The following is a 45739-nucleotide window of genomic DNA, read 5'->3' on the forward strand; positions in this document are numbered from 1 at the left end:
CACCTCGTCGGCGCGGACGTGACGCCGGAGGACTTCGAGGCGGAGCCGAACCGGTTCGACATCCCCGACTACGTGATCGGTGAGGGACGCCGACAGGGGGTGGGGCCGTCGTCAGGCGTGGTCCGCGCAGCAGGGTGTGGGCTCGGGCACCTCGAAGGGCGCGAGGGTGCCGCCGGCGGCCGGGACCAGGGCGAGGGCCAGCCGCCCGTCACGCCATTCGGGCCGTACGTGGTCGCGGGTGTGCACGGGGGTGGCCGGGTCGGGCCCCGGCCCGTCGGCCGGCGCTCCGACCACCGTGAGCCGGTCGACGGCGGTCAGGGCGAGCAGGTCGGCCACCGTGACGGTGCCGGTGAGGTGCTCGACTCCGGGATAGAGCACGGCCCGGCCGCCGCGCCGGGCGGCGTGTTCCGCGGCGGCGAGCGCGGCCGTGCGGGCCGCCGTGAGCGGCCCGTGCGTACGGTCCCCGAGCGCCGCGCCCAGTTCCGGCATGTCCAGGGCGGCCAGTCGCCGCCATGCCGCCTCGGCCGCGCCGGCGTCGGGCGGGGCGAGGGAGACGGCGGTGCCCCGCCGGTCCTCGGTGCGGATCAGGTGGGTGCAGGCGATCGTGCCGGCCGGGAGTCCGAGCCGGTCCGCCAGCTGGTGGACGAGGTGGTCGGCCTCGCGCAGGCTCGCCGTCCCGGCGTCCACCCCGATGACGGGGCGGACGCCGGACACGGTGTGGGGTGCGGTCATGCGGGCAGGACCCACATCGGGTTGGAGTAGAACCACAGGTCCTTCCACGGGTCCGCGTCGCCGAGGACGTCCATGGCGGGGCCGGCCGGGTCGACGGAGGAGCCGCCCAGGCCGACGGCGGTGCGGTTGCCGTCGGTGCCGCGCAGCCGCACGTACACCGGCTTGTCCACGGGCCCGAGCGAGTACGTCAGACGGACCGCGCCGGTGGCCTTGTTCACCTCGAAGGACTTCACGACCTTGGTGTTCGGCGTGGTGAAGGTGTCCTTGTCCGACACCGGCCCTGTGACATCGCCCTGGATGACGTCGACGCGGGCCAGCGTGGGCACGAACTGCGCCCAGTTGGGGCCGTTCGCGAGGCTGATCTCGACGACCAGGTCGACCTCGCTGCCGCGGCGCACCTGCAGCATCCCGCCCAGGGTCACCGCCCGGCCGTCGGAGCGCAGTTGCGCGTTCAGGCCGCTGATCAGTCCGCCGTGGTCGACCCAGACGCGGCCGGCCCGGATGCCGTCCATGACCGCCTGGTAGGAGAAGGACGCGGCGCCGACATGGGTACGGGAGTACTGGCCGGGCCAGTAGTCGCCGTCGGTGAGGTTGAGCCCGCCGCCGTAGACGGGGTCGTTGTAACGGCCGTTGCCCGCGAAGTCGCTGTTCGGACCGCGGACGGAGTTGTCGGCGTAGACGCTGTGGGAGTCGGAGTTGGCGGTGATCCACCAGGGCTTGCCCTCGGCGAGCAGGCTGTCCCACAGGCCGCCGACGGTGGCGGTCATCCAGTCGAAGCCGCCCCAGGTGCGGTAGCTCTCCAGCGGGTACGCCGCGAACGAGTCGGCGCTGGGGCTGTTGTCGTAGTATCCGCGCCCGGAACCGGGGCCGTTCGGGGCGGCGATGCCGGCGGCCTGGTGGCCGGGGGCGCCCTCCATGCCGACCGCGATCGAGGGCTGCGCGTCCCGCCAGCCGCGGATCTCGTGCGGGGAGTCGATGCCCTTGCGGGCCGGGTGGTTGGCCAGGAGCAGGGCGTCCTTGACCTTGCGCCGCTGCACCTGCTCGGCGAGGAAGTTGATGCCCGCGATGGCCAGCGCCTCGTTCGTGGCCGTGCCGGCGGTGGCGCCCTTGACGCTGCCGTCGAAGGAGTTCTCGAACTCCTTCAGAACCGCGACCTCGTTCTTGCCGGGGTGGACGAAGACGGTGCCGTGCTCGGCGGCCGGGATGTTCCACTCCAGGCCCTGGAAGACCAGCGTGTCCTCGATCTGGTCACGGGCGGCGACGATGTCCGGATTGACCTTCTCCACGCCGATCTTGGCGTGGGTGACGCTGCCGTGGTCGGTGATGACCATCCAGTCCAGGCCGTGCGCGTTCGCCTGACGGACGTGGTCGATGACGCGGTACTTGCCGTCCGAACTGTGCTGGGTGTGGATGTGGTGGTCACCGGCCAGCCACAGGTACCGGCCGGAGCGTGAGGTGTGGGTGGCGGGCATCGCCGCGGTCGACGCGGCCGCCTCTCCCGCGCCGCTGAGCACGCTGCCCGCCGCGAGTCCGGCGCCGAGCAGCCCGGCGCGGCGCAGCATGGAGCGGCGCGAGTGCTGGCTGGGCGTCAACTCCTCGTCGGGGATGGACGTGTCGAGGGCGGGCGGCAGGGACGAGAGGTCCTCGTCCCCGTGGTGATGGTGGTGGTGATGGCCGTGGTCGTGGCCGTGGCTCATGTTCAACTCCCGCGGGACGGCAGGCGCGTACGTGCTGGGACGCGCCAAGTGTGAGAAGCCCGCGTGAACGCCTGGGGGCTGAACGATGCTGGGGCGAGGAACGCCTGATGTGCAGCGAGAGCTTTTCGGCCACCGGCGCCTGGCCGACGGCCCTGGCGGGCCGGTGCGGCCGCGGCGGCCCGCCAGGATCACGTGGTGGGCGGCTCACGGCCCGCCGGGAGCACGGGCGGGACGCTCACGCGTCCCGGTCGGTGCCCCGCAGCCAGGCCCTGCCCTGCCGGCTGATGATCACCCAGCCGTCCGACGCGCTGTAGCGCAGGTCGTCCACGAGGTACATGTGGTGGCGCAGCCAGGCCACGGCCTCGCTCACGGCGCCCATAGCGGCCGGATCCTTGCGGTGCTGTCTCCGCATCGACCGCACCCAGTTGTCCAGGTTCAGCGGCGGCTTGTCCAGATCCAGGTCGCTCAGCAGCAGGCGGGCCAGCTCGTCGACGGGCAGCGCCGTAAGTTTCTCACCGGGCATGGCGAGCAGGGCAAGGCGGCTTGACATGAGGCACCTCTCGGAGGGTGGTTGAAGGCAGCAGGGAGCGCAGGGTCGGCAGTGGCGTCGGTCCGGACATCCGGACGGTGATCGCCGGAGAGAAGATAACCACGCACAAGGTGTCGTGTGTATCCGATCGGTCGGCCTGGACCCGAGCGCGATGCGGGCAGGTCGGTGCGGTCGGGCGTGTAACCTGTGCACGCCCCCCACGCACACGGATCGATCCGTCGTATCCGCCGTGACCGACGTATCAGGGGATGAGGGGCCAGATGGAGCGGTTGTACAAGCGCGGCAGCAGATCCTGCGGACCGCAGGACATCGAGCCGGACACGCGTGCCGCGATCGCCGCGCACGCGGAGGAGCGTTCCCTCGGCGACGTCCTGGCGAACGCGGTGGCCTGCTGTGACACCGTGAGCACGCGCCTGTACAAGACGGGGCTGTTCTCGCGGCTGAAGGGCATGTCGGATCCGGACCCCGAGCATCGCACCGTCGCCCTGTTCACCCCCCGCCACCTGGTGGTCGCGGTGACCCGGGCGTCCACCGGCACCACCGTCATGTCCGCCCGGCTGGACGGCATGAGCCTGTCCGGCCGCAACGCCGTGGCCGACCGCTTCCCGGGCCATGGCCGCGCTCTGGAGGACAGCGGCATCAGCATCAATGCCCACTGGTCCCGGCACCCGGAGTACGGCGCCTACTACGTCGCTCTCGGCGACGACGACGCCGGGCGAGACTTCCTCGACGCGCTGCGCAAGGCGGTCGCGGCGGCGCAGCAGAGCTGATCCGCGGTCAGGCGGAGCCGGCGTGCCCGCACCGGCTCCGCCCAAGCCGGCACCAGGATCGATTCAGGGCCGGGGCCAGGTCTCGGGGAGGCCGTGGCCGCCGTCGGCCACGAGGACCGAGCCGGTGACGAACGAGGCCGACTCGTGCGCCAGGAACAGCACGCAGGCGGCGATCTCCTCGGGCGTCCCGCTGCGCCCGATCGGGCCCGCCGCGGCGGCCTCCGCCTCGAACTCCAGCTGTGAGCCGGTCGCGACATAGCCGGGCGCCACCACGTTCACGGTGACGCCGTCCCCGACGACTTCCAGGGCGAGCGCCCGGCAGAGCCCCACCAGTCCCGCCTTCGCCGCGGTGTACGTGGCCTGCCCGGGCATCGCGTTGACCGTGCCGGTGGTGGAGCCGATGGAGACGATGCGGCCGTAACCGGCCGAGCGCATCGGGGGAACGACGGCCCGGGACATCAGGAAGGCCGTCGTGAGGTTGCGGGCCAGCGCCGCGTCCCACTCGGCCAGCGACAGGGCGGCGACCTCCTCCTCCGCGTCCCAGCCGGACGTCACCGACGTCATGCCGGCGTTGTTCACCAGCACGTCCAGCCGGCCCCAGCGCCCCAGCGCCGCCTGCACCAGTGCGTTCGCGCCCTCCTCGGCGGTCAGGTCGGCCACGACGCCGACGGCGGCCTCACCGATCTCCGCCGCGCGCTGGTGGATCCGCTCGGACGTGGCGCCCAGCACCACCCGGCAGCCCTCTGCCGCCAGCGCCCGGGCGACGGCCATGCCGATGCCGTCGGGGGCGCCGGCGCCCGTGACGATCGCCACGCGATCTCGGAAGCGGGCCATGGCCGTCACTGTTCACCCTGTCTTTCCTGCGTGCGGTCTGCTTCTCATGCCTCGACCGCCGCAGCCTCGTCGGAGCGCATGCCGACGTCACTGTGCCTGAGTCTTCGGTGCTCGCACAAGGCCGGACAGAGGGAAAGCGCACTTCCGCGACCCGTTCGTCACTGATTCCGTGGCCGAAGCGGTCAGATCGTGCCGGATACGTCATCCAACAGCCCGCATCAAGGTTGCTGACGCTCACGTCGGGAAACGCGTTAGGATGCTGACATGGGTGTCGGCAAAGTGTTTGCCGGACGGCCTGTTCCCGTTGTGAGAGATGGAGATGGACATGTACACGGTGATGAACCGGATCCCGGTCCCCGCGCCGGCCGCGGCGGCGTTCGAGGAGCGCTTCACGGCGAGCATGCGTGAGACGCTGTCCGGGGTCGACGGGCTGCTCTCCGCACGCCTGCTGCGTCCGGGGCAGGCGGGGGGAACCTACGTCGCGGTGATGGACTTCACCACCGAGGACGCGTTCACGGCCTGGACGCGGTCGGCGGCGTTCCGCGCGGCGCACGGGCCGTCCACGCAGGGGATGTCCAGCGAGGTGGAGACGTTCGAGACCGTCGCCGCCGTCGGCGCCTGAGCCGGACGGATCCGCACATGTTCCTCGCCATGCGTGACCTGCGGTTCGCCCGCGGTCGTTTCGCGCTCGTCGGTGCCGTCGTCGCCCTGATCGCGGTACTCGGCGTCATCCTGTCCGGACTCGCCAGCGGCCTGGCCGACGCCGGCATCTCCTCCCTGCGCGCCCTGCCGGTGACGCACCTCGCCTTCTCCAAGTCCGCCTCCGGAGAGCTGTTCTCCCGCTCCACCGTCACCCGCGAGACCTGGCAGGCCTGGGCCGGCCGGCCAGGGGTGCGCAAGGCCGAGCCGCTCGGCCAGCAGCTCGCGCACGCGCAGCTCGCCCGCGGCCACAAGCAGCTCGACCTGGCCGTCTTCGGCGTACGGCCGAGCGGCTTCCTCGCCCCGAAGCCCAGCACCGGCGCGCCGCTGTCCTCCCGGCCGGACGGCATCCTCATCAGCGAGGAGATCGCCGCGGACGGCGTCAAGATCGGCGACCGGCTCACCGTCGGCGGCGCGGACACCGAGCTCACCGTCGTCGGCACGATCGGTCACGCCTCCTTCGGCCACGTCGGCGTCGTCTACGCGCCGCTGCCGCTGTGGCAGAAGCTCCACTACGGGCTCCCCGGCCCGCTTCCGGCCGCCGCCACCGACCAGGCGACCGCCGTGGCCCTCCAGCTGTCCTCCGGCGCCGACGTCGCCGCGATCGACCGCGAGCTGGGCACCCACACCACCGACAAGACCGGCGCCTACGCCGCCTCCCCCGGCTACACGGCCGAGTCCAGCACCATGTCCCTGATCCGCGGCTTCCTCTACGCGATCTCGGCGCTGGTCGTCGGTTCCTTCTTCACCGTGTGGACCATCCAGCGCCGCCAGGAGATCGCCCTGCTCAAGGCGATCGGCGCGAGCACCGGCTACATCCTGCGCGACGCCCTGATCCAGGCCGCCGCCGTCCTCACCGCCGCGACCGCCGCCGGAACCGCCGTCGGGCTGGCCCTCGGGGGAGCCATGAACGGCTCGGCGCCCTTCGCGCTCAAGCCGGACCAGGTCACCATGGCGGCGGTCCTCCTGATCGTCCTCGGCCTGGCCGGCGCCGCGGTCGCGGTCCGCCGCATCACCAAAGTGCAGGCCCTCACCGCCCTCGGAGCCGACCGATGACCATCCCCTCCCCCGCCTCCGCGGCCGCCGGTACCCACCCGGCCCCCGCGTCCCTGCGCCTGACCGACGTCACCCTGCGCCTGGGCAGCGGCCAGCAGCAGGTGACCGCCCTCGACCAGGTCAGCCTGACCGTCTCCCCCGGGCAGTTCCTCGCCGTCACCGGGCCCTCCGGCTCGGGCAAGTCCAGTCTGCTCGCGGTGGCCGGCGGCCTCCAGACGCCGTCCCAGGGCACCGTCCACGTCGCCGGCACCGATCTGACGACGCTGAAGGAACACCAGCGCACCGCCCACCGACGGCACCACATCGGCTACGTCTTCCAGCACGCCAACCTGCTGGCCTCCCTCACCGCCCGTGAGCAGCTCCTGCTGCCCGCCCACATCGCCGGGAAGCTGGACGCCGCCGCCCGCCGCCGCGCCGACGAACTGCTGGAAGCGGTCGGCATGACACAGCGCGCGGACCGGCGCCCGCACCAGCTGTCCGGCGGCGAACGCCAGCGCATCGGTCTGGCCCGGGCGCTGATCCTGGCCCCCGAGGTGCTGCTCGTCGACGAGCCCACCTCCGCCCTGGACCGCGCCCGTGCCCGCGACGTCGTCGACCTGCTCGCCGAACAGACCCGGGTGCACAACACCGCCACGGTCATGGTCACGCACGACACCGAGATACTGGACACCGCCGACCAGGTCCTCACCCTGCGGGACGGCCGGCTGACCTGACCAACACTTCGGAAGGCAACCCGCACCATGCCCAAGATCAGTGCCGCAACCGTCGCCGAGCACCGCGCCCAGCAACGGGCCGCACTGATCCGGGCCGCCACCGACATACTGGTCGAACAGGGCGCCGCCGCCGTCACCCCGGCGGCGGTCGGCGCCCGCGCCGGGCTGGCACGCTCCAGCTTCTACCAGTACTTCCCCTCCAGCGCCGCGTTGCTGGCCGCCCTCGTCGAGGAGTCCTTCACCGCCGCCAACACCGCCATCGCCGAGTCGCTGGAAGGCGAGGCCGAGCCGGCCGCCCGGCTCGACGCCTTCATCCGCACCGAACTCCACCTCGCCGCCCAGGGCATGCACCGCCCCGCCGCCGCACTGATGCGCGCCGACCTCCCCCGCGAATGCCGCGACCGCGTCCAGGAGCTCCACCAGCTCCATTACGCCCCCCTGCTGAGCGCCATCGCCGAGGCCGGCCCCACCAACCCGCGGCTGACCACGCAGCTCGTCGGCGGACTCCTCCAGGCCGCCATGACGGCCGTCGAGAACGGCGCCGACCCGGACGACGTCGGCGAGCACACCCTGACCTTGCTCCGGCTCGGCCTGCACGGACTGCGCTGACCACCCGTCCGACCTGTGGGCTCCCCCGCCGGAACGGGTACACGTACAGGGCCGCCCGACCGACCACGGAGGTACGCATGCACCTGACGGCAGCGTTCACGGCGCACCCGCCGGCGAATCGAGCGAAGACGTACGCGGCCACGGCGGGCGCGGTGGCCGCGACGGCCGTGTTGGGCGGGCTGGCGGTGGACGCCGACAGCCCCTGGTACCGCGGGCTGGAAAAACCGCGCTGGCAGCCGCCGAGCCGGGCGTTCGGCTTGGTATGGACGCCCCTCTACGCCTCGATCGCCGCCGCGTCGGGCCGGGCGCTGCTGCGGGCGCGGCCGGAGCAGCGCCGTCGTCTCATCGGCAGCCTGGCGGGCAACCTGGTGCTGAACGCGGGCTGGAACTGGCTGTTCTTCGGCTGCCGCAGTACCCGCGCCGGGCTGGTGGGAACGCTCCTGCTCGACGCCGGCAATGTTCACCTGATCCGGCGTACGGCCGCCGCGGACCGGCCGGCCGCACGGGCACTCCTCCCCTACGCGGCCTGGTGTCTCTTCGCCACGGCGCTGAATGCCGACATCGCCTACCGCAACCGAGCCCGGGGCGCGGGCCGAGAGCGGTCACCCGGCCGCCTGTCCCGGCACGCAACCGCAGTGTTCCCCCGGTGAGACACCGCCCGGGGCCTCGACCCGGACGGCCCGCGCGGTCTCCCGGTACTCGCTGGGCGACAGCCCGGTGGCCGCCCGGAAGGTGCGGGTGAACTCTGCGGGACGGGGAAATCCCCACCGGGCGGCCACGAAGCGGATGCTGTGGTGGGCCAGCGAGGGGTCGGCGAGGTCGCGTCGGCAGCGGCTCAGCCGCTGTTCCCGGACGAAGGCCGAGACGGTGGTCCCCTGCTGCGTGTCCAGCGGCGGGGCGGGCAGCGCGGCGGCGGTCTCGTACGGCCGCGACACGGCGCAGGCGCCCTTGTCACGGGCGGGCCGGTCAGGCGGAGCGCGCTCCGTACACGCGGTAGGGCTCGGCGTCGGCCCATTTGACCTCCAGTCCGAGGCCGGGCCGTCCGGGGTCGGGCCGCAGGGCGCCGCCCTCGGGCGCCAGGGTGCCGTCGAACAGCAGCCGCTCGACGCGGACGTGGTCGTGGAAGTACTCCAGGTGCCGCAGCCGGCGTACCGCGCAGAAGACGTGGGCGGAGAGCGCAGGGGCGCAGTGGGCGGACAGATCGAGGTGGCGGGCCACCGACAGGCCGGCCACCTCCAGCACCGCCGTGATGCCTCCGCAGCGGGTCACATCGGCCTGCAGGCAGTCCACCGCGGGGGGCTCCAGGAGATCGACGAAGTCCCGCGTCGTGAAGGCGTATTCGCCCGCCGCGATCTCCAGGCGCTCCGGGCCCCGGTCGCGCAGCATGCGCAGCCCGTCCAGGTCGGCCGAGCTGACGGGCTCCTCCAGCCATCGCACGTCCCACTCGTCGTGGAACCTGCGCGCCCAGTACAGCGCCTCCTTGCGCTCGAGCGCGCCGTTGGCGTCCGTGAGGATCTCCGGCTCGTCGCCGACCGCCCTGCGGACGGCCGTCAGCCGCTTCGGGTCGCGCCCCGGATCGCGCGAGGTCTTGAGCTTCACCCGGGGGATGCCCTGGCCGACCCATCCGGCGAGCTGCTCGGTGAGCCGGTCGAGCGGGTAGTTGGTGAATCCGCCGCTGCCGTAGACCGGCACCCGGTCGTGGTAGGCGGGCAGGAGACGGATCAGCGGCAGGCCCAGCAGTCTCGCCTTGAGGTCCCACAGCGCCACGTCGGCCGCCGAGCGGGCCATGGCCCCGACACCGGGCCGGCCCGCGTTGCGGATCGCCGTCCCCATGCGGTGCCACAGCAGCGGCGGCGCGGTGACGTGCTGCCCCTTCAGCAGCGGGGCGAGCTGCGAGACCACGAAGGACGCGACCGACACGTCGCCGTAGGTGTAGCCGAGTCCGGTGGCGCCTCCGGCGTGCACCCGGACCAGGACCACGGTCGTGGCGTCCCACTCCAGCGTCCCGTCCTGTTCCCTGCCGTCGGGGCCGTCGGTGGGCACCTCGAAGGCGTGCACGTCGACCGCGTCGATACGGCACTTCTCCAGCCCCGCCGCTCCGGCGGACGCGGCATCGGTCATGAAGACCGCCCCGGCACGTGCGCCACCGCCTCGGTGATCTTCTGGCGCACGCCCTTCGCCGCGATGCCCACGCCCTCCGGATCCCGCACGGCCGCCTTGGCGGCCTTCTTGGCCTGGGTCTCCATGATGTGCGGCGGGATCGGCGCGATCTCCGGATCGACCTTGAACTCCAGCACCACCGGCCGGTCGCTGGACAGCGCCTCGTCCCACGCCTTGCCGATCTTCCTCGGCTTGTCGCAGTACACGCCCTTGAGGCCGATGAGTTCGGCGTACCGGGCGTAGGGGATGTCCGGGATGGCCTGGGAGCCGGGGAACCTGGGGTCGCCGGCCATGGCGCGCTGTTCCCAGGTGACCTGGTTGAGGTCCTGGTTGTTGAAGACGCAGAAGACCAGCGGTGCCGGACCGGACAGCCGGTCCAGGTACCGCTTGACGGTGATCATCTCGTTCATGCCGTTCATCTGGAAGGCGCCGTCCCCGATGAAGGCGATGACCGGCCGGTCGGGGTGGGCGAAGCGGGCGGCGATGGCGTACGGGGTGCCCGGCCCCATGGTGGCCAGCGTCCCCGACAGGGACGCCTGCATCCCCCGGCGCAGTTTCAGGTGGCGCGCCCACCAGTTGGTGCCGGAGCCGGAGTCGGCGGTCAGGATGACGTCGTCCGGCAGCCTGGGCGAGAGTTCCGCGGCCACCGCCTCCGGGTTGATCGTCTTGCCGAAGTGCTGGTCGGCCCGCTTCCGGCAGATCGTGTTCCACTCGGCGACGTCCTTCTCGATCTTCTTCCGCCAGCCGCGGTCCTCCTTGCGGCGCAGCAGCGGCAGCAGGGCCCTGAGGGTCTCCTTGGCGTCCCCGACGAGGTGGGCGTCCATCGGGTAGCGGATACCGATCATCCGCCCGTCGATGTCGATCTCCACGCCGTGGGCCTGGCCCTCGTCGGGCAGCCACTCCGAGTACGGGAAACTGCTGCCGATCATGAAGAGGGTGTCGCAGCCGCGGATCATGTCGTCGCTGGCCTTGCTGCCGAGCAGGCCGATGGGTCCGGTGACGAACGGGAGGTCGTCGGGCAGCACCTCCCGGCCCAGCAGTGCCTTCGCCACCCCCGCGCCGAGCAGTTCGGCCGCCTCGACGACCTCGTCCTCCGCGTGGGCGGCCCCCTGGCCGATGATCATGGCGACCTTGCGGCCGGCGTTCAGGACGCCGGCCGCCCTGCGCAGCTCGGCCTCGTCGGGCAGCAGCAGCGGGCGGCTCCAGCCGACGCTGGAGAACACCGACCCGTGCTCCTTGGGCGGCGAGGGCTGGGCCTCCTCTTCCTGCACGTCGCTGGGGATGATGACCGTGGCGACGCCGCGGGTGGTGAGCGCGGTCTTGAACGCCCGGTCGACGACGTGCCGGACCTGCGCCGGGTGCGAGACCGTCTGGCAGAACTCGGACACGTCCGCGAACAGCTGCTGAAGGGCGATCTCCTGCTGGTAGTGGGCGCCGAGCGACAGCCGCTTCTGCTGGCCGACCACGGCGACGACGGGCTGATGGTCCAGCTTGGCGTCGTACAGGCCGTTGAGCAGATGCACCGCGCCGGGCCCCGACGTGGCGACGCAGCAGCCGACTTCGCCGGTGAACTTGGCGTGGGCGCACGCCATGAACGCCGCCATCTCCTCGTGCCGGGCCTGGATGAACTCCGGCTCCCCCTGCGCCCGGTCGAAGGCGCCGAGCAGCGCGTTGATCCCGTCGCCGGGATAGCCGTACACCCTGTGCACGCCCCACTCCCGCAGGCGCTGCAGCACGAAGTCGGCGACCAGCGTCATGACGTACTCCCTCGGACGCAGCTGTGATGTGACCAGTGGGTGACCCCCGGCCCGGACGCGTAAACGGGGCGGCACGGTCCGCCACTCCCCTGGACCGGGGACGGTGACCCGCCGGACCGGCGCGGGGATCGCCCTGCCCGGCCCGGGCCGGCCGCCCCCGTCACCCCGTTGGCGGCCGACTCCTCGCGGCCCCCGGTCACGGTGTGTTTCATGGCATCCGTAACGGGTGACGTGCACGGACCGGGTGGACAGCCCGGCTCCCCGAGGGGCCTGGCCGGCCACGCCCCGGCACCGACGACAGCAGCGTCACCTGAGACCGCCGGCCGCCGCCGCTCTCCGGGCGGCGGTGCGCGACGGCATCCGCCGCCGCCCGCCAGCCGGCCCGACCCCTGCGGAGTCCCATGTCTTCCTCAGCCGCCGGCCCGCTCCGGCCCCGCGACGCCACCGCCGCGGCGGAACCGTCCTCCGAGCGGTTCGACGAGCTGATGCGGGAGATGGCGGAGCAGCCTCCGGGACCCCGGCGCACCGCGCTGCGGGACCAGGTGCTGGTCCTGCTGCTCCCGCTGGCCCGCCGGGTGGCGCGCCGCTACCGGAACCGCGGGGAGGACCTCGACGACCTGGTCCAGGTCGCCTCGCTCGGGCTGGTCAAGGCCGTCGACGGATACGACCCGGCACTCGGGCACGCCTTCCTGTCGTACGCGCTGCCGAAGGTGACCGGTGAGCTGCGGCGGCACCTGCGCGATCGCACCGCGGCCGTGCGGCTTCCCCGCCCGCTGCACGAGGCGAGCCGCCAGGTCTTCCAGGCCGTCGAGGAACTCGAGCAGCGCCTCGGCGGCTGCCCGCCCACCCCTGAGCAGATAGCCGAGCACACCGGGCTCGAACCCCAGCGCGTGCTGTCCGCGCTGCGTGCGGTGCACGAGTGCCGCCCGCGTTCCCTGGACGAGCCGGCGGCGCACGACCAGGACTCCCCGCTCGCCTGCCTGATCGGCGCCGAGGACGCGGCTCTCGGCCGGGTCCTCGACACCCTGACGGTGACGTCCCTGGTGAAGCGGTTGCCGGAGCGGGACCGCCGGGTGCTCTTCCTGCGTTTCTACCGGGAACAGACCCAGCAGCAGATCGCGGACGTCATCGGTGTCTCGCAGATGCAGGTCTCGCGCATCCTGCGGCGCTGTCTCGAACGGCTGCGGCAGGCCCTGCTGGCGACCGAGCCGCTGGCCGCGGACGGCGAGCGGGCGCAGCGGCCGGTCACCGCCCGGCCCGCCCGGCAGGCGTCGCCGCCTCGCCGTCCCCGCCGTCCCCGCCGTCCGCGCCCTTCGCGCCCTTCGCGCCGCCGGGCGGAGCCGGCGCGTCCCGCGGGGCCCGCCGGTCCGGCCCGCGCGGCAGCGGGCCCCGCGGCCCGCGCGGAGCCGGGCCCGGACCGTGCGGGCAGCGGGCGGGCCGCCTCCGCTCGCAGTACCGGTGTCCGCCGGGCACGCGTCGCGCACGGCCACCCGGATCGCCTGGCGCGGCGGTCCGTCCGCTTCCGCGCGGTGTCGCTGCGCGCCTGCCCGGGAAGGGGCGGGGACGGCGCCTCCCGCGGCAGCCGCCGGACGCGGGTCGGGGCCGTGCGGCGAACGGCGGGGGCACGGCGAGCCGCCGCGGCCGCGCACGCCGCACAGCCCGGCGACACCGCGCGGCCCGGCGAGACCGCACGGCCCGGCGAGACCGCACGCCCCGGCGAGACCGCGCGGCCCCCTCCTGCCGCCGTGTGCCCGCAGAGACAGCTCCGGGACCGCGGAAGGTGACCGGTCACGGACCGACGGCGCCGGGGTGGTCGGCGGCCGGACGACCGGCACGACGTCGTCGGCAGCCGGACGACCGGCACGACGTCGTCGCACCGCCCGCCGCACAGCCCTCCGGGTGAGGTGTCATGAAAGACAGATCGCACAGGCCGACGGCGCCCGACCGGGCCTGCCTGCCGCATGTCCTGCGGGAGTACGCCGTCATCGCCGACGGCGAGCGCGGGGCGGTGGTGGATCCGGAGGGCAGGATCGTGTGGCTGTGCGCCCCGCGCTGGCACAGTGACGCGGTGTTCTCGGCCTTGATCGGGGGCGCCGGGCACTTCACGGTGGAGCCCGCGGATCGTTGGCATGTGTGGGGCGGCGCCTACGAGGAAGGCACCCTCATCCACGTGAGCCGGTGGGTGAGCGCCGACTCCGTGATCGAGTGCCGCGACGCCCTGGCGATGCCGGCCTCGGCCGACCGTCTCGTCCTGCTGCGCCGGATGCGGGTCGTACGGGGCGAGGCACTGCTGCGGCTGGAACTGGAGCCGCGTCCGGGCTTCGGCGCGCACCGGATGCGGGACCCCCGCCTGGAGGGGGACGCGTGGACCGCCTCCGGCGAGGGGCTGCGGCTACGGCTGCTCGGTGCCCCCGGCGCGTCGTGGCATCCGGACACCGGACTGCGCGGTGAGTTCCGGCTGCGCCGGGGCCAGGAGCACGACCTCGTGCTGGAACTGTCCACCGGCCCCGGCCGGCATCGCCTCGACCCGGCGGAACTGTGGCGGACCACCGAGCGGGAGTGGCGGCGCGCCGTACCGGACTGCTCCGCCCTCGCCGCCCCACGCGACGCGGCGCACGCGTACGCCGTCCTGCACGGGCTGACCAGCTCCGCAGGCGGCATGGTCGCGGCCGCCACCACCTCCCTGCCGGAGCGCGCCAACACCGGGCGCAACTACGACTACCGCTACGCCTGGCTGCGGGACCAGTGCTACGCGGGCCTCGCGGTCGCCGCGCACGGGCCGCACGAACTCCTCGACCGCGCCGTACGGTTCACCGCCGACCGCATCCTCGCCGACGGCGACCGGGTGCGGCCCGCCTACACGGTCTCCGGGGAGCCGATGCCCGAGGAGCGCGCGCTGTCGCTGCCCGGCTACCCGGGCGGCAGCGACCGGATCGGCAACCACGCGGCCGCGCAGTTCCAGCTCGACACCTTCGGCGAGGCGTTGCAGCTGTTCGCGGCCGCCGCGCGTCACGACCGGCTCACCGCGGACGCGGAGGCCGCGGCGCAGGTCGCCGTCGACGCCGTGGAACGCCGCTGGTCGGAGCCCGATGCCGGGCTGTGGGAGCTGGAGAACCGGTTCTGGACTCATTCGCGGCTGAGCGTGGTGTGCGGACTGCGCCGGATCGCCGACACCGTCCTGGCGGAGACCCGCCGGCGCTGCCTGCACCCGGACGGGTACTGGCGGCGGGCCGCGGACGACGACGGGCCCGAGGCGGCGCTGCTCGTGCCGCTGGCGCGGGGCTGCGCGGACGCCGGCGACCCGAGCGCCGCGCGCACCCGCGACCGGGTCGAGGACCGGCTGGCCGAGGACGGATACCTGTACCGCTTCGGTCATGCCGGGGAACCGCTCGGCGAGGCCGAGGGCGCCTTCCTGCTGTGCGGGTTCCACATGGCGCTGGCCGCCCACCGCCTGGGCGACCCGATCGGCGCCTTCCGCTGGTTCGAACGCACCCGGGCGGCCTGCGGGCCGCCCGGGCTGTTCGCGGAGGAGTACGACGTGCGTCAGCGTCAAATGCGGGGCAACCTGCCCCAGGCGTTCGTCCACGCCCTGCTGCTGGAGTGCGCGGTCCGCCTCGGCGGGGCGTCGACCGAGCCGTGGTGAGCGCGCCGGCCGCGTTTGCCGCTCATGAGCGCCCCCGGCCCGGCAGGTGCTCGGCGTACTGGGTGATCTTCTGCCGCACGCCCTTGGCGGTGATCCCGGCCTTCTCCGGATCGTGCAGGACCGCCTTGGCGGTCTTCCCGCCCTGCTCGGTCATGATGTGCGGCGGGATCGGCGCGATCTCCGGATCGACCTTGAACTCGAGCACGACCGGCACCGCGGAGGCCAGGGCCTCGTCCCAGGCGGCACCGATCTTCTTCGGGTCGTCGCACACGATGCCCTTGAGTCCGATCAGCTGGGCGTAGGCCGCGTACGGGATGTCGGGGATGGTCTGCGATCCGGGGTACTTCGGGTCCCCGGCCATGGCCCGCTGCTCCCAGGTGACCTGGTTGAGGTCATGGTTGTTGAACACGCAGAAGACCAGCGGCGGGGGGCCGGCGAGGCGGTCGAGGTACCGCTTGACGGTGATCATCTCGTTCATGCCGTTCATCTGGAACGCGCCGTCGCCCACGAACGCGATGACGGGGCGGTCCGGGTAGGCGAACCGCGCGGCGATGGCGTACGGCGTGCCCGGGCCCATGGTGGCGAGGGTGCCGGAGAGCGAGGCCCGCATGCCCTGGCGCAGCTTGACGTTGCGGGCCCACCAGTTGGTGCCCGAGCCCGAGTCCGCGGTCAGGATCGCGCCGTCCGGCAGCCTGGACGACAGTTCGGAGGCGACGGCCTGGGGGTTGATGGTGTCGCCGAAGTGCTGGGCGGCCCACCGCTCGCACAGGTCGTCCCACTCGCGGACGCCCTTTTCGATCTTCTCCCGCCACGAGCGGTCCTCATTGCGCCGCAGCAGGGGGATGAGCGCCTTCAGTGCCTCCCTCGCGTCCGCGACGAGGTGCGCCTCCATCGGGTAACGGATGCCGATCATGCGCCCGTCGATGTCGATCTCGACACCGCGCGCCTGGCCCTCGTCGGGCAGCCACTCCGAGTACGGGAAGCTGCTGCCGACCATCAGCAGGGTGTCGCAGCCCCGCATCATGTCGTCGCTCGGCTTGCTGCCGAGCAGGCCGATGGGACCGGTGACGAACGGCAGGTCGTCGGGCAGTACCTCGCGGCCGAGCAGGGCCTTGGCGATGCCGGCGCCGAGCAGTTCGGCCACTTCGAGGACCTCTGCCTCGGCGCCCGCGGCGCCCTGCCCGACCAGCATGGCCACCTTGTCGCCCTCGTTGAGGATGTCGGCGGCCCTGCGCACTTCCGCGGGGTCCGGCAGCACCCGCGGGCGGCTCCAGCCCACGCTGGAGAACACCGAGCCGTGCTTCTTCGGCGGCGAGGGCTGGGCGTCCTCCTCCTGCACGTCCTCCGGGATGATGATCGTCGCGACGCCGCGGGTGGTGAGCGCGGTCTTGAACGCCCGGTCGATGACGTGCCGTGCCTGCGCCGGGTGCACGATCATCTGGCAGAACTCGGACACGTCCGCGAACAGCCGCTCCAGATCCACCTCCTGCTGGTAGTGCGCGCCGAGACTGAGCCGCTTCTGCTGCCCCAGCACGGCGACCACCGGCTGGTGATCGAGCTTGGCGTCGTACAGGCCGTTGAGCAGGTGGATCGCGCCGGGGCCCGAGGTGGCGGTGCAGCAGCCCACCTCGCCGGTGAACTTGGCGTGCGCGCACGCCATGAACGCGGCCATCTCCTCGTGCCTGACCTGGATGAACTCCGGCTCCCCCTTGGCCCGGTCGAAGGCACCCAGCAGTGGGTTGATGCCGTCGCCCGGATATCCGTACACGCGTTCAACGCCCCACTCGGTCAGGCGTTGCAGTACGTAGTCGGCCACTTCGGTCATGGACTTCTCCTGAGCGAACGGTGGGAACAGTGCGGCCCCCGGGGTGCCTCCGGCGCCGGCCGGTAAAACCCACCGCGGCCCGCAGCGGTCACCGGTCGTAGGCAGCTCCCGCCGGGCCGGCTCGCGGACCGGGAACACGTCCACCGGATCCTCGCTCTCTCCTGCTGCGACGGCCGCGCGGCCTGGACGGCCTGGACGGTCCGGACGGTCTGGGCGGCCTGAGCGGCCTGGGCGGCCTGGGCGGAACGGCGGAAGTACCGCGCGCGTGGGTGACGAAGGCGGAGCGGGAGGGAAACCGTGTCCGGAAGGCAGGACGTGGACGGCCGGCAGGACGGAGAACCGGTGATGGCAGCCACCACCGCGGACACCCGGGGCGCGTACGGCGACGCCGGGCAGCCTGCGACTGCCCGGCATCGTCCTCGGAGTGGGCCTCGGCGGGTTCGTCGACGGCATCCTGCTGCGGCCGAGATCATGTACTACGGCGGGGACATCGCCGAACTGCTGCTGGCCGCCGCGCTGGTGGCCACCTGGCGGCCCGAGCACCGCGCCACGGCGGCCATGCCGGCCCCGGGTTTGCGGAGGGTGGTGCGCTCATGAGCGGGATCCTGGTGACCGGCTCCGCGGACGGCCTGGGACGTGCCGCGGCGGACACGCTGTTGTCCGCGGGTCATGACGTCGTGGTGCACGCCCGGAACCAGGAGCGCGCGGCCAGCCTCGACGGGCTGGTCGGCCGGGGGGCGCGCATCGTCGTGGGCGACTTCACGGAGCGCGCCGCCGTACGGCGGGTCGCGGCCGAACTGAACGACGCCGGGCCGCTGGACGCGGTGATCCACAATGCCGGTGTGTGGAGCGGCCCGGCGGTCGTGCCGGTCAACATCGTCGCGCCGTACCTGCTCACGGCCCTGCTGCGCGGGCCGCGCCGGCTGGTGTATCTGAGCAGCGGCTCCCATTTCAGCGGGCGTGCCTCACTCGCCGGCGTCGACTGGCTCGGCCGGAGCGCGGGCTCGTACGCCGACAGCAAGCTGTTCGTCACGACGCTCGCGGCCGCGGTGGCCCGGCTACGTCCTGATGTGCTGAGCAACGCCGTGGATCCCGGGTGGGTGCCGACGAGGATGGGCGGGCCGAGCGCCCCGGACGATCTGGAGCTGGGCCACCGGACGCAGGAGTGGCTCGTGTCGAGCGACGACCCCGCTGCCCTGACCAGCGGCGGGTACTGGTACCACCAGCACCGGCAGCGGCCGCACCGCGCCGTCCACGACGAGGCGTTCCAGGACCTCCTCCTGCGGACCCTGGCCGAGGAGACGGGCACCACGCTGTGACCGCCGCGCAGGGCCCGGAGGCCCAGGGCCTTCCTGCGGGGCGGGGGCGCGGAGGACCTGGTTCCGCGGCGGGGCTGGTATGACTGGCGCATGCAGGCAGAAACCGCTCAGTCAGCGATCGACACCTTCATCTCGGCGTTCAACGCCTCCCAGGACGCCTACGTCACGTCTCTGCTCTCCCAGGCACTGACCTCTGACGTGGTCTTCTGGGGGCCACTGGGGCGAAGGGAGGGAATCGAGGCAGTCGAGCGGTTCGTGCTGGACATCCGCCGCCACCCGGCCGGAGTGGGCACGATGGTCCGCTGCTCCGGGGTGGACATGCCCGACGAGTGGGCTCGGTACCAGTGGGTCTTCACCACACCGGACGGGGGCCCGCGGCTGGCGGGAACCGATGTCGTTCACCTGCGGCGCAGCCTCATCGATCAGATCATCGTCTTCGCGGGAGACATCCGCCCGTCCCCGTGACGACAGGGCACAACGCCTTCCGGGCATCCCCGAGCTGAGCAGGCCGGGGGTGCCCGCAGCGCCCGCCCGCCCGTCCGCCCGTCCGCCCGTCCGCGGCCATTATGTAAAGCTATTCAGGAAGCTAAAATGCGAACGTGGGGGTGTGCGGCAGGCGTGACTGACGGTGCCCGAGCGTTTTCGACGCCGGTATCTTTGTGTTGAGCAAAACCGCGAAGGGTGGTGCCAGTGGAGCCCGACCACGTTGACGAGATCATCTCGGCCTGGCGCGTCGAGATGCCGGAGGTCGCCGGCCTCCCCCTCGAACTCGCCAAGCGCACCGCCCTGTTGATGTCGGCCTTCGACCTGACCGCCGCCGCCGAGCTGGACAAGCTGCACCTCACCCAGGCCGAGTACGGCGTGCTGGCGACGCTGCGCCGGGTCGGTGCCCCGTACCGGCTCAAACCGACCGATCTGACGCAGGCGCTGCTGCTGTCCTCCGGAGGCACCAGCAACGTGGTCAAGCGGCTGGTCACCGCCGGGTACGTCAGCCGGCAGGCCGACGCCGAGGACGGGCGCAGCAGTTGGGTCGAACTCACCCCGCTCGGCGTCAAGACAGCCGAAGAGGCGGTGCGGGCCACCACCGCGGCCCACGCCCGCCTCGTCTCCCGGATGCCCGACTCCACCGCCCGGGCTCTGAGCGAACTCCTGCGCGTCACCCTCGCCGCCGTCGAAGAGGGCGTCCTCATCCACCGGTGAGCCCGGCGTCGGTCGCGTACCGCTGCCGCGCTTTCCGGCAGGCACGGCAGACCGGACTCGCTCCGGCGCACCGCCGGTCAGGCGGAGGCGCCCTCGAGGTCGACGGCCCGGCGTCCGGCCAGGAAGACGTGCGTGTTCTCCGCGATGCGACGGCCCAATGCCTCGGCGGTACGCAGGTCACTGGGGCCCGGCGTGACGTCGGGTCCCTCGTCGTTGTTGGCCTGGGACATGGCGCCCAGCCAGCTGCCGAGCCGGTTGATGTCCTCCGGGCTGCCGGCCGAGGTGTTCCAGCCGCCGTACTCGGCCAGACCGACCCAGATCATCCCGTGCTGCGCGGCGAACAGAGCGATGTCGAAGAGCGTGTTGAGCTTGTCGCCTGACATGTTGCCGCTGTTGGTGAAACCGCCGGCGATCTTGTTCTTCCAGCCGAGATTGTCCCCCCAGACCTTGCTGGTTGCCTCGATGAAGGCACGGAAGACGGCACTGCTGCCGCCCATGTAGGTGGGCGTCCCGAAAATGATCGCGTCGGCCTCCTGGAGCGACTCCCACAGCCCCTCGGTCAACTCCGCGAGCGAGACGAGCGTGACCTCCGTGTCCGGGACCTTCTCCGCCCCCGCCGCGACGGCAGCCGCCTGCTTCGCCGTGTGCCCATAACCGCTGTGGTACGCCACGGCCACCTTGACCCGCATGAGATCTCCCCTCGAGCAACACACGCCGGGAGCGATGCATTGCTCATCCATAAAGCAATCAGAAAAGCTTTTACGACAGATACCATAGTCGGGCGCCGAGCCGGAAGGCAAGCAGCGGCAGGGCAGCGTGCAGCGGTCTGCCGAGTGGACCCCGCCGGAAGGACAGGACGGTGTCCCGCCGAGTGAGGCAGCGGCGATCACCGCAGCGAGCGGCGCGCTACGGCCGGCCCGTCACTCCGCGCCGTAGTACAGCCGGAGGAACTCCTCCATCGCCGCGTCGACGCCGGCGCGATCGCCGGTGGCGAGCAGGTCGAGGAGCAGTCCGCGGACGGTGGCGAGGCCCAGCCTCGCCCGGTTCCGGGCCGTGACAGGGTCCGCGCCGGCGGCGACCTCGGCGGCGGCGAGCGGTTCCAGCCAGTCCACCACAAGCCCGCCCAGGATCGGGGCGGCCTCGGGGCGGCCCCGCAGCGCACGCCCGAAGATCTCGAAGAAGAGCCGCTCCTGATTGGCCAGTCGAGGGTCCGTCAGCTGCCGCCAGAGGAGTCGCGCGGCGTCGACGGGCGGGAGGTCGGGCTGCGAGCCGAGCCGGGACAGCAGTTCGCGCTGGCGCCGCTCCGACGTCCGGACGATCTCGACGAGAAGCTGTTCCTTGGTGCCGAAGTAGTGGATCAGCATGCGATGGCTGACGCCGATCGCGGCGCCGAGACGGCGCAGGCTCAGGTCGGCCATGCCGTGCGCCGCGACGTGGGCGACGGCCGCGTCCACGATCCGGGCCCGCCGATCCCCATCCATGGCGGCAGCGGCAGCGTCGGCTTCGGCGTCGGGGGTTTCGCCGTCGGGCCGCGGGCCTGCCATGTTCGCCACGTCGCGAGCGTACCAAGTGGTACACGGGCTGTGTACCGTGTGGTACATGAAGCCTGTCACCGTGTCGATCGACGTTCCGCAGACGCCCGAGCAGGTCTACGACTTCCTCGATGTCATGGCTCACCACGAGCGGTTCACGAACCACTACCTGTCCGACTGGCGCTACGGCGGGCCCGAGCGCGGCATCGGATCGTGCGCCACGGTCACCGTCGCCCTGGGAGGCGTGAAGACCGACATCGCCATCGAGGTCGTCGAGACCGACGCACCACGGCGCATCGTCGAACGGAACGTCAGCGCGGCCGGCCGGCGGCTGGCCAACGGCACCTACACCATCGAGCCGCTTGAGACCGGGGGCAGCCGCGTCTCGTTCACGTACGCCTGGGTCCTCGCCCCTCTCGGCGACCGCATGCTGGCGCCCGTCGTCCGGGCCACGATGCGCCGCGCCAACCGCACGGTCATGCGGCGCCTGGCTGCCGAACTGGCCCGCCACGCGTCCACCGCCGGCTCCTGACCACCCACTCCTGTTCCGGCATCAGCTCCCCGCCGCCACCAGCCACCAGCACGAGTTCGCGGCGTTCCGCGCGGGCGGGGCCGTTCGGCCCTGGTTCGGCGTGCGACCGCGCACCTATCGTGATCCTGGAAATGAAACGTTTCACACGCCAGGTTCCCGCGTCGCCGTCTTCACCTATGCCTCCGCCCACGCCTCCGAAGGAGCACCGCACCATGCCGATGACGAAGCCCCTCCCGGACCTCGACGACCTGCTCGCCGACATGGGCGCGGGCGGCAGCCGGATCAGCGACATCGACGCCAGTGAGGCCGCCGCCGGCAACATCTCGGTGTGCGTCGGCTGGGAATTGGACGTGTCCGGGCGCTTCCCCGACACCAGGGACATCGAACTGCCCCTGCCCGCACCGGCATTGGCCGGCCGAACGCTGCTGGTGACCGGTTCCGGGCGCCGACTGCGGCAGCTCGCCCAGGATCCGTCGGCCGGCATCGGCGCGGTGCGCGTCCACCAGGACGGACGGTCGGCCACCCTGCACACCTCACCGCGCCACCGGTTCGCCAGCCTCACCAGCGAGTTCAACTCCCACCTGGCCATCCACCAGGACCAGATGGCGCGCCGCGACATCCCCTTCCAGGCCCTGGTGCACGCCCAGCCCCCGCACCTGACCTACCTCAGCCACATCCCCGCCTACCGCACCACGCCCGCCCTCAACTCCCGCATCCTGCGCTGGGAGCCGGAGGCGATCGTCAGCCTGCCGGAAGGGGTCGTGGTGCTCGACTTCATGGTTCCCGGATCGGCCCAGCTCCAGGCGGCGACCGTGGAGGGGCTGCGCGAGGCTCAGGTGGTGCTGTGGAGCAAACACGGCGTCATGGCCCGCTCGGACCTGTCGGTCGCGCACGCCGTCGACCGCATCGAATACGCCGAGACGGGCGCCCGCTACGAGTACCTGGACCTGGTCGCCGGACGCCGGGCCGAAGGCCTGACGAGGGACGAGGTCAAGCGCGTGGCCACCACCTTCGACGTGAACTCGCCCTGGGTGTGAGCCCGACGGCCGACGGCGGACGGCGTCCCGGTGCGGCTCAGGCCCGCGGCGCCGTCTCGCCGTCGACGGGGATGCCCAGCCGACCCGCCACGGCGGTGAGGGCCGCCCCCAGCGGAAGTGCGACGCGGGTGACGGCGTGCCGGTCGCCCCGGGTCACGTCCCGGTTGACGATCAGCACCGGTTTGCCCGCCTCGGCCGCCTGACGGACGAACCGCAGTCCCGACATCACCGTCAGCGAGGACCCCAGTACCAGCAGGGAGGCCGCCTCGCGGACCAGCGCGCGGCAGTGCTCGACCCGCCCCGGCGGAACGGCCTCGCCGAAGAACACCACGTCCGGCTTGAGGACGCCGCCGCAGACCGCGCAGGGCACCACCCGGAAGTCCCCGACCTGTTCGTCGGTGAGGTCGGCGTCGCCGTCCGGATTGATCCCGGCCGCCACCGGCTGGAACCCCGGATTGACCTCCTCCAGCCGCCGGGCGAGTTCGGCGCGGGAGCTGCGGGCGCCGCAGGAGAGGCAGACGACGCGGTCCAGGCTTCCGTGCAGTTCCACGACGTCCTCGCTGCCCGCGGCCTGGTGCAGCCCGTCGACGTTCTGGGTGATCAGGCCCGAGAGCAGGCCGTGCCGGCCGAACGCGGCCGTCGCCCGGTGCCCCGCGTTGGGGCGGGCACGGCCGAAGGTGCGCCGGCCGAGATGGCTGCGCGCCCAGTACCGGCGCCGGGCCCGGGCACTGCCGGTGAACTCCTGGTAGGTCATCGGGGTGTGCCGGCTCAGGCTCCCGCCCTCGCCCCGGTAGTCGGGGATGCCCGACTCCGTGGAGATGCCCGCCCCGCTGAGTACCAGGACACCGCCGGCGCCGAGCGCGTCGGCGACCGGCCCCAGGTCCGTGGTGCCCGGCGGCAGGTCCTCGGCAGGGGTCCAGCTCAGAGTGGGACGCATCCGCATGCCGTCAGGGTACGGAACACCGCGGCCGATGCCGCGCCGGCAGCCCTGTCCCCCAGGCGCGGGCCGCCCCCGTACCGAACCGGCGTGCCACAGGGGATGATCACCGGCATGAGCGGACCGCACCACGACGAGCGCCTCGCCCCACTGTGGGAGGAGCACCTGCGCGCGCCGTTCCCCGCGGGCTCCCGCGGTGTGGATTTCGACGGGATCGACCTGATCCTCCTCGACGCGGACGTCGCCGGCCTCGTCCAGCGGGAACTCGAGGATGGGCTCGACGGCGCCGGCGTCGCGGTCCTCTGGACATGCATCACGCGCCTCGGCACGGTCCTTCCCCCGATCGGCCAGGACTACCACACGGCCTGCTACGCGAGACTGCGGCTGATGGCCGGAGACGTCGCGGCGCGCTCCACGCCCAGCGCGATCTGACCTGGCGGGCGGCGGTCCTCCTGGTGGGGGTCAGGCGGTCAGGGCCTTGAGTTCCGCGTCGGCGCGCTCGGTGACCAGGGCGAGGACGCGGCCGGCGGCGGCCAGGTCGTCGGCGGGTATGCCGCCCCAGATGCGGGCGGTGACGGGGGCGGTCTCCGCGGCGACGGCGGCGAGCAGTTCGCGCCCCGCGTCCGTCGGGCGGAGGTGCGCGCCGTCCTCGACGAGCAGGTCCCTGGCCAGCAGTTCGCCGACGGTGGCGCGGATGTCGGCGGGGTCGGCCTTGAGGGAGGCCCGGACCTGGGTGACGAGGTCGTCCGGCGTCCGCGGGGCGTCGGCGGTGACGGCGGCACGCAGGGTGACCTGCTGCTGGAAGGTGATGCCGTGCCGGGCCAGGACGTGCTCCAGGACGCCGCGGGCGGCGTAGTGGGCCAGGCCGAGGGCGCGGGCGTCGGCGACGGGTGCGGTGGTGGTCATGGTGTTGTCCCCTGGGTTCTCTCGTCGTTCGGTGCGGATGGTGCGAGAGGCACGTCGAGCAGGGTCGTCAGTTCGTCGGTGAACGCGCGGGTGCGCGGGGCGTCGAGGCCGCCGAGCGGCTCCAGCAACTGCTGGAGCAGTCCCTGGACCGCCGCGATGGCCTGCCGCGTGACGGCCCGGCCCCGCTCGGTGAGGGCGAGCTGCACGGCGCGCGGGTCGCGGGGATCGCGGGTGCGCTCGATCAGCCCCGCCGCCTCCAGGGCACGCGCCAGCTTCGAGACGTACAGCGCCTCCAGGCCGGTGTGGTCGGCCAGCCGGCGCTGGCTGGGCCGTTCGCCCGTGTGCCGCATGCCGTACAGCGAGGCGACCACCGAGTACTGCGCGTGGGTGAGGCCCAGCGGAGCCACCGCGCGATCGACCGCGACGCGCCACTTGTTGGCGAGCCGCCACACCAGGAAACCGGGCGTGGGACCCGGCGAACCCTTGCTCATGCCATTTAGAGTACATGGCTACTATAGCCATGGCTACTATGTTCTGACTATGTCGGTCACGACAACTAAGCTCCCGCGCATGAGTGAGGCAGACAGAGGCACCGAACGGCGGGTCGTCGACGGGCGCTTCGAGCTGGAGGCCCGCCTCGGTGGCGGCGGGATGGGGACGGTCTGGCGGGCCAGGGACCTGGTGCTGCACCGGCAGGTGGCGATCAAGGAGGTCCGCCCGCCCGACCAGGACCTCGCCGAGTACGACCCCGAGGCCGCGCGGATGCTGCGCGAGCGGGTCCTGCGCGAGGCACGGGCGCTGGCCAGGATCGACCATCCGAACGTCGTGACGATCCACCACATCGTCGACGGCGGCGACGGGACCTATCCGTGGATCGTGATGGAACTCGTCACCGGCGGCTCACTGGCCGACCGGCTGGCCCGGGGACCGATGCCGCCCGAGGAGGCGGCCCGGATCGGCCGGGGCGTGCTGGCCGCGCTGACCGCCGCGCACGACGCCGGCATCCAGCACCGGGACGTCAAGCCCGCCAACGTCCTGCTGCGCCCCGACGGCCGCCCCGTGCTCACCGACTTCGGCATCGCGGCGATCCGTGAGAACACCTCCCTCACCGCGACCGGGTCCATCATCGGCACCCCGGACTTCATGGCGCCGGAACGCATCACGGGGCAGGAGGGCGGAGCCGCGTCCGACCTGTGGTCGCTGGCCATGATGCTGTACACGGCCGTGGAGGGACACCACCCGCTGCGCCGCGGCACCACCATCGCCACGCTCGCCGCGGTCCTCCATGAGGACGTGCCGCCGCCGGTGCGGGCGGGCTCACTGCAGGACGTGCTGACGAGCGTGCTCGTGCGGGATCCGTCGGCACGGCCGGACGCCGCCACACTGGACCGGATGCTGGTCGCGGCGGAAACGGGAGCCCCCCGGCCGGCTGTCCCCGGAGGAGCACCGCCGCTCGGCCAGCCCACCTCCTACGCCCTGCACCCGCCGTCCGGCCAGCTCGGCGCCGGGCACCCCACCGCGCCCGCGCACCCGTCGGCCTCCGCGGGCTTCGGTCCGCCGCCGGCCCCGTTCGGGCCCGCGGCCACGGCCCCGCCGCAGAAGGTGACCGCGCCCATACGCACGGACGGCCGACGCGGCTCCGGCCGGGCCGTCCTGCTGAGCGTGCTGGGCGCCTCCCTCGCGGGCACCGTGGCACTGGTCTGGTGGCTGGTCCCGCTCGGCGGCGACTCCGGCGACTCCGGCGACGCGAAGGCCGGCGCCTCCGCCACCGCCACGGCATCGGGCGGGACCGCGTCGGGCGGGACCGCCTTGGACACGACCGCCTCGCCCACCACCACCGCACCCGCCGCCGACGGGGCACCGGACAACCAGAGCGACGGCCTGCTCACCCCCGACGGCATCCGGAGCGCCGTCAAGGCGTTCAAGAAGGCGACCGGCCGGACCATGTTCGGCGACTTCACCGTCTACCCCGACTTCGCCAACGCCCGGATGATGGTCAAGGGCAGCAAGACCCGCTACGACTCCTACACCTACCGTCCCGGCCAGGGCGTGACGAAGGACATCATCTCCGGCACCCTGACCGGCGGAACTCAGCCCGTCAGTCTCGACGACTTCAACTGGGACAGGGTCCCGGCGCTCTTCGCGCAGGCGGAGAAGAAGCTGAACGTCGAGGATCCGCAGTCGCGTTACCTGCTCGTGAGGCAGCCCGACACCACGTTCGGCGACCCGGCCGGCATGGCCGTCTACCTGTCGGGCACCTACGGCTCCGGCTACATCGAGGCCGACACCGACGGCAAGGTGAGGCGGGTGGTGCCCGCGGAGGGCTGACCGCCGCAACCGTACGTCAGGCAGGCCGGCTTCGCCGGGGACCGGGAACGCCGGAATCGGCCGGTTCCCGGGCCCTCGCCGCCGATCCCTGCCTGACGTGATCAACTCGTACGCGGACCTCGACGACACCGAGGTGGCGGTGGCCGCGGCGCGGCGGTGCGGCGGCGGTGGCCGATCCGTTCAGCGGCGAGGTCTTCCTCACCGACGTGAGACCGCCCGGGTACGGCGCGACGGTGTCGATGCCCTGCCCGCACCCACGCCCGCGGCCCGGCTCGTGGACGTGAACCTGGATCCCCCGTTCCCCGGCGCCCCCGGCTTCCGGGCTGTGGACCTGCTCCGGCACCCCGGGTTCACGGAACGGCTCCGGCCCCGGGTGAAGGCCCGGCCCGCGCCCTGACGGCCCCCTCCGTCATACGGCCCCCTCCGTCATACGGCCGCCGCGTCCCCGGCCCGCGCCGGCGGGGCGCTGTCGGCCGTCCGCTCGGGCCGCCTCGACGGCACGGGTTCGAGGTGCTGGGCGGCCTCGGCGGCGGTGTACGAGGAGGCGAAGGTGAACGCGCGCGGGGACGGCCCGTGCGCCCGCAGGTGGGCCAGCCGTTCCAGGGCCTCGCCGACGGTCGGGAGGCGGCCGGCGGGGACCCACCACAGCGCCAGGTGCGCCTCGGCGTGCCGCTCGAACCACTCGCGGCGCCGCCGCATCACCTCCAGGTGCCCGCTGCGGTAGGTGAAGTCCCACAGGGCCTCCGGGGACTCCCACACCGTCAGGTTGACGATGACGTTCTCCCCCGCCGGGCGCAGGCCGGTGGCGTCGGCCGCCCCTTCCTCCACGAGCCGCCACACGAAGCCGGGCGCGCCCTCGGCGGCGGCGTTGACCGGGTCGAGCATCTCGACGAACGGCGCCGTGCGCGGGTCGTCGAGGGGGTGGCGGAGCGTGGCGACGTTGAGCTGGGCGAGGTGGGCGGCGGGCACGGGTGTGGTCATGGCCTCATCCCAGCACGGCCCCCATTTCTATGTCAATCAACTTTGTTTTTAGAATCCTCGACCACCACGCAGCACTCCCCCGGCCGGGCGTCCATCCGGGCGCGCACGGGACCGTCCGTGCCGAGCAGCCCCTCCAGCAGGGCGAGATTCATGCCGCACACGAGCGGCGGGAAGCGTTCGGCGACGGCGTGGAAGGGGCAGTTGCGCATCCGGACCACGCGCCGGGCCTCCCCGGCCTCCCCGCCCGCATCCCCGGCGCCCGCCAGGTACGGTTCGTAGCCCCGGGCGGCCAGCATCTCCGCGGCCTCGTCGAGCCCGCCGCAGGGCGCCGCCGCGCCGCGCAGGGCCTCGCCCCGGCGGCGCGCGGCCGCGCACAGTCCGGCGTCCAGCCCGGCCTCCTCGGCGGCCTCGGCGAGGAGTTCCGCGGCCGTGCGGTAGTCGCGGGCGGGCAGCGACACCGCCCGTTCGCCCCGCGCCCGCGTGTACACCTTCGCGGGACGCCCCGCCCCGGGCCCCGAACGGCCGGTCAGGCGGCGGCTGCCGCTCTCCAGCAGCCCCGCCTCCGTCAGCCGGTCCAGGTGGTGCGCGGCCAGCGTGCGCGCCACCCCGGCCGCCTCCGCGGCCTCGTTGCGGCCGACCTCACGCCCCTGCGCCACCACGTACTCGTACAGACGGCGCCGTACCGGATCCTGCAGCGCCGCGATCGCTTCGATGTCCTCCACCCGGCCATTCTAGGAACAACCCAGGTTGGAGATAGAAGGGTCACGCCACGCCGACGCGGTCACCGAGCGGTCCCTACGTGATCACCGGCCTGGAGCAGATCGACGACGGGGCCGTACTCAGGATCTCGCCCGGACGGGAAGGCTCGAACGCCCACAAGAACTGGGTCCGCGACCACAGCGAGGGTGACGACGTGCTGTCGTAGCGAGCGGGACCGGCGGCGGGCCGGTCACTCCGGCAGCAGGCGCAGTGCGTGCAGGGCGGTGCCCAGGTCGGCGAGGGCGGCCGGGTCGGACAGCGACCGTCCCGTCAGTTCCTCGACGCGGCGGAGCCGGTAGCGCACGGTGTTGGGGTGGACGTAGAGCCCCTTCGCCGCCTCGGCCGCGGCGCCGCCCGCGGCGAACCACTGCCCCAGGGTCTCCAGCAGCCGCGCGCGCTCCGCGGCGGGCAGGGCCAGCACCGGGCCCAGGACGACCTCCACCAGACGTTTCGCCTCCGCCGGGGCCGCCGTGACCAGCATCGCGAGGGGACGGTCGTCGAAGCGGGCCACGCCCGGACCGTCGCCCGGCACACGGTTCAGGGCGAGCCGGGCGAAGCGCAGTGCCTGCGGTGTGTCGCGCAGCGAGTCGAAGAGGGGGCTGACGCCCACGCGGGCGCGGTGCCGGCGCAGCAGGCGCAGGCCCACGGTCTCGGCGCCGGGGTGCGTCAGTGAGACCACGCCGATCTGGACGTCGGGCAGCAGGCGCCAGGCGGAGGGCACACGGGCCTCGCGCAACGCGCCCTCGATCCCGGGCAGCGGCTCCTGGCCGGGATCCGGCACGGCCGCGGCCACCACCGCGTACGGTCCGCGCTCGCTCAGGCCGAGCTGCCCGGCGGCTTCCCACGGCGTGGTGCGCTCCGCCAGGGCGCCGGTGAACAGTGCCTCGACCAGTGCCGAACGGCGCGCCTCGCGGCGCAGCGCCAGTTCCGCGCTGGTCTCCCGGTAGGAGGCGGCCACGGCCTCGGCGTAGCGTCCGGACAGCGCCCAGATGTCCGACGAGCCCGCGACCAGCTGCGCGTCCGTGACCTCGGGGTGCCGCCGGGCCTCGTCGATCATCCGTGACCAGAGGTACTCGAAGCCGACCCGGAAGGCGTGCAGGGTGTCCGCCAGGGGGACGCCCTGCTCGGCGCGCAGGCGGCCGGTCTCCCAGGCGGAGCGCACGTCGGGGTCCGTGCGGCAGGCGAGATGGCCGAGCACCATGTCGGCGTTGGCCGTGCAGGAATCGTGCAGCGAGGCGAACGGGATCAGCGTCTCGTCGGTGTAGGACTCGACCTCGGAACGGATGCGCCGCGCCATGTTCCCGCCCATTTCCGGCAGCCGGTCACGCAACGCCGCGGCCACGTCCGAGAGTCCCATACCCGCAGCGTACGGCCTGTTCATTGTCCCCAGGAACAATCCGGTGGGGTGGGAGCTGTCCGCGCCGCCATGGACCCGTCCGGTCCCGGGCGTGAACATTCCGGCAGCGGTGACGGCGGGACCCGTCAGCCGCGAGCGGGATGCGAGGAGGCATCATGGCCAATCTGGCGGAATTCCTGGTGGAGACGGCGCGTCGGCAGCCCGAGCGGCCGGCGCTGCGGCTGGGGACGGCGACCACCGACTACGCCGAACTGGACCGGCTGAGCGCGCAGGCCGCGGCGCTGCTGCGCACCGAGGGCCTGCGGGTGGGCGACCGGGTCGCCCTCATGCTGCCGAACGTGCCGGAGTTCGTGGTGCTCTACTACGGCATCCTGCGCGCCGGGGGCATCGTGGTGCCGATGAACCCGCTGCTCAAGGCCCGGGAGACCGAGTACCACCTGCGGGACTCGGGCGCCGTGCTGCTGTTCGAGTGGCACGCGGCTCCGGGCGAGGGAGCGCAGGGCGCGGCCGCCGCCGGGGTGCGGCACATCGCCGTGGAGCCCGCCGCCTTCGCCGCCGAGCTGGCGCCGCTGGAGCCGCTCCACGAGGTGGCCGCGGTGGCCGGCGACGACATCGCCGTCCTGCTGTACACCTCCGGCACCACCGGCCGCCCCAAGGGCGCCGCGCTCACCCACGCGGGGCTGCGCCACAACACGGAGGTCAACGTCACCGACGTGCAGCACCTCACGCCCGAGGACGTCATCGTGGGCTGTCTGCCGTTGTTCCACATCTTCGGCCAGACCTGCACGATGAACACCGCCGTCTTCGGCGGCGCCTCGCTCACGCTCATCCCGCGCTTCGATCCGGCGACCGTGTTCGAGGCCATCGTCCGCGACGGGGCGACGGTGTTCGAGGGCGTGCCCACGATGTACGCGGCCCTGCTCCAGCACCCGGCCGGCGCCGAGGCCGACGTCTCCACCCTGCGGATGTGCGTCTCGGGCGGCGCGTCGCTGCCGGTGGAGCTGCTGCACGCCTTCGAGCGCCGCTTCGGCTGCGCCATCCTCGAGGGCTTCGGCATGTCCGAGACCAGCCCGGTCGTCTCCTTCAACCATCTCGACCGCCCCCGCAAGCCGGGGTCCATCGGCACTCCCATCCGCGACGTCGAGGTCCGGCTGGTCGACGACGCCGGCCAGGACGTCGCCCCCGGCACGGTCGGCGAACTGGCCGTCCGCGGGCCGAACGTGATGAAGGAGTACTGGAACCGCCCGGAGGAGACCGCGGCCGCGGTGCCCGACGGCTGGCTGCGCACCGGCGATCTGGCGCGTCAGGACGAGGACGGCTACCTCTACATCGTCGACCGCAAGAAGGACCTCATCATCCGCGGCGGCTACAACGTCTACCCGCGGGAGATCGAGGAGGTGCTGCACGAGCACCCGGCGGTCGCCCTCGCCGCCGTCGTGGGCGTCCCCGACGACAGGCTCGGCGAGGAGGTGGCGGCGGCGGTCGTCCTGCGCGCGGGTGCCGAGGAGACGGCCGCGGGGCTGCAGGAGTTCGTGCGCGAGCGGGTGGCCGCGTACAAGTACCCGCGTCAGGTGTGGCTGATGGACGCGCTGCCGATGGGCCCGAGCGGCAAGATCCTCAAGCGGGAGATCACCGCCCGGCTCTCCTGAGGGCCCTGCTCGCGGGGCGCCGGCTCCCGGAAATCCGGGAGCGAAGAGGTGCGCCGGACATCCGGGAGAAAAATATCGCGGAGGGATGTCGAGATCGCGGGTGCGGCCGCGTCCCCTGGGTGAAGACGGCCACAATGGGCCGTAGCGCACCGAGGAGAACACCATGGCCAAGTACCTGTTGCTCAAGCACTACCGGGGCGCGCCGGCGGCGGTCAACGACGTGCCGATGGACCAGTGGACGCCGGAGGAGGTCTCGGCGCACATCCAGTACATGCAGGACTTCGCGGCCCGCCTCGAAGGCACCGGGGAGTTCGTCGACGGGCAGGCGCTCTCCCCGGAGGGCACGTTCGTCCGCTACGACGGCGAGGGGCGGCCGCCGGTCACCGACGGCCCGTTCGCGGAGACCAAGGACCTGATCGCCGGCTGGATGGTGATCGACGTCGACAGCTACGAGCGGGCGCTGGAGCTGGCCGGCGAGCTGTCCGCGGCTCCCGGCGCGGGCGGGAAGCCGATCCACGAGTGGCTCGAGGTGCGCCCGTTCCTGACCGCGCCCGAGACCATCACGGAGTGACCCCGGTGGACGAGGCCCTGCTGCGGACCCTCGCCCCTGCCGTGACCGGCGTCCTCGTCCGCCGCGGAGCCGACTTCGCGGCGGCCGAGGACGCCGTGCAGGAGGCGCTGATCGAAGCGGTGCGCGTGTGGCCGGACGATCCGCCGCGGGACCACATGGGCTGGCTGGTCGCCGTGGCCTGGCGGAAGTTCCTGGACTCCGTCCGTGCCGACACCTCCCGGCGGCGGCGCGAGGCACTCGTCGAGGGCGAGCCCGCGCCCGGGCCGGGCGCGGCGCGGGACGACACGCTCCAGCTGTACTTCCTGTGCGCGCACCCCTCCCTGACGCCGGCCTCGGCGGTCGCGCTGACGCTGCGCGCGGTGGGCGGTCTGACCACACGGCAGATCGCCCGGGCCTACCTCGTGCCGGAGGCGACCATGGCCCAGCGCATCAGCAGGGCCAAGCGGACCGTCGCGGGCGTCCGCTTCGATCAGCCCGGTGACGTGGCGACGGTGCTGCGGGTGCTCTACCTGGTCTTCAACGAGGGCTACTCCGGCGACGTCGACCTCGCCGCGGAGGCGATCCGGCTCACCCGCCGGCTCGCGGCCATGACCCGACATGAGGAGGTGGCGGGCCTGCTCGCGCTCATGCTGCTGCACCACGCGCGGCGCCGGGCGCGGACCGGCCCGGACGGCAGGCTCGTCCCTCTCGCCGAGCAGGACCGCGGCCTGTGGGACACCCGTCTGATCGCCGAGGGCGTCGGCGTGCTGCAGGCCGCCCTCGCCCGCGACCGGCTGGGCGAGTTCCAGGCCCAGGCCGCCGTCGCCGCCCTGCACGCGGACGCCCGGACGGCCGAGGAGACCGACTGGGTGCAGATCGTCGAGTGGTACGACGAACTGGTGCGGCTCACCGACAGCCCGGTGGCCCGCCTCAACCGGGCCGTCGCGGTCGGCGAGGCCGACGGCCCGCGGGCCGGTCTGGCCGCCCTCGCGGTCCTCGACCCCGCCCTGCCCCGCCACACCGCCGTCGCGGCGTACCTGCACGAGCGCGACGGTGACCTGGTGACCGCGGCGCGGCTTTACGCGGAAGCCGCCCGGGCGGCGCCCAACCTCCCCGAGCGTGACCATCTCACCCGGCAGGCCGCACGGCTCAACGCCCAGCTCCGCCGCTGACCGCCCGTCCGTGGAGGGCGGGCGCCCGGCCGGCTTCACTCCCGTTCACTCCCGGGGCCCGCCGCGCCCTTGGAAGTCCCGCCGTACGGCCGCGCCCTGGTCCTCGACCAGCCCGGCGTCGTCGGGGAAGTCCAGTACGGCGCCGCAGTGTTCGCACAGCTCCCCGGCTCCGGCCGGCGTGCCGCAGGCCTTGCGGAAGCGGCCGGCCCTCGTGCCTTCGCTCTTCGCCGTCGAAGTGGCGCAGCTTCTTCGCCGCGGTCGCCGTGCTGGCTTGTCCGGCGGTGCTGACGCTGCCCGGACGGGCTGCGGCGGAGCGGGTGAAGGCCGCCGAGCCCGCCGTCACCCGTCCCGTATGACCACACGTTCTCCTACTGCTCCCGGGGAGAAGGCGAGGTGGCCTCCGGAAAGCCCAGCCCGTCCAGCAGGGCGTCGAACAGGTCCTCCACGAACGTCTCGTCCGAGCGCAGGATCTCCTCGATCCGGGGCTGCCCCGCCCCGGTCGGGACGCCGGCCCCGACAGCCCGGGCGAGGGCCCCCGCGGCGTCGCCCGGGACCTCGGCGTCGAGCTCCGCCCGCTTCCCCGACGGGGTGCCGGCCGCCATCGACGAGTACCGGCCCGACGTCGCCGTCCTCGACGTCCGCATGCCGCCCAGCCACACCGACGAGGGCATCCGCGCCGCCGTCGAGGCCCGGCGCCGCAGGCCCGGCCTCGCGGTGCTGGTGCTGTCCGCGTACGTCGAGCAGACCTTCGCCACCGAGCTGCTCACCGGCGGGGTGAGCGGCCTGGGCTACCTGCTGAAGGAGCGGGTCGGCCGGGTGGAGGAGTTCCTCGACGCGCTGCACCGGGTGGCGTCCGGCGGCACGGCCATCGACCCGGATGTGGTCGCCCAGCTGTTCACCCGCTCCCGTCAGGACCACCGGCTGGAACGGCTCAGCCCCCGCGAACGGGAGGTCCTCGCGCTGATGGCGGAGGGCCTGGGCAACAGCGCCATCGCGCGGCGGCTCGTCGTCACCGACGGGGCGGTGCACAAGCACATCCGCTCCATCTTCGCCAAGCTCGACCTGTCGCCGGCCGGCCAGGTGGACCGGCGGGTGGCCGCGGTGCTGCGCTACCTGGACGGCGCCCGCCGCCTGCCCTGAACGGCCAGGGCCGCCGGGCGGGGTCAGGCCGCGAGTTCGTCGAGGAGGTGCGGGCCGTTGTTGTGGACGTTGTTGACCGCGGTGGAGACCGGGCGGGCGTTCAGGTGGCCGCCTGCCGGACGGTCCAGCAGGGCCCGCAGCTCGTCGGGGTCCTGGTGGGCGGGGTCGAGCCAGGCCTCGTAGTGGCCGGGGGTGAGGGCGAGCGGCATGCGGGGGTGGACGCGGCCGGCCTCGTCGGTGGCCTCGGTGGTGATGATCGTGCAGGTCATCAGCCAGGCGGCGGAGTCGTCGTCGTGCCCGACGGCCGGGTCGCGCCAGTACTCGTACAGACCGGCGAGCGCCATCACCTGTCCGTCCTCGGGGTGGATGAAGTACGGCTGCTTGCGCGGCCTGCCGGTGCGGGGGTCCTCGGCCTGCTCCCACTCGTAGAAGCCGTCGGCGGGCAGCAGGCAGCGGCGGCGGGCGAACGCGCGGCGGAAGGCGGGTTTCTCGTGCACGGTCTCCATCCGCGCGTTGATCAGGCGGGCGCCGATCTTCACGTCCTTCGCCCAGGACGGCACCAGGCCCCAGCGCAGGGGCCGCAGTTCCCGCTCCGCCGCGGCCGTCCCGTCCGTGTCCCTCGGCGTGCGTTCCAGGACGGCCCACACGTCGTCGGTCGGGGCGACGTTCCAGTTCGGCGCGAGCGTCTCGTCGGCGCGCCAGTCGGTCACCCCGAACAGCGGGGCCAGTTCCTGCGGGCTGCGAGTGGACACGTATCGACCGCACATGCGGCCACTCTGCCACCGTGGCCTGCCCGGTCACCACGCCGCGGCCGCGGTTCGACGGCCTGGGCGTGACGGCGCGGGCCCGGGCGGCTGCCTTCCCCCGCAGCGTGGAGGCAGCCGCCCGGACGGTCCCCCGGTCCGGCGGTCAGTCCTGGGTGATCTGCATGACGACCGCCTTGGGTTCGGTGAAGAACTCGCGGCTGAAGTTGCCGCCCTCGCGGCCGACGCCGGAGTCGCCGACGCCGCCGAAGGGGGCGCGCAGGTCGCGGACGAAGAAGCAGTTCACCCATACGGTGCCCGCCGTGAGGGCGGCGGAGACCCGGTGCGCGCGGTGCAGGTTCTCGGTGAACAGCATGGCGTTGAGGCCGTAGGGGGTGTCGTTGGCCAGCCGTACCGCCTCCGCCTCGGTGTCGAAGGGGTGGACGACGACCACCGGTCCGAAGATCTCCTCGCGGACGTGCCGGGAGTCCAGCGGCAGGTCGGCCAGCACGGTCGGCCTGACCACCCAGCCGTCGCCGAGGCCGCCCGTGAGCATCTTGCCGCCCTGCTCGTCGACCGACTCCACGTAGCCGCGGACCTTCGTGTAGTGCTCCTGCGAGGCCAGCGGGCCGAACTGGGTCGCCTCGTCCTTCGGGTCGCCGATCACCAGCGCCTCGGCCGCGGCGGTGAAGCGGGAGAGGAACTCGTCGTAGATCTCCCGCTGCACGTAGAGCCGGCTGCCGGCCAGGCAGACCTGGCCCGCGTTGCGGAAGATCGCCTGGACCGACCAGTCGACCGCGTTGTCCAGGTCGGCGTCGGCGAAGACGATGTTGGCGCCCTTGCCGCCGAGTTCGAGGCTGACCGGGGTCAGGTTGGCCGCCGCCGCGCGGGCGATGACGCGGCCGGTGCCGGACTCGCCGGTGAAGGTGATCCGGTCGACGCGGGGGTCCTCGGTGAGGGCCTGCCCGGCCGAGTCGGGGCCGTAGCCGTGGACCACGTTGAGCACGCCCGGCGGCATCCCGGCCTCCAAGGCCAGCCGCGCCAGCAGGGTGGCGGAGACCGGGGTGTCCTCGGCGGGCTTGAGGACCACGGTGTTGCCCCAGGCCAGGGCCGGGGCGACCTTCCAGGTCTCCAGCATCAGCGGGAAGTTCCACGGCGCGATGGCCGCGACCACGCCGGCCGCCTCGAACCGGGTGTAGCTGTGGTGGCCGGAGTCCATCGGCAGCGTCTCGCCGGTCGACAGGCGCGCGTGGTCGGCGAAGAAGCGGAAGTTCTGCGCCGAGCGGGCCACGTCGTGCCGGGCCTGGACCAGCGGCTTGCCCATGTCCCGGGTGTCGGCCAGCGCCAGCTCGTCGGTGTGCTCCTCCATCAGGTCCGCCAGCCGGTGCAGGATGCGTCCCCGCTCGGCGAACCCCATCCGCGGCCACGGTCCCTCGTCGAAGGCGCGGCGCGCCGCGGTCACCGCACGGCCGGCGTCCGCCGCGCCGCCCAGGGGCACCTCGGCCCAGGCCGCACGGGTCCACGGATCGACGGTGTCGAAGCGGGCGCCGTCCAGTGACTCCCCCTCCACCCCGTCGATCACGTGCCCGAAGAACTCCTTGTCAGCCATGGGTCGACTCTCTTTCTGCGATCGTCACGTCTCCTGCGGCGAAGTGCGTCCTGGGTATCTCCCGCACCACCACCCGGACGCTCTGCTGGGGCGCGCCCACCGCCCGCACCACGGCGGCGGTGACTTCGCTGATCAGCGCGCGCACCTGCTCGGGCGTACGGCCCTCGGTGAGGGTGACCTCGACCAGCGGCATCAGCCCTCCCCCTCCCCGGCGGCCGGCCCGCCGCTGAGGAACACCGACCCGAGGTGCGTGAAGTGGCAGGCGATGCTCGCGCCGGGCGGCGCGAACACCGCGTCGGTCATCCCGCCGGTCAGCACCACCCAGCCGGGCTCGATGGCCAGGCCCCGGCGTCCGAGGTCGTTCGCCGCCAGGGCCAGCGCCTCGGCGGGGTGGCCCTGCACGGCGGCTCCGGTGGCGGAGTCGACGATCCGGCCGTCGACCTCCACCAGCACCGCCTCCATGGCCAGGTCCAGGGACCGCGGGTCGAGGCCGACCGGTCCGGTGACGTAGGCGCCGGAGGAGGCGTTGTCGGCGACCACGTCCGGCAGGGTGAACCGGAAGTCGCGGTAGCGGCTGTCGATGACCTCCGCGCCGCCGAACACCGTGCCCACCGCGGACATCGCCTGCGCCGCCGTCACGCCGGGTCCGGCGAGGCGGTCCTTCATCACGAAGACGATCTCCGGCTCCACCCGCGGGTGGATCAGCCGGTCCTGCGGCACGGGCTCGCCCGCGGGCAGCACCATGGCGTCGGTCAGCCAGGCGGTGAGCGGCGAGTCGACGCCCATCCGCTTCTGCTTGGCGCGGCTGGTCAGGCCCAGCTTGACGCCGATCAGCCGCTCGCCGCGGTCCAGCCGACGGCGCAGCGTCTCGTCCTGGACGCGGTAGGCGGTGGCCAGGTCGAGCTCCGGCCACTCGTCGGTGAGGGGCGGGCGGTCTCTGCGGTCGTCCTCGCAGCCGAGCAGCACCCGTGCGGCCCGGTCGACGTCCCAGGTCGTCGTCATCAGCGCACCCCCTGGGCGGCGAGGTCGCCGAGATCGCGTTCCTCCGCGAGCTGCAGGGCGATGTCGATGATCATGTCCTCCTGGCCGCCGACGTACCCGGCCTGCCCCACCCGTTCGAGGATCTCGTGCGCGGGGACGCCGTAGCGCTCGGAGGCGCGTTCGGCGTGCAGCAGGAACGAGGAGTACACCCCGGCGTGGCCCTGCACGATCGCCGAGCGGTCCATCCACGGCAGCCGGGGGATGACCGGCCTGACCACGTCCTGCGCGGCGGACATCACGCCCTGGACGTCGATGCCGGCGTGGATGCCCATCCGGTCGAAGGTGGCGGCGAGCACCTCGGTCGGCGCGTTGCCCGCGCCGGCCCCGAGGGCGCACAGCGCGCCGTCGATCTGCCGGGCGCCCGCCTGGTAGGCGAGGACGGAGTTGGCGACGCCGAGGGAGAGGTTCTGGTGGCCGTGGAAGCCGACCTGCGCCTGGTCGCCGATCTCGTCGAGCAGCGCCCGCACCCGGGCCTGCGCGTCGGACAGCACCAGCGCGCCGGCGGAGTCGACGACGTAGACGCACTGGGCGCCGGCGTCGACCATGATCCGCGCCTGCCTGGCGAGCTGCTCGGGGCCGATGCGGTGGGAGAGCATCAGGAAGCCGACGGTCTCCATGCCGAGGTCGCGGGCCGCGCCGAAGTGCTGCACGGACACGTCCGCCTCGGTGCAGTGGGTGGCGATCCGGGCCACCGACGCGCCCACCGACTGCGCCCGCTTCAGGTGCTCGACGGTGCCCAGGCCGGGCAGCATCAGCACCGCGATCCGGGCCCGCTCGGCCTCGTCCACGGCCGCCGCGATCAGGTCGAACTCGTCCTCCAGGGAGAAGCCGTAGTTGAAGCTCGACCCGCCGAGGCCGTCGCCGTGCGCGACCTCGATGACCTCGACGCCGCTGGTGTCCAGCGCGTGCACGATCGCCCGCACCTGGCCCTCGGTGAACTGGTGGCTCATCGCGTGCGAGCCGTCCCGCAGGGTCGAGTCGGTGATGCGCAGGTCGCGCGGGTTCTCGGGTGGGGTGCTCATGCCGTCACTCCTTGCTCGGCGAGGCGGGCGGCGGCCAGCAGTTCGCCCACCCGGGCGGCCGAGGCCGTGATGATGTCGAGGTTTCCGGCGTAGTCGGGCAGGTAGTCGCCGCGCCCGCGGACCTCCAGGAACACCGCGACCCGGGCCATCCCGCGCCACTGGGTCCGCGCCGGGTCGTACTGCGGCTCGGCGCGCAGCGTGTAGCCGGGCACGTACTCCTGCACGGCGGCGACCATGGCGTGGATCGACTCGGTGACCTTGTCCTGCAGCGGACCTGGCTCGGCGGCTTCGGCGGGTATCGCGCAGAACACCGTGTCGCGCATGACCATCGGCGGCTCGACGGGGTTGAGGATGATGATGGCCTTGCCGCGGCCGGCGCCGCCGACCTTCTCGATCGCGGTGGAGGTGGTCTCGGTGAACTCGTCGATGTTGGCGCGGGTGCCGGGCCCGGCGGAGCGGGAGGCGATCGAGGCGACGATCTCGGCGTACTCCACGGGCACCACGGAGGACACCGCGGACACGATCGGTACGGTGGCCTGACCGCCGCAGGTGATCATGTTGACGTTGGCCGCGTCGAGGTTGAGGTCGAGGTTGACCGGCGGGCAGACGAACGGGCCGACGGCGGCCGGGGTGAGGTCCACGGCCACGATGCCCGCCTCGGCGTAGCGGGGGGCGTTGGCCTTGTGGGCGTAGGCGCTGGTCGCCTCGAAGACGACGTCGGGCAGCGGGTCCTGGCGCAGCAGCCAGTCCACGCCCTCGTGGCTGGTCTGAAGCCCCATCCGCCTGGCGCGGGCCAGGCCGTCGGAGGTGGGGTCGACGCCGACCATGAACCGCGGCTGGAGGATCTCGCTGTGCCGCAGCAGCTTGAACATCAGGTCGGTGCCGATGTTGCCGGGGCCCACGATGGCGGCGGTGGCGCGCCGCTTTCCGTCGCCGCTCATGAGTTCTCCTTCGCGAAGCACGCGGTCACCGAGCCGAGGCCGGCGAACGTCGCGGTGAACGAGTCGCCCGGGGACACGGCGACCGCCGCGGTCACCGAGCCGGGCAGGATGACCTGGCCGGGCTGAAGCACGACGCCCCGCGCGCCGAGGGTGTCGGCGAGCCACACCAGCGAGTTCAGGGGCGAGCCGAGCACGGCGCCGCCGGCGCCGGTGGCCACCAGTTCGCCGTTGCGGTGCAGCAGACAGCCGGACAGCCGCAGATCGACCTGGTGCAGAGGGGTGGGGCGGCTGCCGAGCACCACTCCGCCGGAGGAGGCGTTGTCGGCGATGGTGTCCAGGATGCCGATCTTCCAGTCCCTGATCCGGCTGTCGATGACCTCCAGGGCGGGCAGCACGAAGTCGACGGCCGCGGCCGCCTCCGCCGCCGTGACGCCGGGGCCGCGCAGCGGGCGCTTCAGCACGAACGCGATCTCCGGCTCGACGCGCGGCTGGAGGTAGGCGGAGGCGGGGATCGGCTGGTGCTCCAGATGGAACATGTCGTCCAGCAGGTGACCGTAGTCGGGCTGGTCGACGCCCATCTGACGCTGCATCGCCAGGGAGGTCAGGCCCACCTTGTGTCCCCTGACCCGTGCCCCGGCGGCCTGGCGGGCCTGGATCTGGAGCACCTGGATCTCGTAGGAGTCCTCCAGGGTCATGCCGTCGTACGTTTCGCTGAGCGGCTCGACGGGCTTGCGCGAGGCGTACGCCTCGGCCAGGAGCCCGGCCGCCTCGGCCCGGGACACCACTTCCACGTGGGACCTTCTTCCAGTTCGGCACTCGGATGCGGCCCGGCGGGCGGGGTGTGCCGCGTCGGTACGCCTGGCAGTGACGCTAGGCAGGTCCGGCGCCGGGCGCCTGTCGTGTTCCTTGGTCCGGAACGGCCGGAAAAGTGGCGTATGTCACAGACCGCTGAGGTAGGCGGCCGGATCCCAGACGATGTCGTCGTCCGGGCCGGCATCGTCCGGTGCGGCGCCGGTCACCGGGCGGGCCTGGAGCAGCCACACCCGGCCCTGGGGGTCGAGGGCCCATTCGACGTCCACGGGGTGGCCGAGGACGTCCTCCGCATGGTGGACGGCGTCGACGACGTGGCGGAGGTCCTCGTCCGACAGCAGGGGGCGGCCGGCGCTGCCGTACTCGCGCCGCAGCACACGCACGCCGGGGCGCGCTACCTCCAGCCGTTCGGGCTCCGGCCCGCCGCCGACGGCGCCGCCGACGCCGGGCGCGGCCTCGACGACCGTCCGGTCCCGGCGCCCGGTCACCGGATGCATCGAGAAGGCCGCTCCGGAGACCCGGGCGGGCACCATCTCCATGACGCCCACGCCCATGGCCAGGGCGTCGACCGGCAGTCCGGCGTGCATCCGGTAGGCGAGGGACCGGTGGGTGAACAGGCTCGCCCAGCAGCCTTGGACCGCGGCCACCACCTCGTCGGGCGACCGCACGCCGAGGAAGCTGTCGAACATGCCGGCGAAGCTGTGGTCGGCGCCGTCCTCGGCCACCGCGGAACTGCGGACGGCGACGGGACCGCGGCAGTGCCGGGCGTGGGCCCGGGTGATCTCGGCGCGCAGCGGCCCCGCGACCGGGGTGTCGCGCACCAGCCGGCGCAGCGCGGCCGAGGCGGCGGCGAGGGCGGCGTGGTCCAGCGGACCGGGCAGGGCGGCCAGGCGGGCGGGGAGGACGCCGGCCAGACCGGAGTCCGCCAGGTGGCGCCGGAACGCGTGCGCGGTGACCGCGAACCCGCCCGGCACCCGCAGCCCGGCCCCCGCCAGCCGCGCCAGACGCGCCAGCTTGACCCCGGTGACGGCGGCGCCGCCGGCTCTGGCCAGGTCGTCCGGCGACACCACGAGCCGATGTCCCGTCATCGGGGAACCGTCCTCTCCCGGACCCGCTCCGACGGTGACCGGCCGGCGGGCACGCACGGCCGGGGCGGCGTCGCGGGTGCGGACGCGCGCCGGCGTGCCGTCGTGAGGGCCGTGGCACGCGCACGGGGCACGGGGGCCCGTCGGAGTGCTTGTCGGAGTGCCTGTCGGACTGCCCGTCGGATGGGCCGTCGGACTGACCGTCGGATTCGGTCTCGTCGTCGCGGCGGCGCGGCGGGCACGGCCGTACACGGCCGGAGCCTCCGCCCCGCCGCGTGTCCGCGCCCGCGTGCCGAGGTCCTCATTGCCGCAGCACCCGCACCGTGCCGTGGGTGCCGTCGACCTCCACCTCGTCGCCGTCGCGGATGGCGTGGGTGGCCGAGCCGACCGCTGTGACGGTGGGCACGCCGTACTCCCGGCCGACGATCGCGGCGTGGGAGAGGATCCCGCCCGAGTCGCACACGCATGCCGCGATCACCGCGAAGGCCGGCGTCCAGTTGGGGGACGTCGACTCGCACACCAGGACGTCCCCCGGCCGCAGCCGGGACAGCCCCTCCGCGTCGGTGAGCACCCGCGCCCTGCCCCGGGCGGTGCCGCGGGCCGCCGGTACGCCGTCGAGCCGGGTGACCGTCCGCGTGGCCGCCGCCCGGACGTTGCCGAGGAAGGTGCGGTCGATGCCGAACACCTCGGCCACCACCGGGTCCTGCGGGGCGTCGTCGGTCAGGCTGCCCAGCACCTTCGGCAACGACGGCCGGCGGGCCCGCCACCGCTCGAAGAAGTCCCGCCGCTCCCCCACCAGGCCGCGCAGGGCCGCGTACCGGGAGCGTCCCCCGGCGAGGGCGGCCAGCTCCGGCCAGAACAGGAACACGGCGTCGTCGGCGCGGTCCGCTCCGGCCCGCGCGGCGGTCTCCAGGGCCGCCCGGCGCAGCGGCAGCGCGATCCGCAGGTCGAGGGAGACGTTGTGGTCGTCCTGCCACTTCGGCAGGTTCGCCGCCCGGCAGGAGGCGAGGGCGGCGTCGAACAGCCGCTGGTCCCGACCGCCGAGGGAGCCGCGGATCGCGTCGGCGGCGGCGTCGCGCTGCTGACGGGCGCGGGCCAGTTCGGCGTCGAAGTCGTGCTCGGCGGGCAGATCCAGGAAGGACGCGATGGCTCTGAGGGCCGGGGCGGGGTCCTCCAGCCAGCTGGGCAGGGCCACGTCCGAGGTGCCCTCCGTGCGGTGGCCGTGCGTTCGCAGGAAGTCGCCGAACGCGGTGACCCAGGCGGCCCGCGCGCCGCCGGCCGCGGTGAGGCCGGCCAGCACCCGCTCCCCGGGCGCGGCGGTGAGCACGGCGGCGGACACGCCCGCGCGCCGGGCGGCCCGCGCCAGCTCGCACAGCGCCCGGTCGGTGTCCATCACCCGGGTCCGCTCGCCCTGCAGCAGCACGCCGACCAGGGCCGGGTCCACGCCCAGGGAGTCGCACAGGCGGCGGAAGGCGACGTGGTTGGCCAGCAGCGGGTACATCACCTCGAAGTGGATCTCGAAGGCTCGGCGGTGGAAGCGCCGGGTCTCGGCGAGGTGGGCGGCCAGGTCCGCCGCGTCCAGCCCGGCCGGGTCGGTCGACCACAGCCGCTGCCACCACTGCTCGACCTCCGCCTCCCGGGCGGCCCAGATCCGCGGGAACTCCTCCAGGAAGCGGTTCAGGGCGGCGCGCAGCCGGTCGGCCCTGGCCCGGCGCTCGTACTCGGAGGCCACCGGGATCGCCGCGGCGTAGGTGTGGGTGCCCACCAGACGCTGGGTGATCCCGCGGCTCCCGGGCAGCGGCAGGCACTCGGCGGCCAGTTGGGAGCCCCAGCCGTAGCCGTCCTGGTTGACCAGCAGGCCGAGCGGGGTCAGGCCGCGCGGCCAGTGGAAGTCGAGGAACCACAGGCGGGAGCCGTCCGGCTCGTCGAAGGGGCGGAACGGCTCCACCGCGTACGCCGACTCGGCGTGCTCCGGCCGGAAGCCCGGGTAGCACTCCGTGCCGGCGATCTCCTCGGGACAGGCCGTGGGCGTGCTCACACCCCCAGACACTGGGCGACCTTGCGGGCGGCGACCGTCACCAGCTGGGCCTGACGGCCGAGGTCCCTGGCGATCTCGGCGGTCGAGCCGACCAGGGAGATCGCGGCCCGGGACCTGCCCGACCGGTCCCGCACCGGGGCGGCCACCGAGGCGGCGCCGTCCTTGGCCTCGCTGAGGTTGGTGGCGTAGCCGGTGCGGCGCACCTGCTCCAGCGCCCGGCCGAACTCGTCGGCGCTGCGGATCGTGCGCTCGGTGCAGGACGGGAAGCCGGCCGCCGCGCGGGCCGCCGCCAGGCCGGGGTCGAACGCCGCGATCACCTTCCCGGAGCTGGTGGCGTGCAGCGGCCAGCGGCGGCGGACGTGCGCCATCAGCGGGATCGCGCGGATGCTCTCCAGGCGCTCGATCTGGAGCACGTCGACGCCGTCCGGGATCGACAGGTGCACCGTGCACCCGCTGACCTCGCGCAGTTCCTCCAGCATCGGGAAGGCGGCCCTGCGCAGTTCCAGCCGGCTGTGCGCGATCTGGCCCAGCTCGACCAGGTGCATGCCCAGCCGGTACTGGCGGGTGGCGGGATCCTTCTCGGTCAGTCCCCGCGCGCACAGCGCGCTCAGCAGCCGGTGCGCGGTACTCTTGGCCACTCCCAGGCGCCGGGCGACGTCGCTGACGCCCAACTGCTCCTCGAGGGCGAAGCACTCCAGTACGTCGAGGGCCGCGCCCACCGACCTCAGGCCGCCGTCCCGCAACGCGCCATCGGCGGTTTCCGGCGGTTCCCCCTGGTTCCGCGTCTGCACCGGGATGCGGGTGGACCGAGCCGGATCGGTGATCGCAACCACAGGGGACCTCCTCATTGAGAGCCTCGCGTGCCTGGACTGTGGCCCAGATCTCGCCAAGAATGCAACTGATGTTTCCCACTGAGCGGGACGCTCCCGCACCCTCCGTCCTGGCCCGTGCCGTCTCCGTGCTGGACGCGTTCTCGCCGGACGACGCCGCGGTGACCGTCTCGGAGCTGGGCCGCCGCACGGGGCTGGCCAAGTCGACGGTGCACCGGCTCGCCGTCGAGCTGTGCCGGCTCGGTCTGCTGGAGCAGACGCCGCGCGGGCTGCGGCTGGGGCTGCACCTGTTCGAACTCGGCCAGTTGGTGCCCCGGCGGCGCGATCTGCGGGAGGCGGCGCTGCCGCTCATGGAGGACCTGCGCGAGGTCACCCGCGCCAGGGTGCACCTCGCGGTGCGCGACGGCGTGGAGGTCTTCTACATCGAGATCCTGGGCAGCAAGGCCTACCCGGGCCTGCCCTCGCGGGTCGGCGGCCGGATGCCCGCCCACGCCACCGGGGTCGGCAAGGCGATCCTGGCCTTCTCGCCGCCCGAGGTTCCGGCCGAGCGGATCAGGGCGGGGCTGACGCCGTGCAGCCCGTTCACCGTCGTCACACCGGGAGCGCTGCTGCGGGAGCTGGAGAACATCCGCAGGACCGGGATCGCCTACGACCGGGAGGAGTCCGGCGTGGGCACGGTCTGCGTCGCGGCGCCCGTCCTGGACGCGGACGGACGGGCGATCGCGGCCCTGTCGGCGACGGGCCGGAGCACCCAGTTGGACATCGAACGGATGGGCCCGGCCGTACGCACCGCCGCGCTGGCCCTCGGCCGCCAGCTGGCGGCCAAGCGCAGCGGCTCGGGCGGCCCGGAACCCACCGCCCGCTCACAGTCCGCCTGACGGCCCGGGGCACGCCCGCACCGTGCCGACCGGGTGCCCCTTCGCCGACGGCGCGGGGCGCGCGCGGTCCGTACGCACGGCGGGCGCGGCCCATCCGACGACGCGGGTCGTGCGCGGCCCGCCATCGGCACGTGCACAGCCCGCCCGGCGGGACGGGCACGGCTCCGCACGACGGGGCGGACGCGATGTCCGGCCCGGACGGCGTTCCGGCCGACGGGCGCGGCAGCGCTCACCAATGCCCGCCGAGGACCGTACCTCGGGGCACGGGAGAGCACCCGAAGCGCGGGCGCGGAGCGGG

The 45739-nt window shown here is 73.4% G+C and carries 49 protein-coding genes and 1 pseudogene; 23 read left to right on the forward strand and 27 right to left on the reverse strand.

Features of this window, described 5'->3' with window-relative positions; genetic code table 11:
• Nucleotides 1-111: 111 nt before the first annotated feature.
• The 3 genes from AB0G63_RS32145 to AB0G63_RS32155 all read right to left on the reverse strand — a co-directional run bounded on the left by AB0G63_RS32145 (nucleotide 112) and on the right by AB0G63_RS32155 (nucleotide 2979).
• Nucleotides 112-732: a hypothetical protein gene (locus AB0G63_RS32145; RefSeq protein WP_360757518.1), complete on the reverse strand. Its 621-nt coding sequence runs from the start codon at nucleotides 730-732 to the stop codon at nucleotides 112-114.
• The gene (locus tag AB0G63_RS32150) at nucleotides 729-2429 is read right to left on the reverse strand and encodes a PHP domain-containing protein (RefSeq protein WP_360757520.1); all 1701 of its coding nucleotides are present in this window, start codon (nucleotides 2427-2429) and stop codon (nucleotides 729-731) included. The genes AB0G63_RS32145 and AB0G63_RS32150 overlap by 4 nt, the downstream gene beginning before the upstream one ends.
• 235 nt (nucleotides 2430-2664) lie before the next feature.
• Nucleotides 2665-2979 carry a hypothetical protein gene (locus AB0G63_RS32155; RefSeq protein WP_360757523.1) on the reverse strand — a complete coding sequence of 105 codons (315 nt, stop codon included), beginning with the start codon at nucleotides 2977-2979 and terminating at the stop codon, nucleotides 2665-2667.
• Between the two features lie 260 nt (nucleotides 2980-3239).
• Between AB0G63_RS32155 and AB0G63_RS32160 the strand changes: the two genes are divergently transcribed.
• On the forward strand, nucleotides 3240-3749 hold the full coding sequence (locus tag AB0G63_RS32160) for a hypothetical protein (RefSeq protein WP_360757524.1): 510 nt from the start codon (nucleotides 3240-3242) through the stop codon (nucleotides 3747-3749).
• 63 nt (nucleotides 3750-3812) lie between these two features.
• Here AB0G63_RS32160 and AB0G63_RS32165 read toward each other — a convergent pair whose 3' ends face one another.
• Entirely contained in the window at nucleotides 3813-4583 is a 771-nt protein-coding gene (locus AB0G63_RS32165) for an SDR family NAD(P)-dependent oxidoreductase (protein ID WP_360757526.1), read from the reverse strand.
• 325 nt (nucleotides 4584-4908) lie between these two features.
• Here AB0G63_RS32165 and AB0G63_RS32170 point away from each other — a divergent pair, with 325 nt between their 5' ends.
• From AB0G63_RS32170 to AB0G63_RS32190, 5 genes are all read left to right on the forward strand, one after another.
• Entirely contained in the window at nucleotides 4909-5205 is a 297-nt protein-coding gene (locus AB0G63_RS32170) for an antibiotic biosynthesis monooxygenase (RefSeq protein ID WP_360757528.1), read from the forward strand.
• 17 nt (nucleotides 5206-5222) lie between these two features.
• Nucleotides 5223-6338, forward strand: coding sequence for an ABC transporter permease (locus tag AB0G63_RS32175; protein ID WP_360757531.1), 1116 nt, complete (start codon nucleotides 5223-5225; stop codon nucleotides 6336-6338).
• Nucleotides 6335-7051 (forward strand): ABC transporter ATP-binding protein, encoded by a 717-nt coding sequence (locus AB0G63_RS32180; RefSeq protein ID WP_360757534.1) that lies wholly within the window; start codon nucleotides 6335-6337, stop codon nucleotides 7049-7051. The genes AB0G63_RS32175 and AB0G63_RS32180 overlap by 4 nt, the downstream gene beginning before the upstream one ends.
• Before the next feature lie 27 nt (nucleotides 7052-7078).
• On the forward strand, nucleotides 7079-7660 hold the full coding sequence (locus tag AB0G63_RS32185; RefSeq protein WP_360757536.1) for a helix-turn-helix domain-containing protein: 582 nt from the start codon (nucleotides 7079-7081) through the stop codon (nucleotides 7658-7660).
• Nucleotides 7661-7737: 77 nt separating this feature from the next.
• Nucleotides 7738-8310, forward strand: a complete 573-nt coding sequence (locus AB0G63_RS32190) for a TspO/MBR family protein (protein ID WP_360757538.1) — start codon at nucleotides 7738-7740, stop codon at nucleotides 8308-8310.
• Here the strand turns inward: AB0G63_RS32190 and AB0G63_RS32195 are convergent.
• The 3 genes from AB0G63_RS32195 to AB0G63_RS32205 are packed head-to-tail and all read right to left on the reverse strand — an operon-like array spanning nucleotide 8263 to nucleotide 11577.
• Complete coding sequence (locus tag AB0G63_RS32195) at nucleotides 8263-8595, reverse strand: helix-turn-helix domain-containing protein (RefSeq protein WP_360757541.1); 333 nt, start codon at nucleotides 8593-8595, stop codon at nucleotides 8263-8265. The genes AB0G63_RS32190 and AB0G63_RS32195 overlap by 48 nt on opposite strands.
• Nucleotides 8596-8626: 31 nt before the next feature.
• Complete coding sequence (locus AB0G63_RS32200; RefSeq protein WP_360757543.1) at nucleotides 8627-9781, reverse strand: enolase C-terminal domain-like protein; 1155 nt, start codon at nucleotides 9779-9781, stop codon at nucleotides 8627-8629.
• Complete coding sequence (locus AB0G63_RS32205) at nucleotides 9778-11577, reverse strand: thiamine pyrophosphate-requiring protein (protein WP_360757546.1); 1800 nt, start codon at nucleotides 11575-11577, stop codon at nucleotides 9778-9780. The genes AB0G63_RS32200 and AB0G63_RS32205 overlap by 4 nt, the downstream gene beginning before the upstream one ends.
• Before the next feature lie 401 nt (nucleotides 11578-11978).
• Between AB0G63_RS32205 and AB0G63_RS32210 the strand changes: the two genes are divergently transcribed.
• Both AB0G63_RS32210 and AB0G63_RS32215 read left to right on the forward strand, forming a co-directional pair.
• Nucleotides 11979-13361 carry a sigma-70 family RNA polymerase sigma factor gene (locus tag AB0G63_RS32210; protein ID WP_360757549.1) on the forward strand — a complete coding sequence of 461 codons (1383 nt, stop codon included), beginning with the start codon at nucleotides 11979-11981 and terminating at the stop codon, nucleotides 13359-13361.
• Between the two features lie 125 nt (nucleotides 13362-13486).
• Nucleotides 13487-15220 carry a glycoside hydrolase family 15 protein gene (locus AB0G63_RS32215; RefSeq protein ID WP_360757552.1) on the forward strand — a complete coding sequence of 578 codons (1734 nt, stop codon included), beginning with the start codon at nucleotides 13487-13489 and terminating at the stop codon, nucleotides 15218-15220.
• 22 nt (nucleotides 15221-15242) lie between these two features.
• Here the strand turns inward: AB0G63_RS32215 and AB0G63_RS32220 are convergent, their stop codons facing one another.
• Nucleotides 15243-17045 (reverse strand): thiamine pyrophosphate-requiring protein, encoded by a 1803-nt coding sequence (locus AB0G63_RS32220; RefSeq protein WP_360757553.1) that lies wholly within the window; start codon nucleotides 17043-17045, stop codon nucleotides 15243-15245.
• Between the two features lie 471 nt (nucleotides 17046-17516).
• Between AB0G63_RS32220 and AB0G63_RS32225 the strand changes: the two genes are divergently transcribed.
• The 4 genes from AB0G63_RS32225 to AB0G63_RS32240 all read left to right on the forward strand — a co-directional run bounded on the left by AB0G63_RS32225 (nucleotide 17517) and on the right by AB0G63_RS32240 (nucleotide 19564).
• Nucleotides 17517-17642 carry a hypothetical protein gene (locus AB0G63_RS32225; RefSeq protein ID WP_360757642.1) on the forward strand — a complete coding sequence of 42 codons (126 nt, stop codon included), beginning with the start codon at nucleotides 17517-17519 and terminating at the stop codon, nucleotides 17640-17642.
• On the forward strand, nucleotides 17639-18364 hold the full coding sequence (locus AB0G63_RS32230; RefSeq protein WP_360757556.1) for an SDR family NAD(P)-dependent oxidoreductase: 726 nt from the start codon (nucleotides 17639-17641) through the stop codon (nucleotides 18362-18364). Before AB0G63_RS32225 ends, AB0G63_RS32230 begins: the two co-directional genes overlap by 4 nt.
• Nucleotides 18365-18454: 90 nt before the next feature.
• On the forward strand, nucleotides 18455-18829 hold the full coding sequence (locus tag AB0G63_RS32235) for a nuclear transport factor 2 family protein (protein WP_360757558.1): 375 nt from the start codon (nucleotides 18455-18457) through the stop codon (nucleotides 18827-18829).
• A gap of 225 nt (nucleotides 18830-19054) precedes the next feature.
• Nucleotides 19055-19564, forward strand: a complete 510-nt coding sequence (locus AB0G63_RS32240) for a MarR family transcriptional regulator (protein ID WP_360757560.1) — start codon at nucleotides 19055-19057, stop codon at nucleotides 19562-19564.
• A gap of 77 nt (nucleotides 19565-19641) precedes the next feature.
• Here AB0G63_RS32240 and AB0G63_RS32245 read toward each other — a convergent pair whose 3' ends face one another.
• Together AB0G63_RS32245 and AB0G63_RS32250 are read right to left on the reverse strand one after the other, a co-directional pair.
• The gene (locus AB0G63_RS32245; RefSeq protein WP_360757563.1) at nucleotides 19642-20253 is read right to left on the reverse strand and encodes a flavodoxin family protein; all 612 of its coding nucleotides are present in this window, start codon (nucleotides 20251-20253) and stop codon (nucleotides 19642-19644) included.
• A gap of 231 nt (nucleotides 20254-20484) precedes the next feature.
• Entirely contained in the window at nucleotides 20485-21108 is a 624-nt protein-coding gene (locus AB0G63_RS32250; RefSeq protein WP_360757634.1) for a TetR/AcrR family transcriptional regulator, read from the reverse strand.
• A gap of 55 nt (nucleotides 21109-21163) precedes the next feature.
• Between AB0G63_RS32250 and AB0G63_RS32255 the strand changes: the two genes are divergently transcribed.
• On the forward strand, nucleotides 21164-21628 hold the full coding sequence (locus AB0G63_RS32255) for an SRPBCC family protein (RefSeq protein ID WP_360757566.1): 465 nt from the start codon (nucleotides 21164-21166) through the stop codon (nucleotides 21626-21628).
• Nucleotides 21629-21840: 212 nt separating this feature from the next.
• Nucleotides 21841-22665 carry a class II aldolase/adducin family protein gene (locus AB0G63_RS32260; protein ID WP_360757569.1) on the forward strand — a complete coding sequence of 275 codons (825 nt, stop codon included), beginning with the start codon at nucleotides 21841-21843 and terminating at the stop codon, nucleotides 22663-22665.
• A gap of 37 nt (nucleotides 22666-22702) precedes the next feature.
• Here the strand turns inward: AB0G63_RS32260 and AB0G63_RS32265 are convergent, their stop codons facing one another.
• Nucleotides 22703-23608, reverse strand: a complete 906-nt coding sequence (locus tag AB0G63_RS32265) for an NAD-dependent protein deacetylase (protein ID WP_360757571.1) — start codon at nucleotides 23606-23608, stop codon at nucleotides 22703-22705.
• A gap of 108 nt (nucleotides 23609-23716) precedes the next feature.
• Here AB0G63_RS32265 and AB0G63_RS32270 point away from each other — a divergent pair, with 108 nt between their 5' ends.
• Complete coding sequence (locus AB0G63_RS32270; protein ID WP_360757574.1) at nucleotides 23717-24034, forward strand: hypothetical protein; 318 nt, start codon at nucleotides 23717-23719, stop codon at nucleotides 24032-24034.
• 30 nt (nucleotides 24035-24064) lie between these two features.
• Here the strand turns inward: AB0G63_RS32270 and AB0G63_RS32275 are convergent, their stop codons facing one another.
• Both AB0G63_RS32275 and AB0G63_RS32280 read right to left on the reverse strand, forming a co-directional pair.
• Nucleotides 24065-24508 carry a MarR family transcriptional regulator gene (locus tag AB0G63_RS32275; protein WP_360757576.1) on the reverse strand — a complete coding sequence of 148 codons (444 nt, stop codon included), beginning with the start codon at nucleotides 24506-24508 and terminating at the stop codon, nucleotides 24065-24067.
• Nucleotides 24505-24999, reverse strand: a complete 495-nt coding sequence (locus AB0G63_RS32280) for a MarR family transcriptional regulator (protein WP_360757579.1) — start codon at nucleotides 24997-24999, stop codon at nucleotides 24505-24507. Before AB0G63_RS32280 ends, AB0G63_RS32275 begins: the two co-directional genes overlap by 4 nt.
• 79 nt (nucleotides 25000-25078) lie before the next feature.
• On the opposite strand from AB0G63_RS32280, the gene AB0G63_RS32285 reads away from it, so the two are divergent.
• Entirely contained in the window at nucleotides 25079-26836 is a 1758-nt protein-coding gene (locus AB0G63_RS32285; protein WP_360757582.1) for a serine/threonine-protein kinase, read from the forward strand.
• Nucleotides 26837-26985: 149 nt separating this feature from the next.
• Nucleotides 26986-27212, forward strand: a pseudogene (locus AB0G63_RS32290) (phosphatase); the annotation flags it as partial.
• Between the two features lie 50 nt (nucleotides 27213-27262).
• Here the strand turns inward: AB0G63_RS32290 and AB0G63_RS32295 are convergent.
• Together AB0G63_RS32295 and AB0G63_RS32300 are read right to left on the reverse strand one after the other, a co-directional pair.
• Nucleotides 27263-27817, reverse strand: a complete 555-nt coding sequence (locus AB0G63_RS32295; RefSeq protein ID WP_360757584.1) for a DUF3291 domain-containing protein — start codon at nucleotides 27815-27817, stop codon at nucleotides 27263-27265.
• A gap of 32 nt (nucleotides 27818-27849) precedes the next feature.
• Complete coding sequence (locus AB0G63_RS32300) at nucleotides 27850-28539, reverse strand: helix-turn-helix domain-containing protein (RefSeq protein WP_360757586.1); 690 nt, start codon at nucleotides 28537-28539, stop codon at nucleotides 27850-27852.
• Between the two features lie 77 nt (nucleotides 28540-28616).
• Here AB0G63_RS32300 and AB0G63_RS32305 point away from each other — a divergent pair, with 77 nt between their 5' ends.
• Nucleotides 28617-28742, forward strand: coding sequence for a hypothetical protein (locus AB0G63_RS32305; protein ID WP_360757589.1), 126 nt, complete (start codon nucleotides 28617-28619; stop codon nucleotides 28740-28742).
• Between the two features lie 24 nt (nucleotides 28743-28766).
• Here AB0G63_RS32305 and AB0G63_RS32310 read toward each other — a convergent pair whose 3' ends face one another.
• The gene (locus AB0G63_RS32310; RefSeq protein ID WP_360757592.1) at nucleotides 28767-29933 is read right to left on the reverse strand and encodes a helix-turn-helix domain-containing protein; all 1167 of its coding nucleotides are present in this window, start codon (nucleotides 29931-29933) and stop codon (nucleotides 28767-28769) included.
• A 155-nt stretch (nucleotides 29934-30088) separates the two neighbouring features.
• Between AB0G63_RS32310 and AB0G63_RS32315 the strand changes: the two genes are divergently transcribed.
• The 3 genes from AB0G63_RS32315 to AB0G63_RS32325 all read left to right on the forward strand — a co-directional run bounded on the left by AB0G63_RS32315 (nucleotide 30089) and on the right by AB0G63_RS32325 (nucleotide 33304).
• Entirely contained in the window at nucleotides 30089-31582 is a 1494-nt protein-coding gene (locus tag AB0G63_RS32315) for a long-chain fatty acid--CoA ligase (RefSeq protein ID WP_360757595.1), read from the forward strand.
• Between the two features lie 163 nt (nucleotides 31583-31745).
• Nucleotides 31746-32153 carry a YciI family protein gene (locus tag AB0G63_RS32320; RefSeq protein ID WP_360757597.1) on the forward strand — a complete coding sequence of 136 codons (408 nt, stop codon included), beginning with the start codon at nucleotides 31746-31748 and terminating at the stop codon, nucleotides 32151-32153.
• Between the two features lie 5 nt (nucleotides 32154-32158).
• Nucleotides 32159-33304, forward strand: a complete 1146-nt coding sequence (locus tag AB0G63_RS32325; protein ID WP_360757636.1) for a DUF6596 domain-containing protein — start codon at nucleotides 32159-32161, stop codon at nucleotides 33302-33304.
• A gap of 368 nt (nucleotides 33305-33672) precedes the next feature.
• On the opposite strand, the gene AB0G63_RS32330 is transcribed toward AB0G63_RS32325, so the two are convergent.
• Nucleotides 33673-33906, reverse strand: coding sequence for a hypothetical protein (locus AB0G63_RS32330; protein ID WP_360757600.1), 234 nt, complete (start codon nucleotides 33904-33906; stop codon nucleotides 33673-33675).
• Nucleotides 33907-33946: 40 nt separating this feature from the next.
• Between AB0G63_RS32330 and AB0G63_RS32335 the strand changes: the two genes are divergently transcribed.
• Complete coding sequence (locus tag AB0G63_RS32335; RefSeq protein WP_360757639.1) at nucleotides 33947-34444, forward strand: response regulator transcription factor; 498 nt, start codon at nucleotides 33947-33949, stop codon at nucleotides 34442-34444.
• Between the two features lie 23 nt (nucleotides 34445-34467).
• Here the strand turns inward: AB0G63_RS32335 and AB0G63_RS32340 are convergent, their stop codons facing one another.
• From AB0G63_RS32340 to AB0G63_RS32385, 10 genes are all read right to left on the reverse strand, one after another.
• Nucleotides 34468-35211, reverse strand: a complete 744-nt coding sequence (locus AB0G63_RS32340; RefSeq protein WP_360757602.1) for an SOS response-associated peptidase — start codon at nucleotides 35209-35211, stop codon at nucleotides 34468-34470.
• A gap of 142 nt (nucleotides 35212-35353) precedes the next feature.
• Nucleotides 35354-36796 carry an aldehyde dehydrogenase gene (locus AB0G63_RS32345; protein WP_360757605.1) on the reverse strand — a complete coding sequence of 481 codons (1443 nt, stop codon included), beginning with the start codon at nucleotides 36794-36796 and terminating at the stop codon, nucleotides 35354-35356.
• On the reverse strand, nucleotides 36789-36989 hold the full coding sequence (locus tag AB0G63_RS32350) for a 2-hydroxymuconate tautomerase (protein ID WP_360757607.1): 201 nt from the start codon (nucleotides 36987-36989) through the stop codon (nucleotides 36789-36791). Before AB0G63_RS32350 ends, AB0G63_RS32345 begins: the two co-directional genes overlap by 8 nt.
• The gene (locus tag AB0G63_RS32355) at nucleotides 36989-37798 is read right to left on the reverse strand and encodes a 4-oxalocrotonate decarboxylase (protein ID WP_360757609.1); all 810 of its coding nucleotides are present in this window, start codon (nucleotides 37796-37798) and stop codon (nucleotides 36989-36991) included. Before AB0G63_RS32355 ends, AB0G63_RS32350 begins: the two co-directional genes overlap by 1 nt.
• Nucleotides 37798-38859, reverse strand: coding sequence for a 4-hydroxy-2-oxovalerate aldolase (dmpG, locus tag AB0G63_RS32360; RefSeq protein ID WP_360757611.1), 1062 nt, complete (start codon nucleotides 38857-38859; stop codon nucleotides 37798-37800). Before dmpG ends, AB0G63_RS32355 begins: the two co-directional genes overlap by 1 nt.
• On the reverse strand, nucleotides 38856-39800 hold the full coding sequence (locus AB0G63_RS32365; protein WP_360757614.1) for an acetaldehyde dehydrogenase (acetylating): 945 nt from the start codon (nucleotides 39798-39800) through the stop codon (nucleotides 38856-38858). Before AB0G63_RS32365 ends, dmpG begins: the two co-directional genes overlap by 4 nt.
• Entirely contained in the window at nucleotides 39797-40591 is a 795-nt protein-coding gene (locus AB0G63_RS32370; protein ID WP_360757617.1) for a 2-keto-4-pentenoate hydratase, read from the reverse strand. The genes AB0G63_RS32365 and AB0G63_RS32370 overlap by 4 nt, the downstream gene beginning before the upstream one ends.
• A 147-nt stretch (nucleotides 40592-40738) precedes the next feature.
• Nucleotides 40739-41698, reverse strand: a complete 960-nt coding sequence (locus tag AB0G63_RS32375; RefSeq protein WP_360757619.1) for a PEP/pyruvate-binding domain-containing protein — start codon at nucleotides 41696-41698, stop codon at nucleotides 40739-40741.
• Nucleotides 41699-41996: 298 nt separating this feature from the next.
• A complete protein-coding gene (locus tag AB0G63_RS32380) occupies nucleotides 41997-43733 on the reverse strand; it encodes a PEP-utilizing enzyme (protein ID WP_360757621.1) in 1737 nt (578 codons plus the stop codon).
• Nucleotides 43730-44566, reverse strand: a complete 837-nt coding sequence (locus tag AB0G63_RS32385; protein ID WP_360757624.1) for an IclR family transcriptional regulator — start codon at nucleotides 44564-44566, stop codon at nucleotides 43730-43732. The genes AB0G63_RS32380 and AB0G63_RS32385 overlap by 4 nt, the downstream gene beginning before the upstream one ends.
• Before the next feature lie 68 nt (nucleotides 44567-44634).
• Here AB0G63_RS32385 and AB0G63_RS32390 point away from each other — a divergent pair, with 68 nt between their 5' ends.
• The gene (locus AB0G63_RS32390; protein WP_360757627.1) at nucleotides 44635-45441 is read left to right on the forward strand and encodes an IclR family transcriptional regulator; all 807 of its coding nucleotides are present in this window, start codon (nucleotides 44635-44637) and stop codon (nucleotides 45439-45441) included.
• The last annotated feature ends 298 nt before the right edge of the window (nucleotides 45442-45739 follow it).

It is taken from the genome of Streptomyces sp. NPDC020996 (genome assembly GCF_040641355.1).
Lineage (GTDB): Bacteria > Actinomycetota > Actinomycetes > Streptomycetales > Streptomycetaceae > Streptomyces.

Coding starts and splice junctions, on each gene's coding strand:
- AB0G63_RS32145 (WP_360757518.1), bottom strand. CDS start 732: ATGACCGCACCCCACACCGTGTCCGGCGTCCGCCCCGTCATCGGGGTG.
- AB0G63_RS32150 (WP_360757520.1), bottom strand. CDS start 2,429: ATGAGCCACGGCCACGACCACGGCCATCACCACCACCATCACCACGGG.
- AB0G63_RS32155 (WP_360757523.1), bottom strand. CDS start 2,979: ATGTCAAGCCGCCTTGCCCTGCTCGCCATGCCCGGTGAGAAACTTACG.
- AB0G63_RS32160 (WP_360757524.1), top strand. CDS start 3,240: ATGGAGCGGTTGTACAAGCGCGGCAGCAGATCCTGCGGACCGCAGGAC.
- AB0G63_RS32165 (WP_360757526.1), bottom strand. CDS start 4,583: ATGGCCCGCTTCCGAGATCGCGTGGCGATCGTCACGGGCGCCGGCGCC.
- AB0G63_RS32170 (WP_360757528.1), top strand. CDS start 4,909: ATGTACACGGTGATGAACCGGATCCCGGTCCCCGCGCCGGCCGCGGCG.
- AB0G63_RS32175 (WP_360757531.1), top strand. CDS start 5,223: ATGTTCCTCGCCATGCGTGACCTGCGGTTCGCCCGCGGTCGTTTCGCG.
- AB0G63_RS32180 (WP_360757534.1), top strand. CDS start 6,335: ATGACCATCCCCTCCCCCGCCTCCGCGGCCGCCGGTACCCACCCGGCC.
- AB0G63_RS32185 (WP_360757536.1), top strand. CDS start 7,079: ATGCCCAAGATCAGTGCCGCAACCGTCGCCGAGCACCGCGCCCAGCAA.
- AB0G63_RS32190 (WP_360757538.1), top strand. CDS start 7,738: ATGCACCTGACGGCAGCGTTCACGGCGCACCCGCCGGCGAATCGAGCG.
- AB0G63_RS32200 (WP_360757543.1), bottom strand. CDS start 9,781: ATGACCGATGCCGCGTCCGCCGGAGCGGCGGGGCTGGAGAAGTGCCGT.
- AB0G63_RS32205 (WP_360757546.1), bottom strand. CDS start 11,577: ATGACGCTGGTCGCCGACTTCGTGCTGCAGCGCCTGCGGGAGTGGGGC.
- AB0G63_RS32210 (WP_360757549.1), top strand. CDS start 11,979: ATGTCTTCCTCAGCCGCCGGCCCGCTCCGGCCCCGCGACGCCACCGCC.
- AB0G63_RS32215 (WP_360757552.1), top strand. CDS start 13,487: ATGAAAGACAGATCGCACAGGCCGACGGCGCCCGACCGGGCCTGCCTG.
- AB0G63_RS32220 (WP_360757553.1), bottom strand. CDS start 17,045: ATGACCGAAGTGGCCGACTACGTACTGCAACGCCTGACCGAGTGGGGC.
- AB0G63_RS32225 (WP_360757642.1), top strand. CDS start 17,517: ATGTACTACGGCGGGGACATCGCCGAACTGCTGCTGGCCGCCGCGCTG.
- AB0G63_RS32230 (WP_360757556.1), top strand. CDS start 17,639: ATGAGCGGGATCCTGGTGACCGGCTCCGCGGACGGCCTGGGACGTGCC.
- AB0G63_RS32235 (WP_360757558.1), top strand. CDS start 18,455: ATGCAGGCAGAAACCGCTCAGTCAGCGATCGACACCTTCATCTCGGCG.
- AB0G63_RS32245 (WP_360757563.1), bottom strand. CDS start 20,253: ATGCGGGTCAAGGTGGCCGTGGCGTACCACAGCGGTTATGGGCACACG.
- AB0G63_RS32250 (WP_360757634.1), bottom strand. CDS start 21,108: ATGGCAGGCCCGCGGCCCGACGGCGAAACCCCCGACGCCGAAGCCGAC.
- AB0G63_RS32255 (WP_360757566.1), top strand. CDS start 21,164: ATGAAGCCTGTCACCGTGTCGATCGACGTTCCGCAGACGCCCGAGCAG.
- AB0G63_RS32260 (WP_360757569.1), top strand. CDS start 21,841: ATGCCGATGACGAAGCCCCTCCCGGACCTCGACGACCTGCTCGCCGAC.
- AB0G63_RS32265 (WP_360757571.1), bottom strand. CDS start 23,608: ATGCGGATGCGTCCCACTCTGAGCTGGACCCCTGCCGAGGACCTGCCG.
- AB0G63_RS32270 (WP_360757574.1), top strand. CDS start 23,717: ATGAGCGGACCGCACCACGACGAGCGCCTCGCCCCACTGTGGGAGGAG.
- AB0G63_RS32275 (WP_360757576.1), bottom strand. CDS start 24,508: ATGACCACCACCGCACCCGTCGCCGACGCCCGCGCCCTCGGCCTGGCC.
- AB0G63_RS32280 (WP_360757579.1), bottom strand. CDS start 24,999: ATGAGCAAGGGTTCGCCGGGTCCCACGCCCGGTTTCCTGGTGTGGCGG.
- AB0G63_RS32285 (WP_360757582.1), top strand. CDS start 25,079: ATGAGTGAGGCAGACAGAGGCACCGAACGGCGGGTCGTCGACGGGCGC.
- AB0G63_RS32295 (WP_360757584.1), bottom strand. CDS start 27,817: ATGACCACACCCGTGCCCGCCGCCCACCTCGCCCAGCTCAACGTCGCC.
- AB0G63_RS32310 (WP_360757592.1), bottom strand. CDS start 29,933: ATGGGACTCTCGGACGTGGCCGCGGCGTTGCGTGACCGGCTGCCGGAA.
- AB0G63_RS32315 (WP_360757595.1), top strand. CDS start 30,089: ATGGCCAATCTGGCGGAATTCCTGGTGGAGACGGCGCGTCGGCAGCCC.
- AB0G63_RS32320 (WP_360757597.1), top strand. CDS start 31,746: ATGGCCAAGTACCTGTTGCTCAAGCACTACCGGGGCGCGCCGGCGGCG.
- AB0G63_RS32330 (WP_360757600.1), bottom strand. CDS start 33,906: ATGGCGGCCGGCACCCCGTCGGGGAAGCGGGCGGAGCTCGACGCCGAG.
- AB0G63_RS32335 (WP_360757639.1), top strand. CDS start 33,947: ATGCCGCCCAGCCACACCGACGAGGGCATCCGCGCCGCCGTCGAGGCC.
- AB0G63_RS32340 (WP_360757602.1), bottom strand. CDS start 35,211: ATGTGCGGTCGATACGTGTCCACTCGCAGCCCGCAGGAACTGGCCCCG.
- AB0G63_RS32345 (WP_360757605.1), bottom strand. CDS start 36,796: ATGGCTGACAAGGAGTTCTTCGGGCACGTGATCGACGGGGTGGAGGGG.
- AB0G63_RS32350 (WP_360757607.1), bottom strand. CDS start 36,989: ATGCCGCTGGTCGAGGTCACCCTCACCGAGGGCCGTACGCCCGAGCAG.
- AB0G63_RS32355 (WP_360757609.1), bottom strand. CDS start 37,798: ATGACGACGACCTGGGACGTCGACCGGGCCGCACGGGTGCTGCTCGGC.
- dmpG (WP_360757611.1), bottom strand. CDS start 38,859: ATGAGCACCCCACCCGAGAACCCGCGCGACCTGCGCATCACCGACTCG.
- AB0G63_RS32365 (WP_360757614.1), bottom strand. CDS start 39,800: ATGAGCGGCGACGGAAAGCGGCGCGCCACCGCCGCCATCGTGGGCCCC.
- AB0G63_RS32375 (WP_360757619.1), bottom strand. CDS start 41,698: ATGACGGGACATCGGCTCGTGGTGTCGCCGGACGACCTGGCCAGAGCC.
- AB0G63_RS32390 (WP_360757627.1), top strand. CDS start 44,635: ATGTTTCCCACTGAGCGGGACGCTCCCGCACCCTCCGTCCTGGCCCGT.